The organism is Streptococcus cristatus (genome assembly GCF_003943815.1).
GTDB classification, from domain to species: domain Bacteria; phylum Bacillota; class Bacilli; order Lactobacillales; family Streptococcaceae; genus Streptococcus; species Streptococcus cristatus_F.
Genome location: NZ_RJNA01000003.1, coordinates 115,343 through 173,013 on the forward strand (window position 1 = coordinate 115,343; position 57,671 = coordinate 173,013).

The window sequence follows — 57,671 nt, forward strand, 5'->3', positions numbered from 1 at the left end:
TTTATGGTTGTATCTTTCCCGCATCTATGCAGCATATGGAGCAGATTATCAGCCAGAAGACTTGAAAAAGAAATATGGACAATTGGTAGTAGAGCAGGAAAAAAAGATAGCTCAAGAGAAAGGCGTTGTCTATCCAGAGGTTGATTTGTTGGCGGTTTTCATTCAACTTTTGCAGGAAGCTCCAACTAAGCATGAAACCCAGACTCCACTTCCAGATGTGCAGGCTTGGGGAGAGCAGTTGGCCGTGACTTTTCGGAGTTTGTCCCGTCGTCATCTCTATGCTTATCCGAACACCCTCAAAGTTTTAAAGGCCATTAAGGACCAGGGAGGCAATATTATTTTGCTATCCAATGCTCAAAGAGCTTTTACAATGCCAGAAATTGAATTGACGGGTTGTGCTCCCTATCTGGACAAAGTTTATATTTCTTCGGATTATCAGATCAAAAAACCACAAGCAGAATGGCTAGAGCTTGTGTTGGAAGAGAATCAGCTTAATCCAGAAGATACGGTTATGGTTGGCAATGATTTTTCCACAGATATGGCTATTGCTGAAGCTGTTGGGATTGATGGAGTGTTGTTGGACACTTTCCCATACTCGGATGCAGAGATAGACAAGCTCAATAAAATGCAGGCCAGAGTCATTACAGATATAGAAGAACTGCTGGAAAATAGGAAGTAAAAGATACCTTTAAGGTCTTTAAACGGTTTATTCACAGCCAAAACTGTGGATAACTCAGAGAAACATTACGATTTGATAAAAAATTGTGGATAACCTTTATTAATTTGCTTTCTTATGATATAATAGCCCATATAAATAAAAATAGAAGAGGTATGTGAAATGTCACGTAAACCATTTATCGCTGGTAACTGGAAAATGAACAAAAATCCAGAAGAAGCAAAAGCATTCGTTGAAGCCGTAGCATCAAAACTTCCTTCATCAGACCTTGTTGAAGCAGGTATCGCAGCTCCTGCAGTTGATTTGACAACTGTTCTTGCTGCTGCAAAAGGTTCAAACCTTAAAGTTGCTGCTCAAAACTGCTACTTTGAAAATGCAGGTGCTTTCACTGGTGAAACAAGCCCACAAGTTTTGAAAGAAATCGGTACTGACTACGTTGTTATCGGTCACTCAGAACGCCGTGACTACTTCCATGAAACTGACGAAGACATCAACAAAAAAGCAAAAGCAATCTTTGCAAACGGTATGCTTCCAATCATTTGTTGTGGTGAAAGCCTTGAAACTTACGAAGCTGGTAAAGCGGCTGAATTCGTAGGTGCTCAAGTATCTGCTGCTTTGGCTGGCTTGACAGCTGAACAAGTTGCTGCATCAGTTATCGCTTATGAGCCAATCTGGGCTATCGGTACTGGTAAATCAGCTTCACAAGACGACGCACAAAAAATGTGTAAAGTCGTTCGTGACGTTGTAGCTGCTGACTTTGGTCAAGAAGTTGCGGACAAAGTTCGTGTTCAATACGGTGGTTCTGTTAAACCTGAAAACGTAGCTTCATACATGGCTTGCCCAGACGTTGATGGTGCCCTTGTTGGTGGAGCGTCACTTGAAGCTGAAAGTTTCTTAGCTCTTCTTGATTTTGTGAAATAAGAATAACAATAAATGGCTTGTCGCCTTAAAGGTGGCAAGCTTTTTAAAAGTTTGGAGATAAAAGGTGAAATCAAAGGAACTTATCTATTTAGCCAGTACAGCTATATTGCTAGCAGCAACGGCTAACGTAGTACAGGCAGAAGAAAATACGCCGACAACCACAGACCCTGAAGTAGCTAAGGCAGAACTTCAAGTAGAAAAGGATCATCAACCTCAGCAGGTAGCCTTACCAGAAGCGGTATCCACAGATCGTCAAGTCAAACAAGAAAGCTCGGTCGCAAAAGCGGAAGCTAGTCCAGTATACAAGGCACCAGAAAATCTGGCACCTGCTGCTAGTCTGGTCAAGGAGAATGTACCAGAAAATATAGCTAGTGAACAAGCAAAGGCAGCTGCTTCTGAAGCGATTCAGAATCCAGTAAAGGCTGAGCAGATTTCCCCAGCGATCAGCGCCAGTCCTGTATCTAAAAAAGGAAGTACTTCTTTTTATAATGCAGCTTCTTCAGCAGGACAAACAGCGCGTGGCAATTCACAAGCAGAAATCAAGGGCTCTACCTTTGTGGATGTGAGTAGTCATAACGGCCATATCAGCGTAGAAGACTATCGCCAATTAGCATCCAAAGGTGTCGGCGGTGTCGTTGTCAAACTGACAGAAGGAACCCACTATACAAATCCTTATGCTGAGTCTCAGGTTCGAAATGCGCAAGCAGCTGGTTTGCAAGTATCAACCTATGCCTTCTCGCATTATACAAGTGATGCAGAAGCCAGAGCAGAGGCCCGTTACTATTCTGCTTTTGCTAATAAACTGTCCTTGCCTAAAAATACAGTCATGGTCAATGACATGGAAGATCCTAAAATGCAATCGGGGATCAACCAGCATACTCAGGCTTGGGCAGATGAAATGCGCAAGCAGGGATATACAAATCTGATGTATTACACGAGCGCTAGCTGGGTTGACCAGAATAACCTACGCCACAAAGGTTCAATTAATACATCTCTCTTTGGTCTTGATAATTTTTGGATTGCTCAGTATCCAGCACCTAAGCTGAGTGCAAATGATGCTAAAAATTTGAAGTACAATAGCAGAGCAGGAGCTTGGCAATTTACTTCTCAAGCGCAGCTGCTTTCTGGTAAGCATGTTTTCGACCAAAGTATTGACTACTCTGGTAGATTTACAGCTAGAGCTACTTTGGTCAAACAACCGCTGACAGGTAAGATTAGTATTCAAAATAATAATCCAAAAACTGGCACATTTGATGTTGTTGTTTCCGAAGTTTCCGCACCACATGGAGTTCAGGAAGTTAAACTTCCGACTTGGTCTAGTGAGCGTGGGCAAGATGATATTGTTTGGTACACTGCAACGAAGCAAGCCAACGGAACTTATAAGCTGACAGTTAATGCTGCCAACCATAAAGGTTCTACGGGCGAATACAATGTTCATTTGTATTACGTTCAAGGTGACGGCAAGTTAGTCGGAGTCGGTGGTACAACGACTAAGGTTTCAGTTGCGAAACCAGAAGGCAAGCTGACTATTACCAACAACGATCCGAAGACTGGTACATTCGATGTGATCGTGTCCGAGGTTTCTAGCCCGCAAGGTGTTCGTGAAGTCTTGCTTCCAACTTGGTCAAATGAGAATGGCCAAGATGACATCATCTGGCATAAGGCGCAGAAACAGTCAGACGGTACATATAAATTCACGGTTCGAGCCAGCGAGCATAAGAATTCTGTCGGCGACTACAGTGTTCACTTGTACTATGTCCAAAACGATGGCAAGATGGTTGGCGTTGGTGGTACAACGACTAAGGTTAGTCTTGCTTCCGTTGCTAAACCAGAAGGCAAGCTGACTATTGCCAACAACGATCCTAAGACTGGTACTTTCGACGTGATCGTGTCCGAAGTTTCTAGCCCGCAAGGGGTTCGTGAAGTCTTGCTTCCAACTTGGTCCAATGATCAAGGTCAGGATGACATCATCTGGCACAAGGCTCAAAGACAGACAGACGGTACTTATAAATTTACTGTCCGTGCCAGTGAGCACAAAAACTCTGTCGGCGACTACAGTGTCCACTTGTACTATATCCAAAATGACGGCAAGATGGTCGGCGTTGGTGGCACAACGACTAAGGTCTCAGTTGCTAAACCAGAAGGCAAGCTGACTATTGCCAACAACAATCCCAAGACCGGTACTTTCGACGTGATCGTGTCCGAGGTGTCTAGCCCGCAAGGTGTTCGTGAAGTCTTACTTCCAACTTGGTCACATGAGCAAGGTCAGGATGACATCATCTGGCACAAGGCACAAAGACAGTCAGACGGCACTTATAAATTCACCGTCCGTGCTAGCGAACACAAAAATTCTGTCGGCGACTACAGTGTCCACTTGTACTATGTCCAAAACGACGGTAAGATGGTCGGTGTTGGTGGCACAACAACTAAGGTTTCCATTGCGACAGGGGAGAAACCACAGGGAAAAATCAGTATCCAAAATAAAAACAATGAAACTGGTGAATTTGATATCGTCGTTTCTGGTGTTGTAGCTCCAGAAGGTGTCAAAACTGTCTATTTGCCAACTTGGTCCAGTCAAAATGGACAAGATGATATTCAGTGGTATACGGCGGAACGCCAGGCTGATGGTACTTATCGTAAGCATGTTTACGCACGTGACCATAAGAATAATGCAGGCGAGTACAATGTTCACTTGTATTACTTAAATAATCAAAATCAGCTGCAAGGAGCTGGTGGAGAAAAGACCTCTATCTTTGTGAACCGTCCTCAGGCAGCTAGTCAACGAGACCGTGTTCTTGCGGCGGCAGCTGCAATGGTAGGTGTCAGGGGAGGTAGTGCTGAGCATCAGCGCTTGGTCAACGATTATAACAGTGTCAGACCGCTGCCAGTTGGCTACGCTGTAAAAAACACAGATGACTGGTGCGACATTTTCACGACAGTTATTTTCCAAAGAGAAGGCTTGAGCGATCTCATCGGTCGCGAATGCGGTGTTGAGCGCCATATTCACATCTTTAAACGTCTAGGTATTTGGAATGAAGATGGTAATTCTACACCTAAAGCGGGCGATATCATCACCTTTAACTGGGATCAAAATAGCCAGCAAAATGATGGCTGGGCTGATCATATCGGTATTGTCGAAAAAGTCGAAAATGGTATCATTCACACGATTGAAGGCAACAGCAATAACGTAGTTAAACGCAACACTTACCGCATCGGTCACGGGAATATCCGTGGTTTTGCGACACCTCGTTATAAATAAACACGCAAAAAAACCAAGGGAAACCTTGGTTTTTTAACGTCTTAGAATTTTCTTTATGAGCTGAAGCAACTTAAACTTGAGAGGGTTAGGATAATAACGGAAAGTTCCCATTTTTCGAACGATGAAGCCGTTGAAGTTTTGTTTGAAGCGCAGAACACCGTCAGAACCGTCGAAAATTCCCATAATACCGAGGAAATTATAAAATGGAATGCCTCTCTTGATGCTTTCGGTCATAACATATTCCTGCAGTAGGGCTGGAGCGTAGAATTTATTAAACTCAGGATAGGAGCCACTGAAAAGATAGGTTGCTTCCTGAGGGGTGTAGATAAAGAGACTGGCAGCCAGGATCTGGTCTTGGTCGCCGTACTTGTCAATCAGCTCTTGGGACTCTGCTTTGCGAGTTTCAAAGCTATCAAACTGGCTGGAAAGCTCTCGCAGCTGATTTTGCTTCTTTTCAGATTGAGGATTGTTTTCCAAGTCAGCCTGCAGTTTCTGAATTTTTTGGCCCAGTTTCTCTTGGTCTTTTTGTAAGTTCTGAAGATAGTCCTTGAAGTTGAGACTGGCTGTCATAAAGTCAGCCTGTTGACCAAAGCTATCATAAAAATCTTGATAGTAGTCTAGTGGCTTGTCATCATATTCCCGCCGGTCAGAAGTGGCAGCTGTGATGTCTTTGAAAACGCTGAGTTGGTCGCGTTCCAGTCTTTTAAGCTTGATACCAAAGGTGTTCGCCTTTTTGACTGTCGCTTTACCGCTTTTACTGAAGGACTTGAGCAAGTCTTTCTCCGTCAGACCAGCTAAATCTTTGACATAATGCCAATCAGGCTCCCCGCCTGGATAGCCTGTCTGTAGGCCGTCAAAGTCAAAGCTCAAATCAGTCAGTTGCTGGATAAGCTCGACTTTTTCATCAGATGTGGGTTGGCCATTGCTGTCAAAGGTCTGATAAGTCTCGTAAGGCTTGATGATGAGCTCCAGGGCGCCTTCTTTTTTAGCGTAAGCCTGCAAAGCTTGATAGAAGGGAGTCAGGTATTGAGCATCGGTAGAGACAGGGCCGCAGTTGATTTCCATATGGAGCCCACCAGTCATAGGCATACTGTAGAGGACAGCTGACACCACTACCTGTCCCTGTGGGTCAGTGTAGCCGATATACTGGGTACTGAAGCCCCGCTTGTTCAGCAGCTCTGCCATTTCCACGGTCTGCATAAAGGAGCGTTGGGAGCTAGCTGAGGTATGCTGGATAAATTCTTCTTGGCTGAGAAGTTTAAAGGTCATAGGCTTCCTTTCTGTTAATGCTTGCTGCGCAGTTTCTTTCTGATAGTGTAGGCCAGATTGGAGAGGTGATAAAGTGGATTAGTTGGCAGGTTAAACTCACCAGCGAATTCCTCAATAGTCGGATTGAACTTGGATTTAAAGCTGTAGAGACCACCCTTGAGGTCATTTTCAATTCCGCCCATATTTTGCCAATCAGCTCCGCGCTCAAAAGCATGTTTGGCCGTTTCGTACCAAGTGATGATGGCTGGCTGGTAACGGCGGTACTCCTCGTCCATTCCTGCATAGATATTTTCAGAAGTCTTGCCGTATTCTAAGACCAAGGTGCCAGACAGGGGAACGACAGCAGCACCTTGGCTGATTTTGTCTTGCAGAAAGTCAATCTCTTCTTGGAGGCGTTTCTGTTCTTGCTGGTTATTTTCAATCTTGCCGGGCTTGGTTTTCTCGGTAAATTTCTCTGCTTCTTTGAGTGTCTTGGTCAGCTGAGCCTGCAAGTCTTCTAATCGTGCCTTTAGATCAATGCTGGATAAGGTGATGTAGGAGTGGTCAGGATAAGTGTCCAAGAGTTTTTGGTAATAGTCTTTGCCGCGTAGGTGGATGTTTTTTCTATTTTCCGTTTTCTTCATCAGATTTGAAAAGTCATCCAGCAATTCTGCTCCGCCAAATTGGATTTGGATGCCTTTGTTACGGGCTGTACGAATAGCCTGTCGAGTGCTCTTAGAAAGTAGATCCTCGCTGAAATCTTCTTTATGTATATTGGCCTGCAAGCGAGGCTGGATGGTTTCGTCCAGAGACTCGGTCCGTCCGACCCAGACAGCTCCTGCCTTCTGCAGCTCTTGAATCAGCTTAACCGTCTCGGCTTTATCTTGCAATTCGCCACCCATCTTGCTTTCTGCCAGAAAGAGGCTGGGATCAAACTTGACAAAAAGAGCTTTTTTCTCCTTGGCAAATTTCTTGAGCGACGCCAAAACAAAGGCCAGCAGCTCCTGGTCACCATAGTTCATGATGGGACCGCGGGGGATATAAAGCATGGTCATCCCCAAGGGCAGTGGTTTGATCAGGACACTGGCTGCAGCAACCAAGTGGTCGTCTTTGTAGAAGCCTAAGCGCTCATTTCCCCAGTTGTCCTTGATTTGAGCCCAGGCTGCACTCTGCAGGAGATTGGCCTGCGGATGAGCTGCGACAAAAACATCGTGTTCCTGAGCTGAGATTCCAATTTTGTAACTGTACATTATTTTAAAACCCACTCTCTAATAGCATGTGCTACGCCGGATTCTTCGTTCGACTTGGTGATGTATTTGGCGATTTTTTTGAGTTCTTCTCTGCCGTTTTCCATGACAACAGGAGAGCCGACTGCTTCCAGCATGGCGCGGTCATTTTCTTCATCACCAATGGCCATGGTTTGTTCCTTGGTCAAGCCAAGTTTTTCAGCCAGATGGAGGATAGCAGCTCCTTTATTGACAGTTTTTTTGACAATTTCCAGATAGAAAGGAGCTGATTTAACCAGTGTATATTTTTCGGCCAATTCCGGCGGAAGCTTGGCAATGGCTGCATCCAAAATTTCAGGTTCATCAATATACATGCACTTGACGATTTCTTTATCAGCCATTTCTTCAGGCGTACGATAGAAGATAGGCATGTTGACCAGATTGGACTCGTAAACAGTGTACTTGCCGATGTTGCGATTGGCCGTATAAATGCCGTCCTTGGTGATGGCATGCATGTGAACGCCTAATTTTCGTCCGAGTAGCTCGATATCCAGATAGTCGTCATAAGACAGTGTTTCTTTGATCAATTCTTGACCTGTGACAGTATCCTGCACCAGTCCACCATTGAAGGTCACGACATAGTTGTCTGGTTGATTGAGCTCTAGCTCTTCTAGGAGTTTTTTAACGCCAGCAATAGGACGGCCGGTTGCAATGACGATTTTGACGCCAGCAGCCTTGGCATCCTGAACAGCACTGAAGACTTCAGGCGTGATTTCTTTTTGGTTATTTACAAGGGTACCGTCAATGTCAACGGCAACTAATTTGATAGACATATTATTCTCCGTAGGTGAATTGGTCGTTTTTGATATAGTGCATAAAGGTCTGGTTTTTCTCGCTGAAAAGCCCAGTCTCTGCTAGCATTTCCTTAGGGAAGTAAAATCGATTATCGCCCTGTCTAGTCCCAGCTAGCGAATGGACGATAGGAGATAGGCTGGATAGTTCTGCCAAACCACCATCTTTTTGTAGGATTTCAATCTGAGTCCGAGGTTTTTCAACATCAGGCCGATAAAAATCATAGGGCAAGTCAAAATTGCGATGGATAGCAGTATAGTAATCAGGGTCAAAGCCAACTTGTCCAACTAGGTCTCGCATGATATCCAAGTGCGCTTCATTTTCCTGAGAGAAGACGATAGACTTAAAGACCTTGCGGTTGATAAAACGCTGAGCCAAGTCGGATAAAATCTTGTCCGGACTCGTCATCCAAACTTGGAAATAGGTATTCATAACACCATCATCCAAGGCCAGATAATCCTGCAGGGTCACCCTGTTTTCAAAGAATGGAATGAGGTTGGGTGATGACAGGGCAAAATAATCCTTCTGAGCTGGATAGAGAAACTTGGCCCGCTTGAGCAGATTTTGCAGTAAGACTTCCATAGCTCGACTAGCCGGGTGGAAATAAACCTGCATGTACATCTGGTAGCGGCTGACCACATAGTCCTCTACCGCATGCATACCATTGCGCTTGAAGGCGATGCCGTTTTTTACTGGACAAATCACTCGTAAAATTCTGGTTAAGTCAAATTGCCCATAGGAAGCGCCAGTAAAAAAGGAATCGCGCAAGAGATAGTCCATCCGGTCCACATCAATCTGGCTGGAAATCAGCTGGACCACCTGCTTATTGGGATATGTATGGTTGATGACGCTAGCCACCTTTTCGGGGAAATCTGGCGAAACCTGTACCAGGGCTTGATGAATCTCTGTCTCTGGACTGGTGATGATTTGCCGCGTAATATCCTCGTGATTAGTATCAAAGAGGCGCTCAAAAGTGTGTGAATAAGCTCCGTGCCCCAAGTCATGCAGGAGAGCGGCTGTCATGGTCAGCAGGCTTTCATGGCTGTCCCAGACCTTGCTGTATTTTTCATTGAAAATCTTGGTGATGCGTCGAGCAATCTCATAGGCTCCCAGACAATGCGAAAAACGGCTGTGCTCCCCGCCGTGAAAAGTATAGCCAGAAGTGCCCAGCTGTTTGATGCGACGCAGCCGTTGAAATTCTTTGGTATTGATTAAATCATAAATGACCTGATGATCCACATGCACATAATTGTGAACCGGGTCCCGAAATACTTTTTCAATCATAATCCTATTATATCATAAATGCTCAGTGGGCGAAATTCAAAGCCCGAAGTAGAAAGGAAGAATTCTCAAGAAATTTTTGATAAAATAGAAGAAAGAAACAAGGAATGTGAGAAAATAATGAAAATTAGAATGAGAAATCAAATCAAATTAGATGAGCAAATGGAGTTGATTGACCAGGTCTATGATGTAGAATGGACACAAAAAGGGAGCAATAACTATTTGATTTATCAAAGCGAGGAGCAGGAAAAAGTCGTTCTGAAGTTTAATGAGGACAAGCTGACCATGACCCGCTTTTCTGAGCCAAAAACCATTCTTCATTTTATCAAGAATGGTCAGCATGTAGTATCCATCCCGACTCCGCTGGGTGCTCAACAGTTTGTGACGGACACTCAGCATTATCACTTAGATGTAGAAAATCAGGCTTTGGAACTTCACTATGATTTGAAAAGAGCCGACGATGATCAGCTTTTTGCTTCCTATCAGATGAAAATCGAATGGACGGAAGAAAAGTTTGAAAAATAACAGCTCTGCCTTGAAAAATACAAAAATTTTGGTATAATAAATACACTCAAGGGAGTAGCTAACGGTTTTACCGTTACAAGGTCGTCAATACGAAAGAAATTTCCGGCCTTGTATGAAATAGCGAGACTTGTTAATCAACAGGTCTCTTTTTGTTTATTTTGAAAGAGGCCCATCAAAAGGAGGAGACATTTTGTCAAAAGAACAAAAGCGCCAAGCTTTTTATACGCAAAGTCCTGAGGAAGTTTTGCAAGCAATGGAAGCTTCCGAACAAGGGTTGACCAGCAGCCAAGCCCAGCAACGTTTGGCGGACTACGGTCGCAATGAATTGGAAGAAGGAGAGAAAAAGACTCTCTTGATGAAATTCATTGAGCAGTTCAAGGACTTGATGATTATCATCTTGTTGGTAGCGGCTATCTTGTCTGTTGTGACGTCAGGTGGAGAGGATATTGCGGATGCTGTTATTATCCTAGCCGTTGTCATCATCAATGCTATCTTTGGTGTTTATCAAGAAGGCAAAGCTGAAGAAGCCATTGCGGCTCTCAAATCTATGTCCAGCCCAGCTGCGCGTGTCCTGCGTGATGGCCATGTCACAGAAGTAGATTCTAAGGACTTGGTACCTGGTGATATCGTTCGACTGGAAGCCGGTGACGTTGTCCCAGCAGATATGCGACTGTTGGAAGCTAATTCCCTGAAAATCGAAGAAGCCGCTCTGACAGGTGAGTCTGTGCCAGTTGAGAAAGATTTGACTGTTGCAGTAGCTGCTGATGCTGGTATCGGCGACCGGGTCAATATGGCCTTCCAAAACTCCAATGTCACTTACGGTCGAGGAGTAGGGGTTGTTGTCAATACTGGGATGTACACTGAAGTCGGCCATATCGCAGGCATGTTGCAAGATGCAGATGAAACTGACACACCGCTCAAGCAAAACCTCAATAACTTATCTAAGGTTCTAACCTACGCAATCTTGGTGATTGCTGCGGTGACCTTTGTAGTCGGTGTTTTCATTCAAGGGAAAGATCCGCTTGGTGAGCTGATGACTTCAGTTGCTCTTGCGGTTGCGGCGATTCCAGAAGGTCTGCCAGCTATCGTTACTATCGTGCTGGCTTTGGGAACACAGGTTCTGGCCAAGCGTAATTCGATTGTCCGTAAATTGCCAGCAGTAGAAACACTTGGTTCAACTGAAATTATCGCTTCAGATAAGACCGGTACTCTGACCATGAATAAGATGACGGTCGAAAAAGTCTTTTACGACGGAGTCTTGAATGAAGCTGGCCAAGATATTGAACTTGGACTGGAGCTGCCGCTCTTGCGTTCGGTTGTCTTAGCCAACGATACCAAGATTGACCAAGAAGGCAAGTTAATTGGTGACCCAACGGAAACAGCCTTTATCCAGTATGCCTTGGACAAGGGCTATGATGTTAAAGGATTTTTAGAGAAATATCCTCGTGTAGCTGAGCTGCCATTTGACTCAGATCGTAAGCTCATGTCTACCGTTCACCCATTGCCAGACGGGAAGTTCCTAGTGGCAGTTAAGGGAGCTCCTGACCAACTCTTGAAACGTTGTGTTTCCCGTGACAAGGCTGGAGATATTGCAGCGATTGATGATGCTACATCACAGCTAATCAAGTCTAATAACTTTGAAATGGCTCACCAAGCCTTGCGTGTTCTTGCGGGTGCTTATAAGATTATTGATGCAGTTCCGACTGACTTGACCTCTGAAAATCTAGAAAATGATTTAATCTTTACTGGTTTAATCGGTATGATTGACCCAGAACGTGCCGAAGCAACAGAAGCGGTTCGCGTAGCTAAGGAAGCTGGTATCCGTCCGATTATGATTACCGGTGATCATCAAGACACAGCAGAAGCCATTGCTAAGCGCCTAGGAATCATTGAGGCAGGAGATACGGAAGACCATGTTCTGACAGGTGCTGAGCTCAACGAACTTTCTGATGCGGAATTCGAAAAGGTTGTTGGTCAATACTCTGTCTATGCCCGGGTTTCTCCTGAGCATAAGGTTCGTATCGTGAAAGCATGGCAAAACCAAGGTAAGGTCGTTGCCATGACAGGTGACGGTGTTAATGACGCGCCAGCTTTGAAGACAGCTGATATCGGTATCGGTATGGGAATTACAGGTACAGAAGTTTCTAAAGGAGCTTCTGACATGATTCTGGCGGATGATAACTTTGCGACAATTATCGTTGCAGTCGAAGAAGGACGGAAGGTCTTCTCAAACATCCAAAAGACCATTCAATACCTTCTTTCTGCTAATACAGCTGAAGTGCTGACTATTTTCTTGGCAACCCTCTTTGGTTGGGATGTCTTGCAACCAGTTCATCTGCTTTGGATCAACTTGGTAACGGATACTTTCCCAGCTATTGCTCTGGGAGTTGAGCCTGCTGAGCCAGGTGTCATGACTCACAAGCCTCGTGGCCGTAAGTCTAGCTTCTTCTCTGGTGGTGTCATGAGTTCCATCATCTATCAAGGACTGCTGCAAGGTGCTCTAGTGTTGGCAGTTTATGGCTATGCTATTGCTAATCCTGTACATATTGGTGATGTAAAAGCGATCCATGCGGACGCTCTTACCATGGCTTTTGCGACCCTTGGACTTATTCAGCTCTTCCATGCTTACAATGTAAAATCTGTTTACCAGTCTATCTTTACAGTTGGTCCATTCAAGTCTAAGACCTTCAACTGGTCTATTCTGGTTTCTTTCATCCTCTTGATTTCAACCATTGTGATTGATCCACTTGAAAAGATTTTCCATGTGACCAAGTTAGATTTGACCCAATGGGCTGTTGTCCTGATCGGCAGTTTCTCTATGATTATCATTGTTGAAATTGTTAAGTTCATCCAACGTAAATTAGGTATGGACAAGAATGCTATTTAAGAGCAAAAAGTCATCTTCGGATGGCTTTTTTGCGTACAAGGGGGTATAATCAACTTCAAAGAGTTCAACTCGAAAGGACGGTGAAAGTATGTATCAAAATTTACGAAAGAAGTTGGAAGAAGCTTCTCCTTTATATTATGAGGAAGAAATCTTATGGTTGCTGGATCATATTGGTCATCCAGAAGCGACAATCCGTGATGAGTTAGTCTTTTCGTCCTTGGCAAGGGGACTTCAGGCTGATTTGTTTTCAGTTGAACAGTTTCGTTTCTTGGCTCAAGAAGCAGTCAAAAGACAAGAACTTTTTTACGAGAGTGATAAAAATGGTCAAGCCACCTTAACACGTTCCTTCACGGCTTTGCTTTATGCTAATCTCTTAAACTGTGATGGTAATCCAAACTCTTTGTATTATCAGGCTTTATCAGTGCAAGAAAGAACCTATTTACTAGATAAGGGGTTAAGCTACTTGTCAGTAGAAAGAGACACAAGAGGATACTCTAGGAAATACGGTTGGGTTCATGCCTTCGCTCATGGAGCAGACTTATTGACAGAAGTGGCTTGTCATCCGGACTTTCCCTCCAGTAGGATGCCAGAGGTTTTAGAGGTCATTCATCAAGTTTTTAAAAGAGTTTCAGTCCGTTTCGGAAACGATGAAGATTGGCGCTTAGCCCAGGTGCTCTATCAAGCTGTTTTAAAGGAAAAACTGTTGCAGCATGAATTCAGACTGTGGCTTCAATCACAGAATTTCCCATTGGAAAGCAACCAAGACTTCATTGCTTTTTCCAATTTTCGTTCCTGTTTATTAGAAGTCTATGTGCAGTTGGACAGCAAAAAACAGCTCTCAGATGAGCTGAGAGCTGCTATTCAAACATTCCATTACTGAACTTCAATCACCGTTAAAGCATCTCGCAGTTCATCTGCCAGATGTTTTTTCTTATAGTCTAGAAATTCGACTAAATCTTTAACAGCATTATAACGCTTGTGCAGGCGGTGCATCTGGGGAATCTGATACTGAGGAAAGTCGTTAAAAAAGTTCCAAGTCAGTTTCCATTCACGGATGTAGCCTAGAGGACGCATATGGTAGCGGACGCCTTCGATAACACGGCTTTGGTGGCGGTGATGAAGATGGCCGAAAACGACTTCTTTCACCCTGTATTTGACAAAGAGTCGATGAAAAGCTTGGCTTCCTAGGAAGGTGTTGAAGCGCTGGAAATAGGGATGGTCGTATAGAAAGTCTTGATGGGGGACAAAATGCAGAGCAACGATAATAGGACCATCTAAAGTTGCCAGCAGTTTTTCTAACTCTTGCAGAGTCTGAGCTGTAATGCTAGGGTCGTCGAGTTGACGCTCCAATCTGCGGTCAAACCAGAAATTAGTCTTGGTTCTCAGATGTTCTTCCTTGCTTTTTTCTGGAACAAAGCTGTAGTCATACCAGCCAGAAAAGCTGACGAGCTTGGTCCGGCAGAACTGCTGGACCTGAAAATCATAGTTTGAAATTTTTTGCTCAGAAAGTCCCAGCATATCGTGATTTCCCAGATTAAAAGAAAGGGGAATCTCTTGCTTCAAAGTTTCAAGAAAGGGCAAACTAATCTTGGTCAGATCGTTGGACAAATCTCCAGCAATGTGTAGGTGGTCAATCCCTTCCTCTTTTAAAAGATGGCGAAGAGTTTGCTGCTCAAAATCTCCAAACTGGTTGGAGTCCAGATGGAGGTCGCTCATAAATCCGATTCTTGTCATGATTTTAGTCTAGCATATTTTGAAAAACTTGAAAATATTTAAGCGTCTTATGGAGGGTATCACTTCTATCTGAATCCCAAATAGATTATTAGAACCTTGTAATCCGGGATACTTCTTCCAACCCCATGTCATTATATTACTTTTTTAACAATTCCGTAACAAGCTGCTCCCATTCTTGCCTATCTACTAAAAATTGTATAAAATGAAGGTGCTTCATTATCCGATTAGGCAAATGTCTGAAAATGTGTTATAATAAAACGATATATGAAAAGAGGTATTTATGGACATTTCAGAAATTCGTCAAAAGATTGACGCAAATCGTGAAAAATTAGCTTCTTTCAGGGGGTCTCTTTGACTTAGAAGGTCTGGAAGAAGAAATTGCCATCTTAGAAAATAAGATGACAGAACCTGACTTTTGGGATGACAATATTGCAGCCCAGAAGACATCTCAAGAGCTCAATGAACTCAAGCAAACCTATGAGAATTTCCATCAGATGACCGAGCTTTTTGATGAATCGGAAATCTTGCTTGATTTTCTGGCTGAGGACGACTCGGTTCAGGAAGAGCTGGAAGAAAAGTTGACCGAGCTTGAGAAAATGATGACCAGCTATGAGATGACTCTCTTGCTGTCAGAGCCTTATGATAATAACAACGCCATTCTTGAAATTCACCCAGGTTCTGGTGGAACAGAGGCTCAGGATTGGGGCGATATGCTGCTGCGGATGTACACGCGCTTTGGCAATGCCAAGGGCTTCAAAGTAGAAGTCTTGGACTATCAGGCTGGTGATGAGGCGGGTATTAAGTCAGTGACCCTATCATTTGAAGGGCCGCATGCTTATGGTCTACTCAAGTCAGAAATGGGTGTTCACCGCTTGGTTCGGATTTCGCCATTTGACTCGGCGAAACGTCGTCATACTTCCTTTACCTCAGTAGAGGTTATGCCAGAATTGGACGATACTATTGAAGTAGAAGTCCGTGATGATGACATTAAGATGGACACTTTCCGTTCGGGCGGAGCCGGCGGACAGAACGTCAATAAAGTATCAACTGGTGTGCGATTAACCCATATTCCGACAGGAATTGTCGTCCAGTCTACCGTTGACCGGACCCAGTATGGCAACCGTGACCGAGCTATGAAAATGCTGCAGGCTAAGCTCTATCAGTTGGAGCAAGAGAAAAAAGCAGCAGAAGTCGACTCGCTCAAGGGAGATAAAAAAGAAATCTCTTGGGGCAGTCAGATTCGCTCTTACGTTTTTACTCCATACACAATGGTCAAAGACCATCGAACCAGCTATGAAGTAGCTCAGGTGGATAAGGTCATGGACGGAGATTTAGATGGCTTTATTGATGCCTATTTAAAATGGAGACTCAACTAAAAACAGAGTGAAATCGCTAGATAAAAACTCTGATGAAAGGAATTGTACTAATTCATGTCAATGATTGAAATGAAAGACGTTGTTAAAAAGTATGACAACGGGACAACTGCTCTACGTGGTGTATCTATACGTATCGAACCAGGTGAATTTGCCTATATTGTAGGACCATCAGGAGCAGGTAAATCAACCTTTATTCGACTCCTCTATCGTGAAATTAAAATCGATAAAGGAAACCTTGCTGTAGCAGGTTTTAACTTGGGAAAAATCAAGAAACGGGATATTCCAATGCTACGCCGTAGAGTCGGTGTGGTTTTCCAAGACTATAAACTACTTCCTAAAAAGACCGTTTATGAGAATATTGCCTATGCTATGGAAGTTATCGGTGAGCATCGTAGAAATATTAAGAAACGCGTCATGGAAGTTTTGGATCTGGTTGGCCTTAAGCACAAGGTCCGTTCCTTCCCTAATGAATTATCAGGGGGGGAACAGCAACGGATCGCAATTGCGCGTGCCATTGTTAACAATCCTCAGGTCTTGATTGCTGACGAGCCGACTGGTAACTTGGACCCAGATAATTCATGGGAAATCATGAATTTGCTGGAGCGCATTAACCTGCAAGGAACTACAGTCCTGATGGCGACTCACAATAGTCAGATTGTAAATACCCTACGTCACCGCGTCATTGCTATCGAAAATGGTCGTGTGGTGCGTGATGAGGCGGAAGGAGAATACGGATACGATGATTAGAAGGTTTTTCCGTCATTTGATTGAATCGCTTAAGAGCCTTAAGCGGAATGGTTGGATGACAGTCGCAGCTGTGAGTTCAGTTACGATTACTCTCAGTTTAGTTGCTATCTTTGCCTCTGTTATTTTAAATACCGCAAAGCTAGCGTCTGATATTTCAAACAACGTTCGTATTGTTGTCTATATGCGTAAAGACATCGCTGACAACAGCAAAACAATCGTTAAAGAAGGTCAGACCGTTAAAAATAATGATTACCATAAGATTTATGACGCCCTAACTTCGATGGATCATGTCTCAAAGGTTACTTACTCAAGTAAAGAAGAACAGTATGAAAAGCTGACAGAGACAATGGGAAGTGAATGGAAGGTCTTTGAGGGGGATTCAAACCCACTTTATGATGCTTACATTGTCGATACGACAGAGCATAAATACGTAGATTCCGTTGCGGCAGAAGCCAAGAAGCTGGAAGGCGTTTCGGAAGTGCAGGATGGTGGAGCTAATACGCAAAAACTGTTTGCCTTATCTGATTTTATCCGAGTATGGGGACTGGTAGGGGCAGGCTTGCTCATCTTTATTGCAGTCTTCCTGATTTCCAATACCATTCGGATTACTATTATTTCACGGAGTCGTGAGATTCAGATTATGCGCTTAGTGGGTGCAAAAAATAGCTATATCCGCGGTCCCTTCCTATTTGAAGGCGCTTGGATCGGTTTGCTAGGTTCAGTTTTACCAGTAGTTTTAGTTTATTTTGGTTATAATATGGCCTATCAAACCATGAATAAAAATCTCGTTGCGCAAAATCTTTCCATGATTGAGCCACACTTATTTGTCCCTGCTATGATTGGGGCTGTATCAGTCCTAGGAATATTTATCGGTTCACTTGGTTCATCCATTTCTATGAGACGCTTCTTGAAGATTTAATAAAAAAACAGCCTACAAGGGCTGTTCGGATTGAAAACAAACATCATTTGGTGTTTGTTTTTTTATTGTATTAAAAATATAAATTACTACTATCGTTTTGTTTTCGATAGGCCGAGGCTGACTATAATGAGGGTAAAAAAGAATGCAGACAAGAGGCCTTTTGTGGTACTGTTTAGAAAAGGCTTGTCAAAAACATAAAAATTATAAGCAGAAAAGCCTAATCCAAGGAGAGTTAGTATAGCTGAAATAGCCAGCAGAATTAATAAAATTTTTCTTTTATCCATCATGAAGACCATCCTTTATTTTCTATGAACTAAGTATATCATAATAAGCAAAAAGTGACATGACATGGAAGTCAGGTGGCTGAATAATCTTCTGCCCTTTTTCTAAAGACTTCTCTTTCCATTCTTATATAGAAATAGTCATTTCGGAGCTAATCAAAAATGAGGCAGTCTTGATTTCTGCCTCGTTATTAGTTTATTAGAAAAATGGATTGAAATTCTTTTCGTGACCAATCGTTGTGTCATTTCCATGGCCGGGATAGACACGATAGTCTTTGGGCAAGACAAATAACTCTTCGCGGATGCCAGCAAGGAGCTGGTCCATATTACCAGTCGGTAGATCTGTTCTGCCGATGGTCTCACGGAAGAGGGCATCACCAGTCAGGACGACTTGCTCTTCTGGGAAAATAATGGAAACTCCTCCAATAGAATGACCAGGTGTCTGCACAGCATAGAAATGAAAGTCGTCCAGTTGGTAGTCTTGGTGATAGGCGAAAAAGTGTTCAGCAGGTCTGAGAATGACGTCTTCCAAATCTGCATGGCGGTCAAGCCCAGATAGATTATCAGTAGGAGTATAGAGCCAGCTTGCTTCGCTCTCCGCTACATAGACGGGAGGATTGGCAAAGTTATCTCGGACCTTATCCAGACTCATGATATGATCGTAATGCGTATGAGTCAGCAAAATAGCAGTGATGGGCTTAGCAATTTCTTCTAGCTTGCGTTGGATCTTCCGCCAGTCGCTGCCTGGGTCAACTACGATAACATGACGGTCATTTTCAAGGATATAAGTATTTTCAAAAGCGATGAGATTGACAATTTTGTGAACTTTCATTGGGCTTCCTCTGTGTATGTTTTCTCAATAAAGAGTGTAACAAAAAAGCAGAAATTTTGCACAAAATTTATTTTGAGGCTCAGCTTATTTTCAGATGTATCAGGCTGGCATTTGTGATATAATCATAGCAGTATGGCACAATCGAACTATAAATATGCTGTCATCGACTTGGAGGCTACAAGTGCGAACAGCAATGCAAAAATTATTCAAATCGGCATTGTCATCATTGAAAACGGGGTGATTTGCCAAACGTATGAAACAGATGTGAATCCGCATGAGGATCTGGATGAGCATATTAAACAGCTGACAGGATTGGATGATCAGCGCTTGCGTCAAGCTCCGGACTTCTCACAGGTTGCCCGTGAGGTTTATGAGCTGATTGAGGATGCGATTTTTGTCGCCCATAATGTCAAATTTGATGCCAATCTATTGGCGGAAGCTCTCTTTTGGGAAGGCTTTGACCTGCTGACTCCAAGAATAGATACGGTGGAACTAGCTCAGGTTTTTTATCCGACTTTTGATAAATATGCTTTGGGGAATCTGTGCGAGCTTTTGGAGATTCCTCTGAAGAATGCTCATACCGCTTTGGCAGATGCTCAGGCGACAGCTCAGCTATTTCTAAAAATCCAGGAAAAGATGGCTGGACTGCCAAAGGCTTTGCTAGAGAAGGTTCTGGAATTTTCCGATAGTCTCATCTATGAGTCACGGCTAGCGATCGAAGAGATTTTTCAGTCGATGCCAGAGGATTCTGGTCAGGATTTGCAGGAGACGCATGGCATCTTTTTGAAAAGGCCGAAAATCTTGCCGCCTGAGAAGAAACTTTCACAGGACTTTCTGACCAACCTTTATCTGCTGGGGCTGGACGAGCGCCCTGACCAGCTGAGATTTGCGCAATATGTGACTGAGGCGCTTAGTCAGACTGCCGCTAGCTTTTTGGAGGCCCAGACAGGACTTGGCAAGACCTTTGGCTATTTTTTGCCCATTTTGGCTCATGGTAGGGAAAGAGTCTTGGTAACCGTTCCGACGAAGATTTTACAGGATCAGCTGATGCAAAAGGAAGGCCGACTCTTAGAGGAAGTCTTTCATATCTCCTTTCATAATCTCAAAAGTCCCGAAAATTATCTGAAATTAGATCATTTTTATCAAAGTCTCACGGTCTTGGATGATAATCGCCTTGTTAATCGTTGCAAAATGCAGCTTTTGGTTTGGCTGACAGAGACCGAGACGGGTGATTTAAATGAAATCGGCCAAGCTTATCGTTTTGAGTCTTATTTTAGCCAGATACGCCATGATGGGAAATTAAGTAAGCATTCGTTCTTTTATGAAGAGGATTTTTGGCGACTGGGGCAGGTCAAGGCAGCTAGCAGTCGTGTCGTGATTACCAATCATGCTTATCTTTTGACGCGCCTTGAAGATGACCAGTCTTTGCTGGACAATCGGATGCTGGTGGTGGACGAGGCTCAGAAAATGTTTTTTGCCTTGGAAAGTTTTTCGCAGGCCAGTATCAATTTGACCAAGCAATTGCAAACTATCAGCCAAGCTATGCAGACAGAAAAACGGATTTTACAAGAAAGACTCTTGCAAAGCATCCAATTTGAACTGGCAGATGCTGCTGAAAAGCAGCGGGGTAAGACCAGTGAATTGGATTCCAAGAAGATAGCCAAGCTGCGTCAGGATGTGTCTGAGCTGGATGAGAGCTTATTGCCAGAGCTCAGGGAATTGTTTTCAACCAAGTACCAATACTACTGGCTAACGGAAGAACAATTTGCAGATCATCGTGTGACAAGGCTTCATGCTGGGCGCTCAGAACTCATGAGATTTAAAGATTTCCTGTCTGAGACAGTTAAGGTTATCTTAGTCTCCTCTACTTTGGAGATTAGTTCCAAGGTGAATTTACCTCAGTTACTAGGTTTTGAGGATTATCATTTTTATAAACTTCCTCAGCAAAAGAAGCCCCTGCAGAAACTTTTTTTAGATCTAGATTTTCCAGATGTGGTGGAGTTATCAACGCAGGAATACGCTGAGAGGATTGTTGCAAGCTTAGAGAGTTTAGCTCCACTGGATCTGCCGATGGTGGTTCTCTTTACCTCCAAGGATTTATTGCTGGCCACTTCAGACCAGCTGACCATGCCGCATTTGGCCCAGTATAAGAACGGCGAGCCAGCCAATATCAAGCGACGTTTTGACAAGGGAGAGGCACCCATCTTGCTAGGAGCAGGCAGTTTCTGGGAAGGAGCGGATTTGGCTCAGCAAGAGCAAATCATTCAGCTCATCACGCGTATTCCTTTTGATAATCCCAAAGATTTCTTTGTTCAAAAAATCAATCATCATCTGAAGGCAGAAGGCAAAAATCCTTTTTACGATTATCAGTTGCCGTCAGCTATTTTACGATTGAAGCAGGCTATGGGGCGAACCCGTCGCAATGAACGTCAGAAGTCGGCGGTTATTCTTCTAGACAAGCGTATTTCAACCAAGCGCTACGGTCGGCAAATCCAGCAAAATCTAAACCAGCTGGCATCTCTAGAAATGCTGTCGCAGCGGGATATTGTAAAGAAATTAAAAGAATTTTTCGACTAAAACTGCTTGAAAACAGTCAATTTTATCTGGCTGTTTTTCTAAATGATTGCAAATTTTCTCGGCTACTGATGCCAAAAATCTGCTATAATGAAAAGACTAGGAAGAAGGTTGTGACATGAAAAAGAATCTACTAGGAATTGTTCTATCGTTTGCGATAGCGGCTGTTTCCATTTGTTTAGGAAATTGGTTTCCGCTGATTGGATCCAGTGTGTTTGCCATCGTTTTAGGAATTTTGCTCAGTAATTTATGGAAACTTCCAGATGCTTTTCAGCCGGGCTTGACCTATGCAGGAAAGAAACTACTTCAATATTCTATTATCTTTTTAGGATTTTCCATGTCAATCGGCAAGGTCTCTGCAACGGGCTTGTCTTCTTTGAAGATTAGTATTTTGACTATTTTGATTGCTTTCTTGGCGGCCTATGCAGCTGGAAAGTTCTTTAAGATGAGACTCGTTTTAACCATTTTGATTGGCTTTGGAACGGCAATCTGTGGTGGTTCAGCTATTGCAGCGGCTTCGCCTATTTTAGAAGCAGAAGAAGAGGAGATTGCTCTTTCCATTTCAACCATCTTCTTTTTCAATATTTTAGCTGTTTTTATCTTTCCTTTTCTGGGGCATCTCATGCAAATGTCCGATGGATATTTTGGAACTTGGGCAGGGACGGCCATCAATGATACTTCGTCAGTCGTTGCGGCAGGTTATACTTATAGTCAGGCGGCGGGAGATCTGGCAACCATTGTCAAACTAAGTCGAGCCTTGATGATTGTACCCGCCTGTCTCATCTTTGCAGGCTATCGCTATGTCCGAGATAAGCGGTCAGCTCAAAAAGTGGACCTCAAGAAGATTTTTCCTTGGTTTATTTTGTGGTTTGTCTTGGCTTCTGTAGTGAGTAGTTTGGGAATTTTCCCATCAAATCTAGTTCCTTACACGAAACTTTTATCCCAATGGCTGATGGCTATGGCCTTAGCCGGGATTGGAGCCAAGGTTTCATTCAAACAGTTCAGGGAGGCTGGAGCGGGACCTTTATTAACTGGAGCTTTTGCTTGGTTCTGCGTCGCAGTTTCTAGCTTGATTATCCAATATTTTTTGTAAGAAAGGAAAATTATGCCTTCACAGCGAAGAACATTTGAGTCTCGGATTGATTACAGCTTGCTTTTACCTGTCTTGCTCTTACTCTCAATCGGAGTTACGGCTATTTATATAGCGGTTAGTCATGATTATCCAAATAATGTCTTGCAGATTGTTGGTCAGCAAGTAGTTTGGATTTTATTAGGCTTTCTGATTAGCTTTATCGTTATGTTTTTTAACACTAAGTTTCTTTGGAAGATGACGCCTTTTCTGTATGTTTTAGGCTTAGGACTTATGGTTCTTCCGCTCATATTTTATAGTGAGAGCTTAGTGGCTTCTACAGGGGCGAAAAACTGGGTATCTATTCGCGGGGTTACTCTCTTTCAGCCATCTGAATTTATGAAAATCTCATATATTTTGATGCTGTCGCGAGTTGTAGTGAAGTTTCTGCAGCAAAATAAGAACTATGAGCGGACCATTGCTTTAGATCTCTTTTTGATTGTAAAATTAGCATTATATACCTTGCCGGTTTTGTTGCTTTTGGCCTTGCAGAGTGATTTAGGAACAGCCCTAGTATTTGCTGCAATTTACTGCGGCATTGTTCTCTTATCTGGTGTTTCGTGGAAGATTATTCTACCGGTTTTCTTGACAGTATCCCTTCTTTTTACTGTCTTTATGTTGATCTTTATTTCAAATGGTGGCCGTGCTTTTCTCCATGGTTTAGGGATGCCGACTTACCAGATCAATCGGATCTCAGCCTGGCTCCATCCTTTTGAATATGCTCAGACAGTAACCTATCAGCAGGCACAGGGACAGATTGCTATTGGAAGTGGAGGTTTGTTAGGGCAAGGATTTAATGTCTCAAATCTTCTAGTACCTGTCCGTGAAAGTGATATGATTTTCACCGTGATTGCAGAGGATTTTGGTTTTCTTGGTTCGAGTTTGGTGATTGTGATTTATCTGTTCTTGATTCATCGTATGCTTCAGATTACTATTAAGTCCAACAATCAGTTCTACACCTATATCTCGACCGGTCTCATTATGATGCTGCTCTTTCATATTTTTGAAAATATTGGTGCTGTGACAGGGATTTTGCCTTTGACAGGGATTCCACTCCCCTTCATTTCTCAAGGGGGCTCTTCCATCGTCAGCAATCTTATCGGAATCGGTCTCCTACTGTCTGTCTCTTATCAAAATAGCTTAGAAGAGGAGAAGCATGCGGTGACTCCGCCTATTCGTAAAAAAATTGTACTTAGAAAAATAAAATAAGAAGTGGATACCTTGTATCCTAGAAAGGTATTTTACATGAAAAAAGTAGCTCTCATGTTAGCCAATGGCTTTGAAGAAATTGAAGCCCTCACTGTTGTCGATGTCTTGCGTCGTGCAGGCTTTATCTGTGATATGATTGGTTTTGAGGAGGCTGTGACAGGTTCTCATCAGATTACTGTCAAAGCTGATCAAGTCTGGAATGGGAATCTATCTGCTTATGATATGGTCGTTCTTCCAGGCGGTATGCCAGGATCAACAAATCTGCGAGATGACGATCGCCTGATGGAAGTTCTACAGGAATTTCAAGCAGAAGATAAATTTGTCGCAGCTATCTGTGCGGCTCCGATTGCCCTTGACCGCGCAGGTCTGCTGAATGGCAAGAACTTTACTTGCTACGATGGAGTGGAAGCAAACATTGAGAATGGTAGCTATCAGAAGCAGACCGTTGTCGTAGACGGAAAGTTAATCACCAGCCGTGGCCCATCTACAGCCCTACCTTTTGCCTATGAGTTGGTTCACCAGTTAGGCGGAGATGCGGACCAATTGGCAAGTTCTATGCTTTTTAAAGATGTTTTTGAGAACTAAAAAATTCACTCGATTTTCGAGTGAATTTTTTCTGTCTAAGTTGGATGAAAAATCGATGAAAATATGCTATTTCATCATAAATAAAAGCCCTTTTTTTCAAAAAATATGATATAATAAAGGGTATGAATTATCAAGATTACATCTGGGATTTAGGTGGGACTCTCTTGGATAATTATGGGACTTCTACCGCAGCTTTTGTCCATACCTTGCAGGACTTTGGTCTAACTGCGAGTCATGATGAAGTTTATAAGGCTCTCAAGGTTTCGACAGAGTATGCAGTCCGCCAGTTTGCTCCTAGAAACAAGGAATTTTTAAAGGCTTATAAGGCGAACGAGGCCAAGGAATTAGAACATCCGATCTTGTTTGAGGGAGCTTCAGAATTATTAGCACAAATTATCCAGCAGGGTGGTAGAAATTTTTTGATTTCTCACCGAGATGATCAGGTGTTAGAGATTTTGCAGAAGACGCAGATCAGTGCTTATTTTACAGAAGTAGTGACGGCTACTAATGGTTTTAAACGTAAGCCAGATCCTGAGTCTATGCTGTATTTAAAAGACAAGTACCAGATTAAGTCTGGGCTGGTTATCGGAGATCGGCCGATTGATATCGAAGCTGGTCAGGCGGCAGGCTTTAGCTGCTATCTCTTTGATAATATGAAAAATCTTGAAGAATTTGTAGATATTGAACTAGAAAAGGAATAACATGACAGAAGAAAAGCAACAAGACATACAAGCGCAAGAATATGACGCTAGTCAGATTCAGGTCTTGGAGGGCTTAGAAGCCGTTCGGATGCGCCCTGGTATGTATATCGGTTCGACCTCTAAGGAAGGTCTGCACCATTTAGTGTGGGAAATTGTTGACAATTCGATTGATGAAGCCTTGGCTGGCTTTGCCACTCACATTCAAGTCTTTATCGAAAAAGATAATTCGATTACAGTTGTTGACGATGGTCGAGGCATTCCGGTTGATATTCAGGAGAAGACAGGCCGTCCGGCTGTGGAAACCGTCTTTACTGTCCTTCACGCTGGAGGAAAATTCGGCGGTGGCGGATACAAGGTCTCAGGAGGTCTGCACGGTGTGGGCTCTTCCGTTGTAAATGCCCTGTCCACTCAGCTGGATGTCCGCGTTTATAAAAACGGCCAGATTCATTACCAAGAATACCGTCGTGGTCATGTAGTCGCTGATCTAGAAGTCATCGGTGAGACGGATCGTACAGGTACGACCGTTCACTTTACGCCAGATCCAGAGATTTTCACTGAAACAGTAGAATTTGACTTTGAGAAGCTTAATAAACGGGTGCAGGAATTAGCTTTCCTTAATCGTGGTCTCAGAATTTCCATCACAGATAAGCGAGATGGAATAGAGCAGGTCAAGGATTACCACTATGAGGGTGGGATTGCCAGCTATGTCCAATACATCAATGAAAACAAGGATGTAATCTTTGAAACGCCGATTTATACTGACGGCGAAATGGACGACATTACGGTTGAAGTCGCTATGCAGTACACGACTGGCTACCATGAAACAGTTATGAGCTTTGCCAATAATATCCATACCCACGAGGGTGGAACGCATGAGCAAGGTTTCCGGACAGCCCTGACACGGGTCATCAATGACTATGCCAAGAAAAACAAACTTCTCAAAGAAAATGAGGATAATCTGACTGGGGAAGATGTGCGTGAGGGACTGACAGCAGTCATCTCTGTCAAGCACCCCAACCCTCAGTTTGAAGGTCAGACCAAGACCAAGCTGGGCAATAGCGAAGTAGTCAAGATTACCAATCGCCTCTTCAGCGAAGCCTTCTCTGATTTCCTTTTGGAAAATCCTGCGGTGGCTCGAAAAATCGTTGAAAAGGGAATTTTGGCTTCGAAGGCCAGAATTGCTGCCAAGAGAGCTCGGGAAGTAACCCGCAAGAAGTCTGGCTTGGAAATCTCTAATCTGCCAGGAAAATTGGCTGACTGCTCGTCCAACGACCCGCAGGAAACTGAACTCTTCATCGTGGAGGGAGACTCAGCGGGTGGTTCAGCTAAGTCCGGCCGTAACCGTGAATTTCAGGCCATTCTGCCAATTCGCGGTAAGATTCTCAACGTTGAAAAAGCCAGCATGGATAAGATTCTGGCCAATGAAGAAATCCGCAGTCTCTTTACTGCGATGGGAACTGGTTTTGGGGCTGACTTTGATGTCAGCAAAGCTCGCTATCATAAATTAGTCATCATGACCGATGCGGATGTGGATGGAGCTCACATTCGGACTCTGCTCCTGACTTTGATTTACCGCTACATGAAGCCGGTTCTGGAAGCAGGCTATGTCTACATCGCCCAACCACCAATCTATGGTGTCAAGGTCGGCAGCGAGGTAAAAGAATACATCCAGCCAGGTGCAAATCAAGAAGAGGAACTGCAAGCTGCTCTCGAGCTCTATAGTGAAGGTCGCTCTAAGCCGACGATTCAGCGCTACAAAGGTTTGGGAGAAATGGATGACCATCAGTTGTGGGAAACGACCATGAACCCAGAACACCGTCTAATGGCGCGAGTTTCTGTCGATGACGCTGCGGAAGCTGATAAGATTTTTGATATGCTGATGGGAGATCGTGTAGAGCCTCGTCGTGACTTTATCGAAAAAAATGCAGTATATAGCACACTTGATGTCTAAAAAGTTAGAAAAAACAACCATTACAAATGAATTTGTGATATAATCAATATGTTTGCTTTTTAGTAAAAGAATGAAGGAGTTTTATATGTCTAATGGACTGATTATTCTCATTATTGTAGTAGCAGCACTATTAATTTTAGGATATTTTACTGCTATCTATATGAGAAAACGAAATGAAGCGAAGCTTCGAAGTTTGGAGGAGAAAAAAGAGGAACTTTACAATCTTCCCGTGAATGATGAAGTGGAAGAAGTTAAAAATTTACATTTGATCGGGCAAAGTCAAGTGACTTTCCGTGAATGGAATCAAAAATGGGTAGACCTCTCTTTAAATTCATTTGCTGATATTGAGAACAATCTCTTTGAGGCAGAGGGCTACAATAATTCTTTCCGTTTCCTCAAAGCCAAGCATGCGATTGAAAACATTGAAAGCCAAATTGATTTAATCAGTGAAGATATTCATGCGATTCGTCAAGCTTTAGAAGATCTAAAAAAACAAGAATCTAAAAATAGCGGACGAGTTTTACATGCCCTAGATCTATTTGAAAATTTGCAGCATACTGTGGCTAGCAATCCTGACGCTTATGGACGAGCTCTTGCAGAAATTCAGAAGCAAATGGAAAATATTGAGTCTGATTTCTCTCAATTTGTTACTCTCAATTCTTCAGGGGATCCTGTGGAAGCGGCAGAAATCTTAGACAAAGCAGAAGATCGTATCTTGGCACTAACACAGATCGTCGAAAAAGTTCCAGCAATTGTAGAAGACTTGACTGAGAAATTACCAGATCAATTAGAAGATTTGGAGTCTGGCTACCGTAAATTATTGGAAACCAATTATCATTTTATTGAGACTGATTTAGAGGTGCGTTTCCAACAACTTCGTGCTAGTTTGAAACGAAATGAAGAAAATCTTGCGGCTTTGGAGTTGGATAATGCTTTGTATGAGAATGAACAAATTCAAGAGGAAATCGATGCTCTGTATGCCATCTTTACTCGAGAGATTGAGGCTCATAAAGTCGTTGAGAAGTTGGTGAACTACCTTCCTGACTATTTAGAACATACTAAAGAGAATAACCAACAGCTTCAAAGCGAAATGGAACGTTTATCACATTCCTTCTTGCTACCAGAACCTGAAATAAATCATATCAAGGATTTGAAATCGGAATTATCTGCTCAAGAAGCAGTGGTACACTCTTCACTTGAAGATACAGCTGAAATGAAGAAACCTTTCTCATTGGTTAGAGAAGAGTTGGAAGCTATTCAAGACCGATTGAAAGAAATCGAAGATGAACAGATTGAACTTGGTGAGCAACTAGAAAAGATCGAAAAAGACGATGTCAATGCCCGTCAAAAGGTTACGATTTACGCCAATAAATTGCATACGATTAAGCGATTTATGGAAAAACGTAATTTACCAGGTATTCCGGAGTCCTTCTTAACAATTTTCTTTGGAGCAAGCGACTATATTGAGGAGCTGGCTAGAGAGTTGGAGGCAACTCGTGTGAATATTGAATCTGTTAACCGTTGGTTAGAGATTCTGGCAAATACAATGAATGAATTGGAAGAAGAGACATATCGAATCGTTCGAAATTCTACCTTAACAGAGCAGTTGCTACAATACTCTAACCGTTATCGTTCCTTCGATGATAATGTGCAGGCAGCTTTTAATGAATCCCTTCATGCCTTTGAAGTTGAATTTGACTATGCAAAATCTTTGGAAATTATTTCAAAAGCCTTGGATATTGTTGAGCCTGGAGTTTCAGCTCGTTTTATCAATTCATATGAAAAAACACGCGAAAATATTCGCTTCTAAGAAAGTTCCTTCGGGAACTTTTTTCTTTGCAATCTAGCTTGTTTTGCTATTAAAAATCCTGTATAATACAACAAATCACAGAAAATATGAGGTGAGTAGATGAGTCAGGTCAAAGGTTTGTTGGTTATGGATGTAGATAGCACTCTTATTATGGAAGAGGGTATTGATTTGCTAGGCGAGGAAGCTGGAATTGGGCAGCAAGTAGCTGCTATCACCGAGCGAGCCATGCGCGGGGAATTGGATTTCGAGGCTGCCTTACGGGAGAGGGTTTCACTCTTGGAGGGACTTCCGGAAACTATCTTTTCTCGGATAGCTGACAAGATTCATTTCACGCCTGGCGCCAAAAAATTAGTAGATGGGCTGCATGCGCGTGGCTACAAGGTTGGTTTGGTGTCAGGTGGTTTTCATGAAACGGTGGATAGACTGGCTGAGGAGCTAGGAATTGACTATGTAAAGGCCAATCGCTTAGAAATCAAGAACGGCTTCCTGACAGGTCGTGTTTTAGGAGAGATTGTTAGCAAAGATACTAAAGTTCAGATGCTGAAAGAATGGGCTCAAGAAAACGATTTGGAATTAAATCAAACCATTGCTATGGGGGATGGCGCCAATGATTTGCCTATGATTCAAACGGCAGGCATTGGAATTGCTTTTAACGCCAAGCCAATTGTAAGAGAGCAAGCACCCTATCAAATCAATGTTTATGACCTCTATCAAGTAATGGATATTTTAGATGGGAAGGAAAAATAGGAGGCACGATGCATATCTTATTAGCACCAGATTCTTTTAAGGAAAGTTTGTCTGCCGTTCAGGTAGCAGAAGCCTTGAAAGAAGGTTTCTCCCAAGCCTTGCCAGAGGCGACTTTTGACTTACTACCTATTGGAGATGGCGGCGAAGGGACTGTGGCTGCCTTGGTCTCTGCTATGAAGCTAAAAGAGTTTCGTCACTGGGTAACTGGACCTTTCGGCCAGCCAGTCGAAATGAAATATGCAAGACAAGACCAGCTCGCTCTCTTTGAAATGGCAGATTTAGTGGGACTGGCTTTAATTCCTAAGGAAAAACGCAATCCTTTAGGCTTAGAAACCAGAGGGCTGGGGGAGCTGATTATTCATTTGGTCGAACATGGAGTCAGGAAGATTCTGGTCGGTGTTGGAGGATCGGCGACGAACGATGGAGGTATCGGTATGGCAGCTGGTCTGGGCTATGAATTTTTTGATGAAAACAATCATCAACTGCGGCCTGTCGGTTCCTCTCTAGGGAGAGTTGCCCGAATTTCTGCGGAACGTGTTCCAACTTGCTTGGATGATATAGAAATCGAAATTTTGACAGATGTGTCCAATCCTTTATGTGGGCAGCAGGGAGCAACGCAGATTTTTGGACGACAGAAAGGTCTGCCTGAATGGCTTCTTTCATCTGTCGATCAGGAAATGAGGAACTTCTATGAACTGGCCAATCCGCAGATTTTCACCCAAGCTAGTGCTGGTGCAGGAGGAGGCATGGCAGCAGGGCTGGTCACATTTGCCAAGGGGAAAGTCGTGTCAGGAATTGATACCTGTCTGGATTTGTTGGATTTTGACCGCAGGGTTAAAGAAGCGGACTTGGTTGTTGTCGGTGAGGGGCGCATGGATAAGCAGTCTTTGGCGGGAAAGGCCCCAGTTGGAATCGCAAGGAGGACGCCAAAAGGGATTCCCGTTCTTGCGATCTGTGGCAGTTTGGCTGATGATTTGCCTCCATTTCCTAGGGAGAATATCCATGCAGCTTTTCCCATTATCTCGCAAGTGGCAGATTTGGACGTAACCTTAGCTCAAGCGAGGGAAAATCTGGTTCGTACAGCTTGCAATATTGGCAACCTATTAGCCATCAAAAAAAGAGAGTGGGACAGAAATCGGTAATTGGTTAGAATTCGATTTCGTCGTCCCACCTCCGCACAGTTGAGCAGGGCTGTAAAAGCTGATGAAATCAGCGTAGTAGAGCCCGCTCAACCACTGCGTCTTGCTCGACAATCTAAAGACAATTGAGAGGCTAGGACTTTTGTCCCAGCCTCTTTTTCAGTAAATATTCGATTTCTTTGACAATTAAGCCGTTTGCAAATTCAAATAGATCGCAGGAAAGTTCCCCATGGTCATTGACCAAAATTGTTAGAATCCGACTTTGCTCGGAATTGCTGTGATAGTATTGGCAACAAAACTGTGCGGAACTGTTCTGATAGGCTTCCTGTATCCTGTGGAGATAGGCTTCTTTTCCCTGAATGATTTCTGAGGATTCTCCATGTAGCTCCCAGACGATATGCTCGTCTAAAAAAGTTTGATAAATGTCCCAGTCGCGCTGATTTTCTGCCTCGAAAAAGATAAATAATTTCTCTAAATTTGTCATTTATGAAACATTTTTTTCCAAAGGGAGGTTTTCTTGCGGATAGATGGTTTATTCTCTGATTGGTGGAGGACGTCAGCAAATTGCTTGCTCAAGTCCTTTTCTTCTATGGTCACAGGATGATCGCTATGAATCACCAAACCGAAAGGAGAGGATTGGCAAAAAGCAGAGACGATGGTGGCCTCGCAGCCTAAATCTTTGGCGGTTTTTAGGTAGAAAACCTGCTGGCTGGATATGACTTCAGGCGATATTTTGACTGTGACGGGATGGTAGCTTTCAGTGATGTATTCGACTATTTCTTTAAAATGCTTCTTTAGAAGCGAGGAATTGGCATCCGAAATAGAGCAGTAAGCAATCACCCGCTCTTCAAAAGTTTCCAAAAATTTGCGCTGTTCATCAGGATTGAGCTTAGCATTTCCCTGAGATTTTTCCATGATAATGTTATTTAGATCTGTCATGTTTCTAGTATATCATAAATAAAGGATTTCTGATTTTCAAACCGTTAAGAAAAAGATAGGATGTAACCGATTGCATTTCAAAAATTGTGATTTTTCAAGCAAAGCTGCTGTTTTTCCTTGAAAAAAAAGCGCTTTTGAGGTATCATAGACTAGTAAATAATTTTAAACAATAAGGAGAGTCAAAATGTCAATTATTACTGATGTTTACGCTCGCGAAGTCCTCGACTCACGCGGTAACCCAACACTTGAAGTAGAAGTTTATACTGAATCAGGTGCTTTCGGACGTGGTATGGTTCCTTCAGGAGCTTCTACTGGTGAACACGAAGCAGTTGAACTTCGTGATGGTGACAAATCTCGTTACGGCGGTCTTGGTACACAAAAAGCAGTTGACAACGTGAACAACGTTATCGCTGAAGCTATTATCGGTTACGATGTACGTGACCAACAAGCTATCGACCGTGCAATGATCGCTTTGGACGGTACTCCAAACAAAGGTAAATTGGGTGCGAACGCGATCCTTGGTGTGTCTATCGCTGTAGCTCGTGCTGCTGCTGACTACCTTGAAATCCCACTTTACAGCTACCTTGGTGGATTCAACACTAAAGTTCTTCCAACTCCAATGATGAACATCATCAATGGTGGTTCTCACTCAGACGCTCCAATCGCTTTCCAAGAATTCATGATCGTACCTGCTGGTGCACCATCATTCAAAGAAGCTCTTCGTTGGGGTGCTGAAATCTTCCACGCTCTTAAGAAAATCCTTAAATCACGTGGTTTGGAAACTGCTGTTGGTGACGAAGGTGGATTTGCTCCTCGTTTCGAAGGAACTGAAGATGGCGTAGAAACTATCATTGCTGCTATCGAAGCTGCTGGTTATGTTCCAGGTAAAGACGTATTTATCGGATTTGACTGTGCATCATCAGAATTCTACGATAAAGAGCGTAAAGTATACGACTACACTAAATTCGAAGGTGAAGGAGCTGCTGTACGTACTGCTGCAGAACAAATCGACTACCTTGAAGAGTTGGTAAACAAATACCCAATCATCACTATCGAAGATGGTATGGACGAAAACGACTGGGATGGTTGGAAAGCTCTTACTGAACGTCTTGGTGGTAAAGTTCAATTGGTTGGTGACGACTTCTTCGTAACAAACACTTCTTACCTTGAAAAAGGTATTGCAGAAGGCGCTGCTAACTCAATCCTTATCAAAGTTAACCAAATCGGTACTCTTACTGAAACATTCGATGCTATTGAAATGGCGAAAGAAGCTGGTTACACTGCCGTTGTATCACACCGTTCAGGTGAAACTGAAGATTCAACAATTGCTGACATCGCAGTTGCAACTAACGCAGGACAAATCAAGACTGGTTCACTTTCACGTACAGACCGTATTGCTAAATACAACCAATTGCTTCGTATCGAAGATCAACTTGGTGAAGTTGCTGAATACCGTGGATTGAAATCATTCTACAACTTGAAAAAATAATTCCTTCTAAAGGAATGAAGCAAATCCCTTGAGGCTAACTCAAGGGATTTTTAATAAATAAGGGGAGACTTTGGGGATGTTTTATTTCATTTTGTATATCCTAAGCAGAGAGTGGGCAGCTCTTACCGTTTTATTTATAGGCCTCTTTTGGGCTTATAAACGCAAATCAAGCTCTCTGGCGCTTTTGGCAGTTCTATTATTTCTTATAATTACCAGTATATTCTGGTATCCTCGGTTCAGCCCATGGTTTGCTTTTCCCTTTTTATTTCTTGTTTTCTATTTATTGGTCAAAAGATATAGGTGGGTTCTTTATCCTGCTCTTGCTCTAGGAGCCTTGTTAGTGGCATTTTCTCCTATTCTTGGGATATTTTTTACTGTTTATGTTCCGGTGAACCATTATGCCTATCTTGAGGAAAAAGGGCAGACAATAGTGGTTCGAGAAGATTATTATGGAGCATTCTTTAGTAAGAGCGATATAGAGATTATGACTTATGTAAATGGTCAACTTGCTTATGCAAATAAGATGGTTTATGAAAAGGTTGACTTACATGATTTTAATAAGGACAAAGATGCCGATAAGGATGTTTTTCTTGCTCAACCCTTGACAAGGGAGCGATTGGAAGAATTACATGATTTTATGCATCGGAAATGGACCAAATAAACCTTGATGAATCAAAATAGCTGTTGGATCAGACCTCCAACAGCTATTTTAAATAAGATTTTAGAAAATAGACTTAACTTTGTTGATGACGTCGTTGAGACCTTTTGAATTTGCGACCAAATCTTTAGCCTTATCTAAGTATTCGCCTAGCTCATCTTTGTGGTCTTCGACAAACTTCTTAGCTGCATCAAAATCTTTCTTTTCGATCAATTCTTTGACTTTGTTAAACAATTCTACTGGATTCATCTTGAATGCTCCTTTGATAATTTTCTTTTGATTATTGGAAGGTCACGCAGACAGCTTCTGGCACATAGAAATCATGAGAAATCTCTGTTAATCGGCCTGTTTCAGGATTGCGTTTGAAGACAGTCGCATTGTCCGAATCTTGGTGGACAGCGATGAGGTAGTTTTGGTCAGGTGTGATATTGAAATCGCGCGGATTTTTACCCTTTGTTGGCGTGATCTCAACGAGCTGTAGACTTCCATCAGCTATAATTTGATAAACAGCTATTGAGTCATGGCCACGGTTAGAGCCATAGAGGAATTTTCCATCAGTAGAGAGACGAATGGCTGCAGTGCCGTTAAATTCTTCAAATCCTGCTGGGAGAGTTGAGATGGTTTGCAGGTGTTCAAACTGACCAACGCCATCATAAATCAATACTTCGATGGTAGAATTTAGTTCGCATATAAGGTAAGCAATTTTATAGTGGTTATGAAAGACAATGTGGCGTGCCCCGGCTCCAGCAGCACATGTGTAGGTAGCCAATTTGTTCAGTTGTCCGTCTTCCGTCACATCGTAGGTAGTGACTTGATCTGTTCCGAGGTCACAAGTAATCAGATATTGATCGGGAGTCAAGTCAGCATAGTGGACATGGGCAGAGGCTTGATTGGCATGAGGTCCTTGCCCGACATGAGTGTCTGAATCAGCTAGTTTTAGACTGCCATCTTCTTGCTGCTTGTAGACCAGCACTTGTCCCTTGTGGTAGTTGGCCCCGTAGACAAGTCCTCTTTCGTTATCCACAGCAACATAGCAAAGCGGTGCGCCTTCTTCAACCACATGATTGAGAAGCTGTCTCTTTTGGTCATAGGCCGCAATCCCGCCTTGTTCGTCTTTGGCACCAACGGTGTATAGATGATCAGCTTGGTCAAAGGCTAGATAAGTAGGGCTTGGTTCTTCGGCTACTAATTCTAAGTTTGAGAGTTGTCCCTTTTCAGTGTCAAAATCTGCCTTATAAATCCCTTGGGAAACTCGTCGGGTGTATGTTCCAAAATAAACTGTTTGAGTCATGTTTCCACCTCATTCTTTTAAAATCAATCTATTATACCATAAAACGACTTAAGAAGCTGTTTGGATAGGAAAAGTCCTGTATCTATAGGAGAATCTCAAATTTTATCAAAAAATAGATAAAAAACAGATGGTGGGTAGGAAGGGGATAGACCACTTTGATAGAATGGAATTGTTCAAAAAAACAAATACGATCAGGAAAGCTCAAAATTCCTGTTTTCTAAAACAAAGGAGAAATCAAATGAACGTAAAAAAATTCGCTATGCTTGTAACTCTTATCGGAATGTCTGTCTTTTTCCTAGCTGCATGCGGTTCTAAGAATGCTGACAATAAAGAAATTAGTGATGGGAAAAAAGTAGATTTTAAGAAAGATGCTGTTGATCAAAAAACGAAAACAGTAGACGGCAAGGAAGTGACAGAGTACACCATGCCGGACGGAAACGTGATTCAAATCCCAGCAGATGGAGAAGAATTACCAACAGATGAATCTGAATCAACTGATAAATAAAAGTTAGAACTTGTAGGTTGGAGGCAATATGTTTCAAATAAAAAAAATGAATCGTAAAACCATTCTATTGGGAAGCACGGTCATTCTTGCTTGTGCAGGGCTGGGAGGCTATGTACTTCTTCATCAGGTTAATCAACAACAAGCCATGAAAATGGTCGATAATAAGATTGATTCACTGACGGTCCAAGATGCTGTTAATAACAGTAAAAAAACAAGCCTAGTTTTATCTGGAGAAGTAGTTGCTAACAATAGTAGTAAGGTCAAAATTGACCCATCAAAAGGTGAAGTTAAGGAAGTATTCGTTAAAAATGGCGATACTGTTACACAAGGCCAGCCCCTCTTTTCCTATGTGACCTCTCAGGAATTGACAGCTCAGTCTGCTCAGTATGATGCTCAAGCTAAAGCCAATAGCATTACGGCTGCACAAACTAGCGCATCTATCAAATGGGAAACCTATAACCGAAAGCTGGCTAATCTCAATACTCTTAAGAATAAATACAATTCTAGTAAGGATGAGTCTTTGTTAGATCAGATAAAATCTGCTGAAGACGAGCTGGCTCAAGCGCTAAGTGACGCAAAGACTGCTGACAATGAAGTAACGAATGCTCAGATTGAGGCTGAAAAGGCTCAGGTGACAGCTCAGACGGAATCAGACCGTATGAAATATGATACTGTGACGGCTGATACAGCGGGAACCATTACCTCTATGAACGAAGATCTTCCAACTCAGTCCAAGGCTAAAAAGGAAGAAGAAACCTTTATCGAAATCATGGACAAGTCCAAAACTTTGATCAAAGGGAGCGTTAGTGAATTTGACCGTGAGAAGCTGAATGTGGGTCAGAGAGTAGATGTTGTGGACCGCAAGGATCCTAAGAAACGTTGGAGTGGTACCGTGACGCAAGTCGGCACCTTGACAACTGCAAATACCGGAAATAGCAATGGTGGAAATAAACAACAGGAAAATCCCAACCAAGGCAAGTATCCTTATACTGTCGAGCTGGATCAGGGTGGTGAAATGCCACTTGTAGGCTCCCATTCTTATGTCAATGTCGTAGAAAATGCTCCTGAGGCCGGTAAGGTTGTTGTCAATAAAGCCTATACTTTCAGTAAAAATGGTAAGACCTATGTCTGGAAGGTAGAGGGCAAAAAGGTGAAAATGAAGGAAGTTAAGACCAAGAAAGTTTCTGACCGTTTGGTAGAGATTACAGAAGGTCTGACTATGCAGGATACCATTTCGACGCCTAGAGAAGGCATGAAAGACGGGATGGAGGTAGGACAGAATGTTAAAGCTTAAGAACATCCACAAATCTTATCAACAGGGCAGTCAGGAATTTCCGATTTTGAAAGGAATTGATTTGCATGTGAAAGAGGGGGATTTTCTAGCGATCATGGGGCCGTCTGGATCAGGTAAGTCCACTTTGATGAACATTATCGGCTGTTTGGACAAGGCTAGCGCAGGTTCTTATCATATCGAAGGGACTGACGTCTCTGACCTGTCCGATAACCAACTATCTGATTTGCGTAATCAGAAAATTGGCTTTGTTTTCCAGAATTTCAACCTCATGCCCAAGCTGACAGCCTGTCAAAATGTTGAACTACCTCTGACTTACATGAAAGTTCCTAAAAAAGAACGACGCGAGCGTGCCTTAGAAATGCTACGACTGGTCGGCCTGGAAGAAAGAAGTGACTTCAAGCCTATGGAGCTGTCCGGTGGTCAAAAGCAGCGGGTAGCCATTGCGCGTGCCCTGGTGACCAATCCCAGCTTTATCTTGGGAGACGAGCCGACTGGGGCGCTGGATACTAAGACCAGTGTTCAGATTATGGAGCTGTTCAAGCAATTTAATGAACAAGGTAAGACCATTGTCATCATTACCCACGAGCCGGAAGTGGCTCAGCTTTGCAAGCAAACGGTTGTCTTGCGGGACGGTAATATAGAGACTAGGGCATTAGGATAGAAGGGGGCTATATGGAAGATATTTTTGTAGCTCTAAACTCCATCCTGTCCCACAAAATGCGCTCTATGCTGACCATGCTGGGGATTATCATCGGGATTGGCGCTATTATTGCTATCTTTTCCATTATCGAAGGAAATACGGAAAATACAAAACGTCAGCTGATCGGTGGTAGCAATAATACTATCAAAGTTGTCTACGATAAGAAAAGCGCCATCGATCCCTCTATTCCAGAAAAATCCCAAGCGCAGAAGCCTTCCTACATTCCCTTCATGGGAGAGGAGGTCTTGTCCAAAATCAAGGAAATTCCTGGAGTTAAAAATGCTTTGATGACCTATGGGGCGGACGAAAAGATTTACTATCTCAGTCAAAAGTCATCTAGCAAGGTTCAGGCAGTTTCCCAGTCAGTAGCTGATATCAAGCAGCAACGACTGTTGGAAGGGGAGGGTTTTGACTCTGAAGCCTTCAAGAATCAAGAACAAGTAACCTATCTAGAAAAGTCTCTTTATGATACTCTTTTTCCTAAGGGAGACGGTATCGGTAAGTATGTAGAAGTCAAGGGCAATCCTTTTAAAGTTATCGGCGTCTTTGAGTCTACTGAGCAGAGTGGCCTGACCTCTGGTTCGGAAAAGGTAGCCTATATTCCTCTGCAACAATGGCATCGGATTTTTGATACCATCAATGTCAGCCCAGAAGTAACCGTTCAGACCCACAAAGCCGATGATTTGAAGAAGGTAGCCAAGAAAGTTAGTGATTACCTCAATCAGCAGATGCCTCAGTCAGACTATATGTTTGGTGTGCTAAATCTGCAAGAATTTGAACGTCAATTGGATAACCTTAACCAGTCTAACTTTGTCTTGCTAGCGGGTATTGCCAGCATCTCCCTCTTAGTCGGAGGTATTGGGGTTATGAATATCATGCTGGTTTCAGTGACAGAGCGGACACGTGAAATCGGGATTAAAAAGGCTCTGGGAGCTCGGCGAAAGATCATTCTCAAGCAGTTCCTGATCGAAGCGGTCATCCTGACTCTGATGGGAGGAATTATTGGTGTGGTAGCAGGTATCGCCTCTGGCTTTGCTATTACCCAGTCTCTGGCCTACCCATATATTTTATCTCTATTTTCGGTCTTTGTAAGTTTGCTCTTTTGTTGTATAATAGGAGTAGTATTTGGGCTCTTGCCGGCTGTGAAAGCATCCAAGCTGGATCCAATTGAAGCCCTGCGATTTGAATAAATAAAGGAGAATCAAGCATATATGCACAAGATTTTAGTAGTGGAAGACGATACTACGATCAATCAAGTCATTTGTGAGTTTTTAAAAGAAAGTAACTATGCAGTTACACCAGTCTTTGATGGAGGCGAGGCTTTGCTTCAATTTGAAGCAGAGTCTTTTGACTTAGTTATTTTAGACATGATGTTGCCAACCATGAGTGGACTGGATGTCCTCAAGGAAATTCGCAAGACTTCTCAGATTCCGGTCATGATCCTGACAGCACTAGATGATGAGTACACTCAGCTAGTCAGCTTTAACCATCTCATCAGCGACTATGTGACCAAGCCTTTCTCACCACTGATCTTAGTCAAACGTATTGAGAATATTCTGCGACGAAATACGGTTGCTTCAGAGATTACTGTCGGTGAACTGACAGTCTCTGTCGATGATTGTACAGTTTATTGGCAGGAAGAAAAGATGCCTCTGACCAAGAAAGAGTACGAAATCTTGCAGGCTCTAGCCAAGAGAAAGGATCACTTAGTGACCCGCGATCAGCTCATGAATACCATCTGGGGTTACAGCGAGCTGGACAGCCGGGTGCTGGATAATCATATCAAGAATATTCGTAAGAAGATTCCAGGTATTCCTCTGAAAACCATCACAGGTATGGGCTATCAGCTTGGAGGAGAAGACACGTGAAGATTGTCAAAAAGAACTTCCTCTTGACGACTTTCATCATCTTTGTCGTTGTGACGATCGTTCTATCCACTCTCTATTTCGCCATGCCGGTTTATTACCAGCAGGTCAAGGGGGGAGAAGCCCAGCGTGAGTTTGCTCAGGTAGCCAAGCAGGTCAAGGGAAAGTCCAGCCAAGAAATCAGTGAGCTTTTGAGTAATTATAGCAAAAAAAACAATCAGATCTGGTTCACCTTGCTGGCAAAAGACAATACAATTCTTTACCCAGCACTCGAAACGAATGGAGAAAGCTCTCTCCAGCTGACCATTGTTCCGACCATTGCCAATAGCAATTATGAGAGTAAGACCCTGTCAGAAAGTTTTCGGACATCAGATGGCAAAGAAGTAGTCCTGCGTGGGGAATATTCTCTGCAGCCCGTTTCGGACGCCAGTCGGATCTTGCTCAATCTCTATCCCTTTGTATTATTCTTGTCGCTGAGTCTGGGTGGGCTTGCCGCCTATCTCTATAGTCGGACCTCCAGTCAGCGGATTAAGGATATCTCTTCTAGCACTCGACAAATGACGAGTCTGCTTCCAGACGTTTCCTGTCAGGTGAAAGGTCATGACGAGATTGCTGATTTGGCTCAGGATATCAATCACTTATATGCTAACCTCTTAACCAGTATGGAAGCTCTGCGATTAGAAAATGAGAAAGTCGCAGAAAGCGAGCGCGAAAAGGCAGAATTTCTCCGAATGACCTCCCACGAACTCAAGACCCCCATCACCAGCATGATGGGAATGATTGACGGGATGATTTATGGAGTGGGTGATTTTAAAGATCGGGACAAATACCTACAGAAGTGCCGCGAAATATTGGAAGAACAATCAGGCTTAGTTCAGTCTATCCTAGCCATTTCAAAGCTAGAAATGACCATGGAGACAGAGCGAGAAATCTTCTCTCTCAAAGAGCTGCTTGAAGCAAATATCAGTACATACAAGGTTCTAGCGGACCTCAAGCATTATCAATTTAATGTCCAACTTACAGAAACAAAAGTCCGAGGAAATAAGACCTATTTACTTAAAGCTATTAAAAATCTGATTGATAATGCCTTCCATTATACAGTAGACGGTGGAGAAATCTTGGTTCGTTTAGAAGATGGGGTATTAATTGTAGAAAATGAAGCTGAGCGAGTGTTGGATGAGTCACAGATTCAGCAGATTTTCCAGCCATTTTATCGACCGGACTACAGTCGCAATCGTAAGGATGGCGGTACAGGACTGGGACTCTTTATCGTGCAGCAAATTTTGGAAAAGCACCATCTCACTTATCGCTTTGAAGCAGTTGAGAATAGGTGGATGCGCTTCACGATTTTTTTACCTCAAATGGAACAGATATGAGGCTGGGACAAAAGTCCTAGCCTCTCAATTGTTTGGATTGTCGAGCAAGACGCAGTGGTTGAGTGGGCTCTACTAGGCTGATTTCATCAGCTTTTACAGCCCTACTCAACTGTGCGGAGGTGGGACGACGAGATCGAATTCTAACGAATTACTGATTTCTGTCCCACTCTCATTTTTGCTTGGATTTTTATAGGATAAATGTTTGAAAAGCACTTTTATTCAAGTTTTGTTTTAAATTTAAAAGAAAAGTGCAAAAAACGCTTACAATATCACAAAATAATTGACTATTACCTTTATTAGGAGTAAACTAATGNGGTACATTTAAAAAAATAAAAGGAGAATTCATCATGAATTTAACATTTCTAGGACTTTGTATTGCCTGCTTTGGCGTCTCATTATCTGAAGGTTTGATTATGAGCAATCTGTTTAAAGCAGCTTCACGTCAGCCAGAAATGGTTGATCAATTAAGAAGCTTGCTCATCATGGGTGTCGCTTTTGTTGAAGGTACTTTCTTCGTTACTTTGGTTATGTCTTTCATTATCAAATAGTTTTTTCTATTTTAGAAAAGGGGGTGTCAAACCTTGGAAGAGAGTCTTAATCCGACTATTCAGCTAGGCCCAATATCCTTTGATTTGACCCTGCTTGCTATGTCACTTGTGACCGTCTTGATGGTCTTTGGCTTTATCTACTGGGGCAGTAGAAAAATGTCCATCCGACCAAAAGGAAAGCAAAACTTACTTGAGTACGTCTATGATTTTGTCATTGGCTTTACTAAAGAAAATATTGGGGAACACTACATCAAAGATTATTCTTTGTTTATGTTTGCCTTGTTTCTTTTTATTGCAGTTGCCAATAATATCGGTTTGATGGCTAAAATTCAAACCACCAATGGCTACAATCTCTGGACCTCACCGACGGCAAATTTGGGCTATGACCTAGCCTTGTCCTTTATTATTACATTGATTAGTCATGTGGAAGGAATCCGTCGTCGTGGTTTTAAAGATTACTTAAAAGCTTTTGCAACACCTGGATTTATGACTCCAATGAATATCTTGGAAGAATTCACCAATTTTGCCTCCTTAGCTCTGCGGATTTTCGGAAATATCTTTGCAGGGGAAGTTTTGGCTGGCTTGTTGCTTACCTTGTCACAACAAGCATTTTATTGGTATCCAGCTGCTTTCCTAGGTAGTATGTTATGGACAGCCTTCTCGATATTTATTTCATGTATCCAGGCCTATGTCTTTACCATGCTGTCTTCGATGTATATCGGTAAGAAAATAAACGGTGAAGAATAGTAAGTAGAAAGGAAGAAAAGGAATGCACGTAACTATCGGTGCCATTATTGGTGACTTTATTCTCATCGCTGGTTCCTTCCTTTTATTAATTTTTTTAGTAAAGAAGTTTGCCTGGGGCAATATTACCAGTATCTTAGAAGAACGTTCTAAAAAGATTACGGATGATATTGACGGGGCTGAGTCAGCCCGTAAAAAGGCTGAGGAACTTGCGCAAAAACGTGAGAATGAATTAGCAGGAAGTCGTCAGGAAGCAACGACGATTATTGAACATGCTAAGGAAACAGCTGAAAAAAATAAGGCTGGAATTTTAGCGGATGCAGCTGAAGAAGCTGGACGTTTGAAAGCAAAAGCCAATCAGGAAATTGCTCAAAGCAAGGCAGAAGCCTTGAATAGCATTAAAGACGATGTGGCTGACCTAACAGTAAGTCTTGCAAGTAAGATCTTGAGCCAGCAGCTTGATACAAAAGCACACAGTGAGCTCATTGATCGTTATATTGATAAATTAGGAGATGCTTAATGGACAAAAAGCACTATGCGGTAATTGAAAAATATACCTTGCCTTTTGTTCAATTAGTATTTGAAAAAGGTCAGCAACAAGATGTTTTTGAAAAACTAAGCCAAATTAGGGCCGTGTTTGAGGAAACAAATCTTGCTGACTTTTTATCACATATTGGCGTTGATGAGGGAGAAAAGGAGAAGGCTCTTCGACTTTTTCAAAACTCAGATTCACAGCTGATTGATAACTTTATCGAAGTCGTTATTCTCAATCATCGAGCAGATTTGTTCTACGATATGTTGGTAGAAATTCAGCATCAGATTGAGAAACAAAGCAATGAATTTGAAGTGACGGTTAAATCTGTTCAAGCATTGACAGACAGTCAAAAAGAAAGATTGAAACCAATGATTGAGCAAAAAATGGGCCTCAAGGTTCGCTCGCTCAAGCAGGAATTGGATGCCAGCCTGATTGGTGGCTTCGTCATTTCAGCCAATAATAAGACAATTGATGCAAGTATAAAACGTCAATTACAACTCGTAAAAGAAAATTTGAAATAGAAAGTGGTGTGAATTTTGGCGATTAACGCACAAGAAATCAGCGCTTTAATTAAGCAACAAATTGAAAATTTCCAGCCAAATTTTGACGTCACAGAAACTGGGGTCGTCACTTACATTGGTGATGGAATCGCTCGTGCCCACGGTCTTGATAATGCCATGAGTGGCGAGCTCTTGATTTTTGAAAATGGTTCTTATGGTATGGCTCAAAATTTGGAGTCAACCGATGTCGGAATCATTATCTTGGGTGATTTTACAGATATTCGTGAGGGCGATACGATTCGCCGCACGGGTAAAATCATGGAAGTTCCTGTCGGAGATGCTTTGATTGGTCGTGTCGTAGATCCACTTGGTCGTCCTGTTGACGGCTTAGGTGAGCTTGCTACAACTAAAACACGCCCTGTAGAAGCACCAGCTCCAGGAGTTATGCAACGGAAGTCTGTATCAGAACCATTGCAAACAGGTTTGAAAGCTATTGATGCCCTTGTACCAATTGGTCGTGGTCAGCGGGAATTGATTATCGGTGACCGTCAGACTGGTAAAACTAGTATTGCCATCGATGCGATCCTCAACCAAAAAGGGCAGGATATGATCTGTATCTATGTTGCCATTGGTCAAAAGGAATCTACTGTCCGTACACAAGTGGAAACTCTCCGTCAGTATGGAGCCTTGGATTATACTATCGTGGTAACAGCGTCAGCCTCTCAGCCTTCTCCATTGCTTTTCTTGGCTCCTTATGCCGGTGTAGCAATGGCTGAAGAATTTATGTACAATGGCAAGCACGTCCTCATCGTTTATGATGACTTGTCAAAACAAGCGGTAGCTTATCGTGAACTTTCTCTCTTGCTTCGCCGTCCGCCAGGTCGTGAAGCCTTCCCAGGGGATGTCTTCTACCTTCACAGCCGTCTGCTTGAACGTTCAGCTAAAGTTTCTGATGAGCTTGGTGGTGGATCAATCACTGCATTGCCATTCATCGAAACGCAGGCAGGAGATATCTCAGCTTATATTGCAACCAACGTAATTTCAATTACGGATGGTCAGATTTTCCTCAGCGATAGCCTCTTTAATGCAGGTATTCGCCCAGCCATTGATGCCGGTTCTTCTGTATCTCGGGTAGGTGGATCTGCACAAATCAAGGCTATGAAGAAGGTTGCAGGAACTCTGCGTATTGACCTTGCTTCATATCGTGAGCTGGAAGCCTTTACCAAATTTGGTAGTGACCTCGATGCAGCAACTCAGGCTAAGTTGAACCGTGGACGCCGTACAGTAGAAGTATTGAAACAGCCAGTTCATGAGCCACTGCCAGTTGAAAAGCAAGTTGTGATCCTCTATGCGTTGACTCACGGCTTCCTTGATGCAGTACCAGTAGATGAGATTCTTCGATTTGAAGCAGAGATTTTTGCTTACTTTGACGCTCATCATGAAGACATTTATGAAACCATTCGCCAGACAAAAGATTTGCCGAGCGAAGAAGTGCTGGACGCCGCTATTACTGAATTTATTAATCAGTCTAACTTCAAATAAGAATAGAGGTGTCAGATGGCAGTTTCATTAAATGATATCAAAAATAAAATTGCATCCACAAAAAACACCAGTCAAATCACAAACGCGATGCAGATGGTTTCTGCATCTAAGTTGGGAAAATCCGAAGAAGCAGCAAAGAACTTTCAAGTCTATGCTTCTAAGGTTCGGAAACTCTTGACAGACCTTTTACATGGTCATGAGGCAGAAAATGTTAGCCATCATCCACTGCTCAAGAGCAGACCGGTTCAGAAAACGGCTTATATCGTCATTACATCTGATCGTGGTTTGGTCGGTGGCTACAACGCAACCATCCTCAAATCAATGATGGAATTGATTTCTGAATACCACGAAAAGGATGACTATGTCATTATTTCGATCGGTGGAATGGGAGCTGATTTCTTCCGAGCACGGGGCATTCAGCCAATCTATGAATTGCGCGGCTTAGCCAATCATCCGAGTTTTGATGAAGTTCGGAAAATCATTTCCAAGACCATTGAAATGTATCAGAATGAGCTTTTTGATGAACTTTATGTGTGTTATAACCACCATGTCAACAGTCTGACCAGTCAGATGCGGGTAGAGCAGATGTTGCCAATCGTTGACTTGGATCCTAGTGAAGCGGATGAGAACTATATCCTTAATCTAGAACTAGAATCCAGTCGAAATGCGATTTTGGATCAGCTTTTGCCTCAGTTTGCTGAAAGTATGATTTACGGGGCTATTATTGACGCAAAAACTGCTGAAAATGCTGCTGGTATGACAGCCATGCAGACAGCAACGGATAACGCAAAAAAAGTTATCAATGATTTGACCATTCAGTATAACCGTGCTAGACAAGCAGCTATCACGCAGGAAATTACTGAAATTGTGGCGGGTGCAAGTGCACTGGAATAGTGTCACAGAAAATAAATAGTATAAAGAGGAGAAAAGAATGAGCTCAGGCAAAATTACTCAGGTTATCGGACCAGTTGTAGACGTAGCGTTTGCAGCTGGTGACAAGCTACCTGAGATCAATAATGCACTTGTAGTCTATAAAAATGACGAAAAAAAATCAAAAATCGTCCTTGAAGTAGCTCTTGAGCTTGGTGATGGAGTGGTTCGGACCATCGCTATGGAATCAACGGATGGGTTGACTCGTGGCATGGAAGTGCTAGATACTGGCCGTCCAATTTCTGTACCAGTCGGCAAAGAAACACTTGGTCGCGTCTTTAACGTTTTGGGAGATACCATTGACTTGGATGCTCCTTTTGCGGATGATGCAGAGCGCCAGCCAATCCATAAGAAAGCTCCAACCTTTGATGAGTTATCTACTTCATCAGAAATCTTAGAGACAGGTATCAAGGTTATCGACCTTTTAGCCCCTTATCTTAAAGGTGGTAAAGTGGGACTCTTCGGTGGTGCCGGAGTTGGTAAGACCGTCCTGATTCAGGAATTGATCCACAACATTGCCCAAGAGCATGGTGGTATTTCCGTGTTTACCGGTGTTGGGGAACGTACCCGTGAAGGGAATGATCTTTATTGGGAAATGAAGGAGTCTGGCGTTATCGAGAAAACAGCCATGGTCTTCGGTCAGATGAATGAGCCACCAGGAGCGCGTATGCGGGTTGCTTTAACTGGTTTGACGATTGCAGAATACTTCCGTGATGTGGAAGGTCAAGATGTCTTGCTCTTCATTGACAACATCTTCCGTTTCACACAGGCAGGTTCTGAAGTTTCTGCCCTTTTGGGTCGGATGCCATCAGCCGTTGGTTACCAACCAACACTTGCGACAGAAATGGGGCAATTGCAAGAGCGTATTACATCGACTAAGAAGGGTTCTGTAACCTCTATCCAGGCCATCTACGTGCCAGCCGATGACTATACTGACCCAGCTCCAGCAACGGCTTTCGCCCACTTGGACTCTACAACCAACTTGGAACGTAAATTGGTTCAATTGGGGATTTATCCAGCCGTGGATCCACTTGCTTCAAGCTCTCGAGCTCTTTCTCCTGAGATTGTTGGTGAAGAGCACTATGCAGTAGCTGCCGAAGTGAAACGCGTATTGCAACGTTATCATGAATTGCAGGATATCATTGCCATCCTAGGTATGGATGAGTTGTCAGATGAAGAAAAGACTTTGGTTGCGCGTGCGCGTCGGATTCAATTCTTCCTGTCTCAAAACTTCAACGTTGCGGAGCAATTTACTGGTCAGCCAGGATCTTATGTGCCTGTAGCTGAGACGGTTCGTGGCTTTAAAGAAATCCTCGAAGGCAAGTATGATAAGTTACCAGAGGATGCCTTCCGTGGTGTCGGTTCTATTGAGGATGTCATCGCTAAAGCTGAAAAAATGGGATTCTAAGAGGTGAATGATGGCTCAAATGACAGTACAAATCGTTACACCGGATGGTCTGATTTATGACCACCGTGCTGCATTTGTTTCCGTAAAAACGATTGACGGAGAAATGGGGATTTTGCCTCGCCATATCAATACAATTGCTGTTTTGGAAGTGGATCAAGTCAAGGTACGCAGAATCGATGATGACAAGCATATTGACTGGATTGCGGTCAACGGTGGTATCATAGAAATCGCTGATAATGTGATTACCATTATCGCGGACTCAGCTGAGCGTGAGCGTGATATTGATATCAGCCGTGCCGAGCGAGCTAAGCTGCGTGCTGAGAAAGAGATCGAAGAAGCCCAAGACAAGCATTTGATTGACCAAGAGCGACGCGCTAAAATTGCCCTCCAGCGTGCCATCAACCGTATTAACGTTGGAACAAGAATGTAATAAAAAAGAATGGAATTTCCATTCTTTTTTGCTGTCTCATACTCCTTTCCGCTAGAAATAGCTCTTCTTATGATATAATAAAATCTATGATAGAATTAATGTTTCGATTATGCAGTCACCTGCTCTTTATTTTTGTGTCTTTTCATCTTTTGTCTACAGTGGTCTGTTGGGAAAGATTTCTAAAAGTAAATGCCGATAATGCCATCAAAATTCGTTTTTTGATTTTGTTGCTGAGTATTGCCTTGGGCTACATGGCTAGCCTATTTTTTGTCGGTATTTATGATATGAGTCGGGCAATCTTTAATGGAACTTTATAAGGTCAGAATCTTGATTTTATGGTATGATAGTAAGGATGAATTTTTAAGATTTGGAGTAACTAGTTAGTATGGAAAAAATTATTATTCAGGGTGGAAATAACCGTCTGGTTGGCAGAGTTAAGATTGAAGGAGCTAAAAATGCGGTGTTGCCACTGTTAGCAGCAACTGTTTTAGCCAGTGAGGGAAAAACAACTCTTAAAAATGTGCCAGTCCTTTCGGATGTTTTTACCATGAACAATGTTGTTCGTGGCTTGAATACGCAGGTAGACTTTGATCAAGATGAAAATACTGTAGTTGTAGATGCGACTAAACCATTGACCGAAGAGGCTCCTTATAAGTATGTCAGCAAGATGCGGGCTTCGATTGTTGTATTGGGACCCATTCTTGCTCGAAATGGGCATGCTAAAGTGTCCATGCCGGGCGGCTGTACGATTGGTAGCCGACCTATCGATCTTCATTTGAAGGGCTTGGAGGCAATGGGTGCTCAGATTACGCAGACCGCAGGATATATCGAAGCTAAGGCAGACCGCTTGATGGGGGCGCATATTTACATGGACTTCCCAAGTGTTGGTGCGACACAGAATATTATGATGGCGGCAACTTTAGCTCAAGGTACCACTGTTATTGAAAATGCTGCTCGAGAACCTGAAATTGTCGACTTGGCCTTACTATTAAATAAAATGGGCGCTAAAGTCAGAGGGGCAGGAACGGAGAATATAACAATCATCGGTGTTGAAAAACTTCATGGAGCTGAGCACAATGTCGTGCAAGACCGTATCGAAGCTGGAACCTTTATGGTTGCTGCTGCCATGACAGGCGGTGACTTGCTGATTGAAGATGCGATTTGGGAGCACAACCGTCCGCTTTTATCAAAAATGCAAGAAATGGGTGTGGAAGTGACCGAAGAAGACGAAGGGATCCGTGTTCGCTCGGATGTTTCAAAGTTAAAAGCTGTTTCTGTCAAGACCTTGCCCTATCCAGGTTTCCCAACCGATATGCAGGCTCAGTTTACTGCCTTGATGGCGATAGCCCAAGGAGAGTCTGTCATGGTTGAGACGGTCTTCGAAAATCGCTTCCAGCACTTAGAAGAGATGCGACGGATGGGACTTCACTCCGACATTATGCGAGATACCGCACGGATTTGGGGTGGTAGTAGCCTGCAAGGAGCAGAAGTGATGTCGACAGATCTCCGAGCTAGTGCGACCTTGATTTTGATGGGCTTGATTGCCGAAGGGGAGACAAAAGTCAGCAAGTTAGTTCATTTGGACCGTGGCTATTATAAATTTCACGAAAAGCTGGCAGCTCTTGGTGCTAACATCAAACGCGTAAAGGAAGAAGATGATGAGTGAAAATTGGAAATATTTGGCTAGACAACTAGGCATCATTGCCTTGGTGCTGGTAGTCGCTTTTATCATTTTTTGTCTTGGTCTGGTCATCGGATATGGTGTGATTGGAAATGCAGATAATCCTTGGTCTATCTTATCACCAGATACTTGGAAAGATCTTATTTCTAAGTTTACTGGTCAGTGATCTGCCGAGAGTGTTCGTTAATTTACCGACTGTGCAGAATCTTTGCACAGTCCTTTTAAATGGATAGGAAAATATGCCAAAAAGAAAGAAATTACAAAAAAAGAGCACTAAATCTACTCAGACTGTAGCTGGGCTTCTGGTTGCTCTGACTTTATCGCTGGGAGCTTATTTTTTTGGAAATGGCAATCAATCACCAGCGGTAAATACACCTGCAGTTGTCAGTCAAAATAAGGATACCAGCACACCAGATCAAGCGCTGGCTGAGAGTGTTCTCACGGACTCAGTGCGTTCACAACTTGGTGGAAAAATCGAGTGGAATGGGGCTGGAGCCTTCATCATCAATGAAAATCAAACAAACTTAGACGCCAAAGTTTCGAGTGTCCCTTATGCGGATAATAAAACGAAGATGGTTCAGGGGCAGATGGTTCCAACAGTTGCCAATGCCTTGCTTGCCAAATCGACCCGCCAGTATAAATCACGAGAAGAAACGGGAAATGGTTCTACTTCTTGGGTTCCTGCCGGTTGGCACCAAGTCAAACATCTATCAGGTGAATACAACCATGCAGTAGATCGCGGGCATCTCTTGGCTTACTCTCTCATCGGTGGCTTAAAGGGCTTTGATGCTTCCACTAGCAATCCAGCCAATATCGCAGTCCAAACAGCCTGGGCCAATCAGGCCAATAAAGACAACTCGACGGGACAGAATTACTATGAAACTCAAGTTCGTCGTGCTTTGGATCAGAATAAGCGAGTCCGTTATCGTGTCACTTTGATCTATGCTTCAGAAAATGATCTGGTGCCATCTGGCTCGCATTTAGAAGCCAAGTCCAGCGATGGAAGTTTGGAATTCAATGTCTTTGTTCCCAATGTCCAGTCAGGAATTGTCCTTGATTATCGCACTGGCAAAGTGAGCCTTAGATAAATGTGGTTTAAATAATATGATTCATTTGAAGTCAGCAGCTAGTATTGATTGTAGATTTCAAATGGATTTTTCTATCTTTCTTCTAAGAATAATCTACATTTCTACTGTAAAATAATTTGACACTTCTTAAAATATTTGATATATTAAAAAAGAGTATATTAACATAAAATAAGAAAGGGATAGAAGGGGTTTATAACAGCCTAAAAATTTTAAGGTTTATTGTAAACGCTTACTATTGGTGGTTGTCAAATGGATAGAGATTTATTTGATAAAAGATGTAAGTTTGGGATTCGCAAGCTAACTTTAGGTGTTTGCTCTGTTATAATCGGAGCAATCTTGTTTGGGGTCAATCAAGTATCGGCTGACAGTCTAGCAGATACAACAACTAGCCCAGCAGGAGTAGTTGCGGTATCTCAACCAAGTGTGGCACCTCCTGCTACTGAAGTTACGGGAGAGACAACATCTTCTGAGGTAAATGGGAAAGTAGAAAACGAGGATAAGCCTGCAGCAGCAACTGCTACTGCACCAGTATCTACAGAAAATGTAGCTACACCCGTATCTCCATCAACAGATACAGGTACCACTTTAGAAAAACCTTCTGATGCAACTGCTGAGACAGAAGAAACGGTTGAAAGAGACTATTATTCCCGTTCTTTAAAGAATGTCAAGCCTGTCTTGGAAAAAGAAGATATTACGATTAACAAAACAGATCACGCCAAAGAGGATCTATCCAGCGAGCTAGATAAAGTAAAAAAATTAAAGAATGCAACGGTTCATTTGGAGTTTAAGCCAGATACAAACTCACCAAAGTTTTATAGTGTATTCTCTGCTTCTAGCTCCTCGCATGTCAACGAATACTTTACTCTTGCGGTTAACAATGGAACAGCAGTTGTCGAAGGTCGTGATCGTAATGGGCAGCAATTCTATGAAAATTATAACAATGCCCCTCTGAAAGTCAATGCTGGTCAGTGGAACTCCATCACCTATACAGTAGAAAGACTAAAACCAGATTCGCCAGAGGGTCGCGTGCGCCTCTATGTCAATGGGGTTCTATCAAGAACCAGCTATCAGTCAGGGAAATTCCTGAGTGACATGCCGGATTTGACCAACATGCAGCTGGGTGCTACAGTGCGTGGTAAGCAAAACCATTGGCCAGGAACGTTTGCCGTTCGAAATCTAACTATTTATGACCGCGCTCTGTCGCCAGAGGAAGTAGCTCAGCGTAGCCAGATTTTCAAGAGGAAAGAACTTGAAGGACAGCTAGCTCCTGGTGCCTCCCTGAGTGAAAAGGCAGATGTATTTGAGAGTGGAGCTGGCGGTCAGGCTAATAGTCAAGGAATTAAAAGCTATCGAATCCCAGCTTTGTTAAAGACTCAGAAAGGCACCTTGATTGCAGCTGCGGATCAGCGCCGCTTGCATGCGTCAGACTGGGGGGATATCGGCACAGTTATTCGCCGTAGTACAGATGGCGGCCAGACTTGGGGGCCAGAAAAGACGATTGTCAATTTGCGCAACAATCCCAAAGCAACGGATCCGAATCAGGGCTCTCCTGTAACGATTGATGTGGCTATGGTTCAGGATAAAGACGGAACCATTCATGCCATCTATGATATGTTTACAGAAGGGCGGGCTGTTTTTGACCTGCCTGCTAAAAACGAAGAAGCCTATACAACGGTTGATGGTAAGATTTATCAGATTCTTTATCACGAAAATGGTCAAAAATATACAATTCGTGAAAATGGAACAGTCTATGATGCAAACGGTGTAGCGACAACCTATCGTGTAGTGGTCAATCCACAGGAAAAAGACTATCGAGATAAAGGTGACCTTTATGACGGAGATCGCCTGATTGATAATATTTATTTCACGACTAAGAAAGATTCGCCTTTCCGTGTCGCTCGGACTAGCTATCTATGGACATCAGTGAGTAAGGATGATGGACTGACTTGGTCTGCTCCGCGTGATATCACTCCTATGGTCAAGGAAAACTGGATGAAGTTCTACGGGGTCGGCCCTGGTACAGGCATTCGTCTTCATACAGGCCTGCACAAGGGACGTTTAGTTATTCCGACTTATTCGACTAACGAATCTTCCCATTTACATGGTTCTCAGTCTTCTCGGGTTATCTATTCAGATGATAATGGACAAACTTGGCATTCTGGAGCAGCAGTTAATGATGGTCGCAGAGTGAATAATACAGAGATTCAATCCAGCACCATGAATCATCCTTCGGCTCAAAACACTGAAGCAACCATCGTGCAGTTAGCAAATGGTCAGCTGAAAATGTTCATGCGTGGATTGACGCGAGACCTGCAAGTTGCAACCAGTGAAGATGGAGGTGCTACTTGGCTTCCTGAAGTGAAACGCTACAAAGATGTGCCTGATGTCTATGTACAAATGTCAGCGATTAGCACAGTCAAAGATGGACAAGAATATGTGATTTTGGCGAATGCAAGCGGGCCTGGCAGAAATAATGGTCATGTTCGAGTTGCCAGAGTAGATCAGGCTGGCAATCTGACTTGGATTGCTCATCGGGAAATCAATAAAGGAAAATTTGCCTACAACTCTCTGCAACAAATCAATGATCAAGAGTTTGGCTTGCTCTATGAAGGAGCGGAAGGTAATAAAAATGACTATACTCTCTCCTTCAAGAAGTTTAACTGGGATTTCTTACTGAAAAACAGTGTTTATCCTACAGAGGCTAAGGTAGTCAGCGCGAAACACACAGAAGAAGGACTCGTTGCCCTGCGTTTTGATCACGAAGTAATTGTCAATGAAGCGCCAGTATTTGAGCTAGAAAACGGCAAGGAAGCTACCTTTGTTACTCAGGCAGACAGTAAGACACTCCTGTTTTACGCAGATGATGATTCGGCTGGTCAGAAGATTACTAAGCTGAAATCAGGCAGCATCGAAAGTATCCATAATTTGGCTGTTTCTGTAATCGGAACGAGACTTCCAGCCGCAGGTTCGGCTCCAGAAGCAGTTACACCTTATATTGCACCGACACCAACAGTTCCAGATCCTGATTTAGTTGCAAGATTTGCAGCTAAGAAGACAGCTGAGTGGACTCCTGTCGGAACAACAGAGCAGCATGGAACAGTCACTACGGTTGAGAAGAACGGTGTACGCTATAACCAGCTCTCCTCAAAATCTACTCATGATAACAACCAAAACCCAGCTCTCTTCCAGAAAGAAGGCTTGCAGGTAGATCAAGAAGGAAATGCTAGCGTCAACTTAACTTTTGTAGAAAATTCTGAAACAAACCATGGTCGCTTTGGCGTCTTTATGAAATTTAAAGATACATCAAACAATGTCTTTGTCGGTTATGACAAAGAAGGCTGGTTCTGGGAATATAAAACACCAGGCAGTGGCAATAGTGCTTGGTATCGTCAAACTCGTGTACCAGCACCGAAAAAAGGTTCAACCAATAACTTGGTGGTAACTCTGAAAGCAGATGGTCAGCTCAATGCGACCAATAATGGCGAGCAACTCTTTAATACAGTGACTTTGCCAGCTGCAGTCAAGGAAAATCTCAAGAATGAGCGCAAGATTTTGGTCAAGGCCGGTACTTATCAGGGCACTGAACTGACTTCTGTTTTTATAAAGACAGATAACCAAGAAGGCATGACCCCAACTCAGCCGACAGGAGAAAAGGAAACAGGTCCTGCTGTAGATGACTCTAAAGTCACTTATGATAAGATTCACTCAGCAACGATGGAAGTTCTGATTGATAAGGCCTTCCCGCGTGTCAAGAGCTACACAGTCAACAAGCACACACTGACAGGTCAAGTCAAACAGCTGGATCAAGTCACTATTAACTCACATGCTATCAAGCCGAAAGTGACTTACCGTAAGGTTGATGAGCAGACAGCCGAGTATGATTTGGTCTTGAAAGATCCAGAGCATTTGATTGATGCAGAAATGACCGTTCGCTTGAAAGTAGTGGACAACCAGTTGCACTTTGATGTGACAAGAATCGTCAACCACAATCAAGTCGAGGCTGGTAAGCCAGTCGATGATGTTAGAAAATTAATTTCTTCTATCAACTTTACAGATAATGCTTTAGTATCTGTATCTAGCGAGCAGGCAGGTGCTAAGTTTGATGGAGCGACCATGTCCAACAATACCCATGTCAGCGGAGATGACCATATCAATGTGACCAATCCGATGTCGGATTTGCGCAAGGGCTACATGTACGGATTTGTCTCAACAGACAAGCTGGCGGCTGGTGTATGGAGTAACTCTCAAAACAGCTTTGGCGGTGGATCAAACGATTTTACACGCTTGACTGCTTACAAGCAAACAGTGGGTAACGCTAACTATGTCGCAATCAAGAGCTCACCATGGCAATGGCAAAAGGAACATAAAGGAATTGTTTACCCAGATTATACTTTGGAATTGCCAAGTGCTAAGGTGGTCGTGACCGAAGACGCCAATAGGGATAACCAAGTAGACTGGCAGGATGCTGCTGTAGCTTATCGTCAAATCATGAATAACCCACAGGGCTGGGAAAAGGTCAAAGACATTACCGCTTATCGGATTGCCATGAACTTTGGCTCTCAAGCACAAAATCCATTCCTGATGACTCTGGATGGTATTAAGAAAATCAATCTTCATACCGATGGACTTGGCCAAGGTATCCTCTTGAAGGGATATGGAAATGAAGGGCATGACTCAGGTCACTTGAACTATGCAGATATTGGTAAACGAATCGGTGGAGTTGAAGATTTCAAAACTCTGATCGCCAAGGCTAAGGAATATGGTGCTCACATCGGTATCCACGTCAACGCATCAGAAACCTATCCAGAATCCAAATATTTCAAAGAGGAAATCCTACGCAAGAATCCTGACGGTAGCTATAGCTATGGCTGGAACTGGCTGGACCAAGGTATCAATATTGATGCTGCCTATGACCTCGCTCATGGTCGATTCAAACGCTGGCAAGATTTGAAAGAAAAACTTGGCGAAGGATTAGACTTTATCTATGTTGATGTCTGGGGTAATGGTCAGTCAGGTGATAATGGTGCTTGGGCAACTCATGTCTTGGCAAAAGAAATCAACCAACAGGGCTGGCGCTTTGCGATTGAGTGGGGCCATGGAGGTGAGTACGACTCTACCTTCCAGCACTGGGCAGCTGACTTGACCTATGGTGGCTATACCAACAAGGGGATTAACAGTAGCATTATCCGCTTTATCCGCAACCACCAAAAAGATTCTTGGATTGGTGACTATCCGTCCTATGGCGGCGCAGCCAACTATCCGCTGCTTGGTGGTTACAGCATGAAGGATTTTGAGGGCTGGCAAGGACGGAGTGACTACAATGGCTACGTGACCAACCTCTTTGCTCATGATGTCATGACCAAGTATTTCCAACACTTCACTGTCACAACATGGAAGAATGGTAATCCGGTTACCATGAATGATAATGGCGGTAGCTACAAGTGGACACCAGAAATGGAAATCGGTCTGACAGACAGGGACAACAATCAAGTTACTATTCGCCGTAAATCAAACGATGTGGCAAATCCAGGCTACCGTGAAAGAACAGTTACGCTTAATGGTCGCGTGATTCAAGACGGATCAGCTTATCTAGTACCATGGAATTGGGATGCCAACGGTAATAAGCTGGAAAAAGCTCAAGAAAAGATGTATTATTACAATACAAAAGTAGGCCAGACAACTTGGACCCTGCCGAGTGATTGGAATGATAAGGTTTACCTCTATAAGCTGACCGACCAAGGTAAGGTTGAAGAGCAAGAGCTGACAGTGACGAATAATCAGCTGACGTTGGATCTTTTGGCAAATCAGCCATACGTTCTCTATCGTACAAGACAGGTCAACAAGGAAATGTCTTGGAGCGAAGGAATGCATATCTATGATCAAGGCTTCAACAGTGGCAAGCTGGATCATTGGACAATTACAGGCGACAAGTCTAAGGCTGAGATTGTCAAGTCACAGGGTGCCAATGATATGCTCCGTATTCAAAACAATACAAGTACTGTGACTCTGACTCAGAAATTAACGGGTCTCAAGCCAAATACTAAGTATGCTGCTTATGTCGGAGTGGATAATAGAAGTGATGCTAAGGCAAGTATCACAGTCCAATCAGGTGGTAAGACAATCACCAACTATACTAATAAATCTATTGCTCAAAACTATGTTAAGGCATATGCTCACAATACAAATCGTAGCAATGCGACAGTGGACAACACCAGCTATTTCCAAAATATGTATGTTTACTTCACGACAGGTGATGATGTGTCCAATGTGACTCTGACCCTGAGCCGTGAAGCAGGTGAAAAAGCGACTTACTTTGATGAAATTCGAGTCTTTGAGAATAATTCTACAATGTATGCCGGCGGTCATGATAACCAAAAAGGTGTCTTCAAACAGAACTTTGAAAATGTCGGTCAAGGGATCTTCCCATTTGTTATCGGTGGTATCGAAGGTGTTGAGGACAATCGGACTCACTTATCAGAAAAGAACGCACCATATACACAACGTGGCTGGAATGGTAAGAAGATTGATGATGTTATCGAGGGCGACTGGTCACTCAAGACCAATGGTTTAGTTAGCCGTCAACGCATGGTTTACCAAACTATTCCGCAAAACTTCCGCTTTGAAGCAGGTAAGACTTATCGAGTAACCTTTGACTACGAAGCGGGCTCTGATGGCACTTACGCCTTTGTCAGCGGCAATGGTGAAGTAACTTGGAAGCAAGCAGGTAACCAATGGACTAGTGATTTGGGCAATGCACAAGTGCATGAGCTACCAAACACTTGGAAAGGCTCTCAAAAAGCCAAAAGAGCGACCTTCCTCGTTACTGGAGCGCCAGATGGCAATACTTGGATTGGTATCTATTCTACTGCTAGAGGTGGCAATACAAATGGCGATGCAGGCGGAGATGCAAACTTCCGTGGCTACAATGACTTTGTAATGGATCGTCTACAAATTGAAGAAGTCGAGCTGACAGGTAAGATGCTGATTGACGAAGCAGTGAATAACTATCTGCCACTAGTTGCCAGAACGAATTACACTACTGAGTCTATGAATGCGTTGAAAGATGCGGTTTATAATCTGATTCAGCAGGATGATGACATCTCAGTTGATGCTGCTAGACAGGCAATCGCTGCAGTGGATCACCTCAAGGCTGCCTTGGTAGAGAAGAAGACTTCCCTCAAAGCAGCAGACTTTGAATCTCTGGAAGCACCTGCACAGCCAGGAGAAGAGTTAGCTAAAGCCTTTGATGGTAACCGCTCTAGCCTGTGGCATACACCGTGGTCTGGTGGTGGTGCTAATAAACCGGCTACTATGGTCTTGAGAGAACCAACAGATTTGACAGGTTTGACTTATGTACCACGTTCTTCAGGATCAAATGGTAATCTCAAAAATGTAACTCTGGTGGTAACGGATGAATCAGGTCAAGAACACCGTTTCTCAGCCAATAATTGGCCAAATAATGCAGCAACTAAAACTATTGACTTTGGTCGGGTTATCAAGGCTAAGAAGATTGTCTTGACAGGTACTCAGACTTATGGC

Annotated in this window: 49 protein-coding genes and 2 pseudogenes (2 of these 51 running past the window's edge); 40 read left to right on the plus strand and 11 right to left on the minus strand. The window is 43.0% G+C overall.

Going from position 1 to position 57,671, the window contains the following annotated elements:
- The 3 genes from D8872_RS02880 to D8872_RS02890 all read left to right on the plus strand — a co-directional run.
- Nucleotides 1–679, plus strand: partial view of an HAD family hydrolase gene (locus D8872_RS02880; RefSeq protein ID WP_125389876.1) — the 3' portion only. Its footprint begins 83 nt before the window's first position; only the last 679 of its 762 coding nucleotides appear in the window; its start codon lies off the left edge, out of view; the stop codon is at nucleotides 677–679.
- Between the two features lie 159 nt (nucleotides 680–838).
- On the plus strand, nucleotides 839–1,597 hold the full coding sequence (gene tpiA / locus D8872_RS02885; protein ID WP_005589685.1) for a triose-phosphate isomerase: 759 nt from the start codon (nucleotides 839–841) through the stop codon (nucleotides 1,595–1,597).
- 64 nt (nucleotides 1,598–1,661) lie between these two features.
- On the plus strand, nucleotides 1,662–4,856 hold the full coding sequence (locus D8872_RS02890) for a GBS Bsp-like repeat-containing protein (RefSeq protein WP_125389877.1): 3,195 nt from the start codon (nucleotides 1,662–1,664) through the stop codon (nucleotides 4,854–4,856).
- 33 nt (nucleotides 4,857–4,889) lie between these two features.
- Here D8872_RS02890 and D8872_RS02895 read toward each other — a convergent pair whose 3' ends face one another.
- Genes D8872_RS02895 through D8872_RS02910 form a run of 4 tightly spaced genes read right to left on the minus strand, consistent with a single transcriptional unit; the run spans nucleotide 4,890 to nucleotide 9,466 of the window.
- Nucleotides 4,890–6,125, minus strand: a complete 1,236-nt coding sequence (locus D8872_RS02895) for an aminoacyltransferase (protein ID WP_125389878.1) — start codon at nucleotides 6,123–6,125, stop codon at nucleotides 4,890–4,892.
- 14 nt (nucleotides 6,126–6,139) lie between these two features.
- On the minus strand, nucleotides 6,140–7,354 hold the full coding sequence (locus tag D8872_RS02900; protein ID WP_185761369.1) for an aminoacyltransferase: 1,215 nt from the start codon (nucleotides 7,352–7,354) through the stop codon (nucleotides 6,140–6,142).
- Complete coding sequence (yidA, locus tag D8872_RS02905) at nucleotides 7,354–8,163, minus strand: sugar-phosphatase (RefSeq protein WP_125389880.1); 810 nt, start codon at nucleotides 8,161–8,163, stop codon at nucleotides 7,354–7,356. The genes D8872_RS02900 and yidA overlap by 1 nt, the downstream gene beginning before the upstream one ends.
- A 1-nt stretch (nucleotide 8,164) precedes the next feature.
- On the minus strand, nucleotides 8,165–9,466 hold the full coding sequence (locus tag D8872_RS02910; RefSeq protein ID WP_125389881.1) for an HD domain-containing protein: 1,302 nt from the start codon (nucleotides 9,464–9,466) through the stop codon (nucleotides 8,165–8,167).
- A gap of 117 nt (nucleotides 9,467–9,583) precedes the next feature.
- On the opposite strand from D8872_RS02910, the gene D8872_RS02915 reads away from it, so the two are divergent.
- The 3 genes from D8872_RS02915 to D8872_RS02925 all read left to right on the plus strand — a co-directional run bounded on the left by D8872_RS02915 (nucleotide 9,584) and on the right by D8872_RS02925 (nucleotide 13,755).
- Nucleotides 9,584–9,988: a YwiB family protein gene (locus D8872_RS02915; RefSeq protein WP_185761370.1), complete on the plus strand. Its 405-nt coding sequence runs from the start codon at nucleotides 9,584–9,586 to the stop codon at nucleotides 9,986–9,988.
- A gap of 190 nt (nucleotides 9,989–10,178) precedes the next feature.
- Nucleotides 10,179–12,875: a cation-translocating P-type ATPase gene (locus tag D8872_RS02920; protein ID WP_125389883.1), complete on the plus strand. Its 2,697-nt coding sequence runs from the start codon at nucleotides 10,179–10,181 to the stop codon at nucleotides 12,873–12,875.
- Nucleotides 12,876–12,963: 88 nt separating this feature from the next.
- The gene (locus tag D8872_RS02925; protein WP_125389884.1) at nucleotides 12,964–13,755 is read left to right on the plus strand and encodes a DUF2785 domain-containing protein; all 792 of its coding nucleotides are present in this window, start codon (nucleotides 12,964–12,966) and stop codon (nucleotides 13,753–13,755) included.
- Here D8872_RS02925 and D8872_RS02930 read toward each other — a convergent pair.
- Complete coding sequence (locus D8872_RS02930) at nucleotides 13,749–14,609, minus strand: metallophosphoesterase (protein ID WP_125389885.1); 861 nt, start codon at nucleotides 14,607–14,609, stop codon at nucleotides 13,749–13,751. The genes D8872_RS02925 and D8872_RS02930 overlap by 7 nt on opposite strands.
- Nucleotides 14,610–14,889: 280 nt before the next feature.
- On the opposite strand from D8872_RS02930, the gene prfB reads away from it, so the two are divergent.
- From prfB to ftsX, 3 genes are all read left to right on the plus strand, one after another.
- A protein-coding gene (gene prfB, locus D8872_RS02935) for a peptide chain release factor 2 (protein WP_111705360.1) occupies nucleotides 14,890–15,985 on the plus strand; the annotation gives its coding sequence in 2 pieces (ribosomal slippage) (nucleotides 14,890–14,961 and nucleotides 14,963–15,985; 1,095 coding nt in all).
- A gap of 54 nt (nucleotides 15,986–16,039) precedes the next feature.
- A complete protein-coding gene (gene ftsE / locus D8872_RS02940; RefSeq protein WP_125379600.1) occupies nucleotides 16,040–16,732 on the plus strand; it encodes a cell division ATP-binding protein FtsE in 693 nt (230 codons plus the stop codon).
- The gene (gene ftsX, locus D8872_RS02945; RefSeq protein WP_005589699.1) at nucleotides 16,725–17,651 is read left to right on the plus strand and encodes a permease-like cell division protein FtsX; all 927 of its coding nucleotides are present in this window, start codon (nucleotides 16,725–16,727) and stop codon (nucleotides 17,649–17,651) included. Before ftsE ends, ftsX begins: the two co-directional genes overlap by 8 nt.
- A gap of 89 nt (nucleotides 17,652–17,740) precedes the next feature.
- Here the strand turns inward: ftsX and D8872_RS02950 are convergent, their stop codons facing one another.
- Both D8872_RS02950 and D8872_RS02955 read right to left on the minus strand, forming a co-directional pair.
- Entirely contained in the window at nucleotides 17,741–17,938 is a 198-nt protein-coding gene (locus D8872_RS02950) for a hypothetical protein (protein WP_125389886.1), read from the minus strand.
- Nucleotides 17,939–18,131: 193 nt separating this feature from the next.
- Nucleotides 18,132–18,764 (minus strand): MBL fold metallo-hydrolase, encoded by a 633-nt coding sequence (locus tag D8872_RS02955; protein WP_048791760.1) that lies wholly within the window; start codon nucleotides 18,762–18,764, stop codon nucleotides 18,132–18,134.
- 132 nt (nucleotides 18,765–18,896) lie between these two features.
- On the opposite strand from D8872_RS02955, the gene D8872_RS02960 reads away from it, so the two are divergent.
- From D8872_RS02960 to D8872_RS03000, 9 genes are all read left to right on the plus strand, one after another.
- The gene (locus D8872_RS02960; RefSeq protein WP_125389887.1) at nucleotides 18,897–21,341 is read left to right on the plus strand and encodes a bifunctional DnaQ family exonuclease/ATP-dependent helicase; all 2,445 of its coding nucleotides are present in this window, start codon (nucleotides 18,897–18,899) and stop codon (nucleotides 21,339–21,341) included.
- Between the two features lie 115 nt (nucleotides 21,342–21,456).
- Nucleotides 21,457–22,431, plus strand: coding sequence for a YeiH family protein (locus tag D8872_RS02965; protein ID WP_125389888.1), 975 nt, complete (start codon nucleotides 21,457–21,459; stop codon nucleotides 22,429–22,431).
- Nucleotides 22,432–22,443: 12 nt separating this feature from the next.
- Nucleotides 22,444–23,676, plus strand: coding sequence for an FtsW/RodA/SpoVE family cell cycle protein (locus D8872_RS02970; RefSeq protein WP_125389889.1), 1,233 nt, complete (start codon nucleotides 22,444–22,446; stop codon nucleotides 23,674–23,676).
- A gap of 36 nt (nucleotides 23,677–23,712) precedes the next feature.
- Nucleotides 23,713–24,261, plus strand: a complete 549-nt coding sequence (locus tag D8872_RS02975; protein WP_125389890.1) for a DJ-1 family glyoxalase III — start codon at nucleotides 23,713–23,715, stop codon at nucleotides 24,259–24,261.
- A gap of 122 nt (nucleotides 24,262–24,383) precedes the next feature.
- Complete coding sequence (locus D8872_RS02980) at nucleotides 24,384–24,962, plus strand: HAD-IA family hydrolase (RefSeq protein ID WP_185761371.1); 579 nt, start codon at nucleotides 24,384–24,386, stop codon at nucleotides 24,960–24,962.
- 1 nt (nucleotide 24,963) lies between these two features.
- Nucleotides 24,964–26,913, plus strand: a complete 1,950-nt coding sequence (gyrB, locus tag D8872_RS02985; RefSeq protein WP_125389892.1) for a DNA topoisomerase (ATP-hydrolyzing) subunit B — start codon at nucleotides 24,964–24,966, stop codon at nucleotides 26,911–26,913.
- 85 nt (nucleotides 26,914–26,998) lie between these two features.
- Nucleotides 26,999–28,723, plus strand: a complete 1,725-nt coding sequence (gene ezrA, locus D8872_RS02990; protein WP_125389893.1) for a septation ring formation regulator EzrA — start codon at nucleotides 26,999–27,001, stop codon at nucleotides 28,721–28,723.
- Nucleotides 28,724–28,822: 99 nt separating this feature from the next.
- Complete coding sequence (gene serB / locus D8872_RS02995; protein ID WP_125389894.1) at nucleotides 28,823–29,470, plus strand: phosphoserine phosphatase SerB; 648 nt, start codon at nucleotides 28,823–28,825, stop codon at nucleotides 29,468–29,470.
- Between the two features lie 8 nt (nucleotides 29,471–29,478).
- Nucleotides 29,479–30,612, plus strand: coding sequence for a glycerate kinase (locus D8872_RS03000; protein ID WP_125389895.1), 1,134 nt, complete (start codon nucleotides 29,479–29,481; stop codon nucleotides 30,610–30,612).
- Between the two features lie 130 nt (nucleotides 30,613–30,742).
- Here the strand turns inward: D8872_RS03000 and D8872_RS03015 are convergent, their stop codons facing one another.
- Together D8872_RS03015 and D8872_RS03020 are read right to left on the minus strand one after the other, a co-directional pair.
- A complete protein-coding gene (locus D8872_RS03015) occupies nucleotides 30,743–31,093 on the minus strand; it encodes a nuclear transport factor 2-like protein (protein WP_125381512.1) in 351 nt (116 codons plus the stop codon).
- Nucleotides 31,090–31,548 carry a DUF1694 domain-containing protein gene (locus tag D8872_RS03020; protein WP_005589719.1) on the minus strand — a complete coding sequence of 153 codons (459 nt, stop codon included), beginning with the start codon at nucleotides 31,546–31,548 and terminating at the stop codon, nucleotides 31,090–31,092. The genes D8872_RS03015 and D8872_RS03020 overlap by 4 nt, the downstream gene beginning before the upstream one ends.
- A 184-nt stretch (nucleotides 31,549–31,732) precedes the next feature.
- Between D8872_RS03020 and eno the strand changes: the two genes are divergently transcribed.
- Nucleotides 31,733–33,037: a surface-displayed alpha-enolase gene (eno, locus tag D8872_RS03025; RefSeq protein WP_015604660.1), complete on the plus strand. Its 1,305-nt coding sequence runs from the start codon at nucleotides 31,733–31,735 to the stop codon at nucleotides 33,035–33,037.
- Nucleotides 33,038–33,113: 76 nt separating this feature from the next.
- On the plus strand, nucleotides 33,114–33,698 hold the full coding sequence (locus D8872_RS03030; protein ID WP_125389896.1) for a hypothetical protein: 585 nt from the start codon (nucleotides 33,114–33,116) through the stop codon (nucleotides 33,696–33,698).
- Nucleotides 33,699–33,758: 60 nt separating this feature from the next.
- Here the strand turns inward: D8872_RS03030 and D8872_RS03035 are convergent, their stop codons facing one another.
- Both D8872_RS03035 and D8872_RS03040 read right to left on the minus strand, forming a co-directional pair.
- A complete protein-coding gene (locus tag D8872_RS03035; RefSeq protein WP_125389897.1) occupies nucleotides 33,759–33,944 on the minus strand; it encodes a hypothetical protein in 186 nt (61 codons plus the stop codon).
- A gap of 31 nt (nucleotides 33,945–33,975) precedes the next feature.
- A complete protein-coding gene (locus D8872_RS03040; RefSeq protein ID WP_125389898.1) occupies nucleotides 33,976–34,986 on the minus strand; it encodes a lactonase family protein in 1,011 nt (336 codons plus the stop codon).
- Nucleotides 34,987–35,224: 238 nt separating this feature from the next.
- On the opposite strand from D8872_RS03040, the gene D8872_RS03045 reads away from it, so the two are divergent.
- From D8872_RS03045 to D8872_RS11105, 20 genes and pseudogenes are all read left to right on the plus strand, one after another.
- The gene (locus D8872_RS03045; RefSeq protein ID WP_005592220.1) at nucleotides 35,225–35,491 is read left to right on the plus strand and encodes a hypothetical protein; all 267 of its coding nucleotides are present in this window, start codon (nucleotides 35,225–35,227) and stop codon (nucleotides 35,489–35,491) included.
- 28 nt (nucleotides 35,492–35,519) lie between these two features.
- A complete protein-coding gene (locus D8872_RS03050; protein WP_125389899.1) occupies nucleotides 35,520–36,785 on the plus strand; it encodes an efflux RND transporter periplasmic adaptor subunit in 1,266 nt (421 codons plus the stop codon).
- Nucleotides 36,772–37,446 carry an ABC transporter ATP-binding protein gene (locus tag D8872_RS03055; protein WP_005589728.1) on the plus strand — a complete coding sequence of 225 codons (675 nt, stop codon included), beginning with the start codon at nucleotides 36,772–36,774 and terminating at the stop codon, nucleotides 37,444–37,446. Before D8872_RS03050 ends, D8872_RS03055 begins: the two co-directional genes overlap by 14 nt.
- A gap of 74 nt (nucleotides 37,447–37,520) precedes the next feature.
- Nucleotides 37,521–38,675, plus strand: coding sequence for an ABC transporter permease (locus tag D8872_RS03060; RefSeq protein ID WP_376739485.1), 1,155 nt, complete (start codon nucleotides 37,521–37,523; stop codon nucleotides 38,673–38,675).
- Between the two features lie 21 nt (nucleotides 38,676–38,696).
- Nucleotides 38,697–39,353, plus strand: a complete 657-nt coding sequence (locus D8872_RS03065) for a response regulator transcription factor (RefSeq protein WP_125372927.1) — start codon at nucleotides 38,697–38,699, stop codon at nucleotides 39,351–39,353.
- Complete coding sequence (locus D8872_RS03070) at nucleotides 39,350–40,726, plus strand: sensor histidine kinase (RefSeq protein WP_125389901.1); 1,377 nt, start codon at nucleotides 39,350–39,352, stop codon at nucleotides 40,724–40,726. The genes D8872_RS03065 and D8872_RS03070 overlap by 4 nt, the downstream gene beginning before the upstream one ends.
- 347 nt (nucleotides 40,727–41,073) lie before the next feature.
- Nucleotides 41,074–41,274 carry a F0F1 ATP synthase subunit C gene (locus D8872_RS03080; RefSeq protein WP_125389902.1) on the plus strand — a complete coding sequence of 67 codons (201 nt, stop codon included), beginning with the start codon at nucleotides 41,074–41,076 and terminating at the stop codon, nucleotides 41,272–41,274.
- A 33-nt stretch (nucleotides 41,275–41,307) separates the two neighbouring features.
- A complete protein-coding gene (atpB, locus tag D8872_RS03085) occupies nucleotides 41,308–42,021 on the plus strand; it encodes a F0F1 ATP synthase subunit A (RefSeq protein WP_045496788.1) in 714 nt (237 codons plus the stop codon).
- Nucleotides 42,022–42,043: 22 nt separating this feature from the next.
- Nucleotides 42,044–42,538, plus strand: coding sequence for a F0F1 ATP synthase subunit B (atpF, locus tag D8872_RS03090; protein ID WP_005589735.1), 495 nt, complete (start codon nucleotides 42,044–42,046; stop codon nucleotides 42,536–42,538).
- Nucleotides 42,538–43,074, plus strand: a complete 537-nt coding sequence (locus tag D8872_RS03095; RefSeq protein ID WP_125389903.1) for a F0F1 ATP synthase subunit delta — start codon at nucleotides 42,538–42,540, stop codon at nucleotides 43,072–43,074. Before atpF ends, D8872_RS03095 begins: the two co-directional genes overlap by 1 nt.
- Nucleotides 43,075–43,089: 15 nt before the next feature.
- Nucleotides 43,090–44,595, plus strand: a complete 1,506-nt coding sequence (gene atpA, locus D8872_RS03100) for a F0F1 ATP synthase subunit alpha (protein ID WP_125389904.1) — start codon at nucleotides 43,090–43,092, stop codon at nucleotides 44,593–44,595.
- Nucleotides 44,596–44,610: 15 nt separating this feature from the next.
- Complete coding sequence (locus D8872_RS03105; protein ID WP_125372930.1) at nucleotides 44,611–45,489, plus strand: F0F1 ATP synthase subunit gamma; 879 nt, start codon at nucleotides 44,611–44,613, stop codon at nucleotides 45,487–45,489.
- A gap of 37 nt (nucleotides 45,490–45,526) precedes the next feature.
- Nucleotides 45,527–46,933: a F0F1 ATP synthase subunit beta gene (gene atpD / locus D8872_RS03110; protein WP_005589740.1), complete on the plus strand. Its 1,407-nt coding sequence runs from the start codon at nucleotides 45,527–45,529 to the stop codon at nucleotides 46,931–46,933.
- Nucleotides 46,934–46,940: 7 nt separating this feature from the next.
- The gene (locus D8872_RS03115) at nucleotides 46,941–47,363 is read left to right on the plus strand and encodes a F0F1 ATP synthase subunit epsilon (RefSeq protein WP_005589741.1); all 423 of its coding nucleotides are present in this window, start codon (nucleotides 46,941–46,943) and stop codon (nucleotides 47,361–47,363) included.
- Between the two features lie 86 nt (nucleotides 47,364–47,449).
- Nucleotides 47,450–47,680, plus strand: coding sequence for a DUF1146 family protein (locus D8872_RS03120; protein ID WP_125389905.1), 231 nt, complete (start codon nucleotides 47,450–47,452; stop codon nucleotides 47,678–47,680).
- Between the two features lie 68 nt (nucleotides 47,681–47,748).
- Nucleotides 47,749–49,029, plus strand: coding sequence for a UDP-N-acetylglucosamine 1-carboxyvinyltransferase (gene murA, locus D8872_RS03125; protein ID WP_045496800.1), 1,281 nt, complete (start codon nucleotides 47,749–47,751; stop codon nucleotides 49,027–49,029).
- Nucleotides 49,022–49,210, plus strand: a complete 189-nt coding sequence (locus D8872_RS03130; RefSeq protein ID WP_125389906.1) for a DNA-directed RNA polymerase subunit beta — start codon at nucleotides 49,022–49,024, stop codon at nucleotides 49,208–49,210. The genes murA and D8872_RS03130 overlap by 8 nt, the downstream gene beginning before the upstream one ends.
- Before the next feature lie 73 nt (nucleotides 49,211–49,283).
- On the plus strand, nucleotides 49,284–50,132 hold the full coding sequence (locus D8872_RS03135; protein ID WP_125389907.1) for a DNA/RNA non-specific endonuclease: 849 nt from the start codon (nucleotides 49,284–49,286) through the stop codon (nucleotides 50,130–50,132).
- Between the two features lie 249 nt (nucleotides 50,133–50,381).
- Nucleotides 50,382–52,706: pseudogene (locus D8872_RS11100) on the plus strand (sialidase domain-containing protein); the annotation flags it as partial.
- A 480-nt stretch (nucleotides 52,707–53,186) separates the two neighbouring features.
- Nucleotides 53,187–57,671 (plus strand): annotated as a pseudogene (locus D8872_RS11105) (SpGH101 family endo-alpha-N-acetylgalactosaminidase); its annotated part runs 549 nt beyond the window's last position; the annotation flags it as partial.

Excerpts from the sequence above, each read along its gene's own strand:
- tpiA (WP_005589685.1), top strand. The coding sequence starts at position 839 with ATGTCACGTAAACCATTTATCGCTGGTAACTGGAAAATGAACAAAAAT.
- D8872_RS02895 (WP_125389878.1), bottom strand. The coding sequence starts at position 6,125 with ATGACCTTTAAACTTCTCAGCCAAGAAGAATTTATCCAGCATACCTCA.
- D8872_RS02900 (WP_185761369.1), bottom strand. The coding sequence starts at position 7,354 with ATGTACAGTTACAAAATTGGAATCTCAGCTCAGGAACACGATGTTTTT.
- yidA (WP_125389880.1), bottom strand. The coding sequence starts at position 8,163 with ATGTCTATCAAATTAGTTGCCGTTGACATTGACGGTACCCTTGTAAAT.
- D8872_RS02910 (WP_125389881.1), bottom strand. The coding sequence starts at position 9,466 with ATGATTGAAAAAGTATTTCGGGACCCGGTTCACAATTATGTGCATGTG.
- D8872_RS02915 (WP_185761370.1), top strand. The coding sequence starts at position 9,584 with ATGAAAATTAGAATGAGAAATCAAATCAAATTAGATGAGCAAATGGAG.
- D8872_RS02925 (WP_125389884.1), top strand. The coding sequence starts at position 12,964 with ATGTATCAAAATTTACGAAAGAAGTTGGAAGAAGCTTCTCCTTTATAT.
- D8872_RS02930 (WP_125389885.1), bottom strand. The coding sequence starts at position 14,609 with ATGACAAGAATCGGATTTATGAGCGACCTCCATCTGGACTCCAACCAG.
- ftsE (WP_125379600.1), top strand. The coding sequence starts at position 16,040 with ATGTCAATGATTGAAATGAAAGACGTTGTTAAAAAGTATGACAACGGG.
- ftsX (WP_005589699.1), top strand. The coding sequence starts at position 16,725 with ATGATTAGAAGGTTTTTCCGTCATTTGATTGAATCGCTTAAGAGCCTT.
- D8872_RS02950 (WP_125389886.1), bottom strand. The coding sequence starts at position 17,938 with ATGATGGATAAAAGAAAAATTTTATTAATTCTGCTGGCTATTTCAGCT.
- D8872_RS02955 (WP_048791760.1), bottom strand. The coding sequence starts at position 18,764 with ATGAAAGTTCACAAAATTGTCAATCTCATCGCTTTTGAAAATACTTAT.
- D8872_RS02960 (WP_125389887.1), top strand. The coding sequence starts at position 18,897 with ATGGCACAATCGAACTATAAATATGCTGTCATCGACTTGGAGGCTACA.
- D8872_RS02965 (WP_125389888.1), top strand. The coding sequence starts at position 21,457 with ATGAAAAAGAATCTACTAGGAATTGTTCTATCGTTTGCGATAGCGGCT.
- D8872_RS02970 (WP_125389889.1), top strand. The coding sequence starts at position 22,444 with ATGCCTTCACAGCGAAGAACATTTGAGTCTCGGATTGATTACAGCTTG.
- D8872_RS02975 (WP_125389890.1), top strand. The coding sequence starts at position 23,713 with ATGAAAAAAGTAGCTCTCATGTTAGCCAATGGCTTTGAAGAAATTGAA.
- D8872_RS02980 (WP_185761371.1), top strand. The coding sequence starts at position 24,384 with ATGAATTATCAAGATTACATCTGGGATTTAGGTGGGACTCTCTTGGAT.
- gyrB (WP_125389892.1), top strand. The coding sequence starts at position 24,964 with ATGACAGAAGAAAAGCAACAAGACATACAAGCGCAAGAATATGACGCT.
- ezrA (WP_125389893.1), top strand. The coding sequence starts at position 26,999 with ATGTCTAATGGACTGATTATTCTCATTATTGTAGTAGCAGCACTATTA.
- serB (WP_125389894.1), top strand. The coding sequence starts at position 28,823 with ATGAGTCAGGTCAAAGGTTTGTTGGTTATGGATGTAGATAGCACTCTT.
- D8872_RS03000 (WP_125389895.1), top strand. The coding sequence starts at position 29,479 with ATGCATATCTTATTAGCACCAGATTCTTTTAAGGAAAGTTTGTCTGCC.
- D8872_RS03015 (WP_125381512.1), bottom strand. The coding sequence starts at position 31,093 with ATGACAAATTTAGAGAAATTATTTATCTTTTTCGAGGCAGAAAATCAG.
- D8872_RS03020 (WP_005589719.1), bottom strand. The coding sequence starts at position 31,548 with ATGACAGATCTAAATAACATTATCATGGAAAAATCTCAGGGAAATGCT.
- eno (WP_015604660.1), top strand. The coding sequence starts at position 31,733 with ATGTCAATTATTACTGATGTTTACGCTCGCGAAGTCCTCGACTCACGC.
- D8872_RS03030 (WP_125389896.1), top strand. The coding sequence starts at position 33,114 with ATGTTTTATTTCATTTTGTATATCCTAAGCAGAGAGTGGGCAGCTCTT.
- D8872_RS03035 (WP_125389897.1), bottom strand. The coding sequence starts at position 33,944 with ATGAATCCAGTAGAATTGTTTAACAAAGTCAAAGAATTGATCGAAAAG.
- D8872_RS03040 (WP_125389898.1), bottom strand. The coding sequence starts at position 34,986 with ATGACTCAAACAGTTTATTTTGGAACATACACCCGACGAGTTTCCCAA.
- D8872_RS03045 (WP_005592220.1), top strand. The coding sequence starts at position 35,225 with ATGAACGTAAAAAAATTCGCTATGCTTGTAACTCTTATCGGAATGTCT.
- D8872_RS03050 (WP_125389899.1), top strand. The coding sequence starts at position 35,520 with ATGTTTCAAATAAAAAAAATGAATCGTAAAACCATTCTATTGGGAAGC.
- D8872_RS03055 (WP_005589728.1), top strand. The coding sequence starts at position 36,772 with ATGTTAAAGCTTAAGAACATCCACAAATCTTATCAACAGGGCAGTCAG.
- D8872_RS03060 (WP_376739485.1), top strand. The coding sequence starts at position 37,521 with ATGCTGGGGATTATCATCGGGATTGGCGCTATTATTGCTATCTTTTCC.
- D8872_RS03065 (WP_125372927.1), top strand. The coding sequence starts at position 38,697 with ATGCACAAGATTTTAGTAGTGGAAGACGATACTACGATCAATCAAGTC.
- D8872_RS03080 (WP_125389902.1), top strand. The coding sequence starts at position 41,074 with ATGAATTTAACATTTCTAGGACTTTGTATTGCCTGCTTTGGCGTCTCA.
- atpF (WP_005589735.1), top strand. The coding sequence starts at position 42,044 with ATGCACGTAACTATCGGTGCCATTATTGGTGACTTTATTCTCATCGCT.
- D8872_RS03095 (WP_125389903.1), top strand. The coding sequence starts at position 42,538 with ATGGACAAAAAGCACTATGCGGTAATTGAAAAATATACCTTGCCTTTT.
- D8872_RS03105 (WP_125372930.1), top strand. The coding sequence starts at position 44,611 with ATGGCAGTTTCATTAAATGATATCAAAAATAAAATTGCATCCACAAAA.
- atpD (WP_005589740.1), top strand. The coding sequence starts at position 45,527 with ATGAGCTCAGGCAAAATTACTCAGGTTATCGGACCAGTTGTAGACGTA.
- D8872_RS03115 (WP_005589741.1), top strand. The coding sequence starts at position 46,941 with ATGATGGCTCAAATGACAGTACAAATCGTTACACCGGATGGTCTGATT.
- D8872_RS03120 (WP_125389905.1), top strand. The coding sequence starts at position 47,450 with ATGATAGAATTAATGTTTCGATTATGCAGTCACCTGCTCTTTATTTTT.
- murA (WP_045496800.1), top strand. The coding sequence starts at position 47,749 with ATGGAAAAAATTATTATTCAGGGTGGAAATAACCGTCTGGTTGGCAGA.
- D8872_RS03130 (WP_125389906.1), top strand. The coding sequence starts at position 49,022 with ATGAGTGAAAATTGGAAATATTTGGCTAGACAACTAGGCATCATTGCC.
- D8872_RS03135 (WP_125389907.1), top strand. The coding sequence starts at position 49,284 with ATGCCAAAAAGAAAGAAATTACAAAAAAAGAGCACTAAATCTACTCAG.